A 57,020-nucleotide genomic window follows, 5' to 3' on the forward strand; every position below is an offset into this window, starting at 1 on the left:
CACCAGGGCGATGTGTGGTCCATCCGCGCCGCGGACGGCTCGGTGACCCACCTCACCATCGACAACGTCACCAGCCTCAACACCAGCGACTACGTCTGGGGGTGAGGCCGGAAGCTGTCACGGACCTGCGGCGAGTTGCACAGCCTGTTTGAGCATGATGCAGGCACGGGCGGCGCGGCGCAGGTCCACCGGGTTCAAGGAATAGCACTCATGGTCCTTCACCAGCCGGCGCGGAAGCGCTCGGCCGGGGAAGGATTGCCCGATTCGGCGCCGGACACTTCCATCCTCGCCGGCAGCTGAGAGCGGCCGTCGAGTACCGGCACACCGAGACCAAGGTCTTCCGGATCGGCGGCAGGAAACATACGCCCAAGCGATATGCTGATCCCGCCGCACCCTCAGCCAGGCTCATCTTCCCGGCAAACAACTCGAAGGCTGGCGCGGAGCCGTTCGGCCGCGTTCAGCCGAGATGCTGCCGGAAAAAGGCCAGCGTCCGCTGCCAGGCCAGGGCCGCCGCCGCCTCGTGGTAGCGCGGCGTGGAGTTGTTGTGGAAGCCGTGCTGGGTGCCCGGATAGATCTGCGCCTCGTAGAGCCGGCCATTCGCTTTCAGCGCCGCCTCGAAAGCCGGCCACATCGCATTGATGCGCGGGTCGTGCTCGGCGTAGTGGATCAGCAGGGGGGACCGGATCGTGGCCACCTGGGCGGTTTCGGGCGCGGCGCCGTAGAAGGGCACGGCGGCCTGGAGCCGGTCGCCGAGCAGGGTGGCCAGGGCGTTGGTGGTGCCGCCGCCCCAGCAGAAGCCGGTGGCGCCGAGCCGACCTGATGACAGCGCCAGGCCCTTCAGGTGGAGCGCGCTGTTGAGCATGTCGGTGCGGAGCTTGCCCGGATTGAGCCGCGCCTGGAGGTCGCGTCCGTCATCGTCATTGCCGGGATAGCCGCCGACCGGTGCCAGCCCGTCCGGCGCGAGCGCCAGGAAGCCCTCCACCGCGAGCCGCCGCGCCACATCCTCGATATAAGGGTTCAGGCCGCGGTTCTCGTGCATCACCAGAACGCCGGGAAAGGGTCCCGCTCCGGCCGGCTGCACCAGATAGCCGCGCATCGTGCCGGAGGTGCCGCCCGGCGACGGATAGCTGACGTAGCGCGCCTTGATCCGCTCATCGGTGAAGGAGATGGTTTGCGCCTGCACATAGCGGGGCAGCAGCGCCTGAGCCATTGCCAGGCCACCAGCCGTGATCGCCGCCGCCTGTTGCAGAAAGCTGCGGCGGTCGAGCTGGCCATGGCAGTATTCGTCGTAGAGGTCGAAAATCCGCTGATCGATCTGGTGCTGCGTCAGGGCGGGTCCGTCGGGGGTGGCGTCGTCCTGATGATCCGGCATCGGGCGTTCCTTCCCCTGGCCGGCGCGCGCCCCGTGCGTCGCTTCGGGCTGTTCAGGGTTCCGAGACGTCGCGGCAGGAGGGGAACGGAGTCAAGGGCGGGAAAATGCGCTCCTGATCGGGCGCCGCCGCGGAAGGCCGGGGCCTGCCGCGGCCCGCATGCGGGCCGGATGGAGCAGAGGTCTACGCCGCCGTAGCAACTCCGGGGGGGTACCCTGGTGTGATCCTTTCACCACCTCTGCGCACCGTCCTGGCTCAGCTTTCATGCCATGCCGGTCCCAGGGCGGGCGAGTGAACAATGCGTGCGTTTGGTTAACGAAATTCAAGCCGCGGCGGGCGGGAAGGCGGCGCCGCAAGGATCAGGCGGGTTCGGGCCGCCGCCTCCTGGGCGAACCGGGACCGGCAAGGTTGCGGGGCCGCGATACCGTGCTGGGCCGGGCTGCCGTTCTTCGTTGCGCAGAGGGCGCTGCTTCCGGCGGCCGGACGTCCTGCCCGCAACCTCCCGCCATCGGGGCGCTTCTTGTGATGTCGCTTCCTGAAAGGCGAGGCCCATGCAGAACGCACCCGACACCGACTCCCGCCACGATCCTGGCGATGCCGTTCCCGAAGGGGTGGCGGTTGAGCAGCCGGTTCCCCTGACGGAAAAGGAACAGGCGGTGAAGCGGAAGCTGGAGGAGCTGCCCGAAACCGCCGATCCGTCCCGCCAGCCGGATTGAGGCGGGCCGAGCAAAGGGATCCCCATCGCGATCCAGGAAGGCGATTCACGGGATCGTGATGCTACCGCTCAAGCTTCTTCTTCGTTGCCCGGGCTCGACCTGCTGGGGCGATGACGGCCATGCCGCTAGTCTGGCCACCCCGGCGTTTTCCAGGCCGTTTCCCGGACTGGTGGCGGCGGAAAGGTGATGCCGGCCCGGCGCCGCCGCCCTTTCCCATCGAGCGGAGTGTCTTCTTGCAGATCGTCATCCTGTGTCATCAGCGTTCCTGTTCCCGGCGCCGACGGGGGGCGCGGCAGTGAGAGGGGCGGCCGGCACCATGCGCGCCGCGGTGCAGACCGGCCCCGGCCAGATGCGGATCCAGGAGGTTCCCCGCCCCGAGCCTGGCCCCGGCCAGGTGCGGCTGCGCCTGGAAGGCTGCGGCGTCTGCGCTTCCAACCTGACGCCTTGGGCCGGGCCGGAGTGGATGCAGTTTCCGGGGGAGCCGGGCGGGCTCGGCCATGAAGGCTGGGGCGTGATCGATGCCGTGGGCGAGGGGGTGAGCGGCCTGGTTCCCGGCCAGCGCGCCGCCGCCCTGTCCTTCCGCAGCTATGCCGAATACGACTTGGCCGAGGCGCGCAACGTGCTGCCCCTGCCGGATGCGCTGGCCGGCCAGCCCTTTCTGGGCGAGCCGCTGGGCTGCGCCATGAACATCTTCCGCCGCGCCGGCATCGAGGCGGGGCAGAGCGTCGCCATCATCGGCATCGGCTTCCTTGGCGCCATCCTGACGCGGCTGGCGACGGAGGCCGGGGCGAGGATCATCGCCATTTCGCGCCGGCCCTATTCCCTGGATCTGGCACGGCGCATGGGCGCGGCGGAAACCATTCCCCTGGAAGACCACAGCGCCATCATCGGGCGGGTCAAGGAACTGACGGGCGGCCGCTTCTGCGAGCGGGTGGTGGAAGCGGTGGGCCAGCAATGGCCGCTCGACCTGGCTGGCGAGCTGACCGCCGAGCGCGGCCGGCTGATCGTCGCCGGCTACCACCAGGACGGACCGCGGCAGGTCAACATGTGGCTGTGGAACTGGCGCGGCATCGACGTAATCAACGCCCATGAGCGGGATACCGAAATCTATATGGCGGGCATGCGGGAAGCCCTGGAAGCGGTGATATCGGGCCGGCTGGACCCGGCGCCGCTCTACACCCACCGTTTTCCGCTGGAGCGGCTGGCCGATGCGCTGGACGCCACGCGCGACCGGCCGGAGGGCTTCCTCAAGGCCGTGGTGACCATGGCGCCGGAGGCCGGGCGATGAGCGCGCGTCGCCCGCGCCTCGGCTTCCTCGGCATCGGCTGGATCGGCCGCCATCGCCTGCAGGCCATCGCCGAAACCGGCGTGGCCGAGATCGCCGCCCTCGCCGAGCCGGACCCCGACATGCTGGAGGACGCCGCGCAACTCGTTCCCGGCGCCCGCTGCGTCGGCAGCCTGGAGGAGTTGCTGGCGCAGGAGCTGGACGGGCTGGTGATCGCCACCCCCAGCGCCCTGCATGCCGAGCAGTCGATCCAGGCCCTGCGGCGCGGCGTCGCGGTGTTCTGCCAGAAGCCGCTCGGCCGCACCGCGCCGGAGGTACAGGCGGTGGTCGAGGCGGCGCGCGATGCCGACCGGCTGCTGGCCGTGGACCTGTCCTACCGCTTCACCGAGGGCATGCGGCGCATCCGCGAACTGGTGCGGAATGGCGAGCTGGGCCGCATCCATGCCGTGGACCTGGTGTTCCACAACGCCTACGGCCCGGACAAGAAGTGGTTCTACGACCCGGCGCAATCGGGCGGCGGCTGCGTCATGGACCTCGGCGTTCACCTGGTGGATCTGGCGCTGTGGACGCTGGGCTTTCCGGTGGTGGAGCGGGTGTCCGGCACGTTGTTCGCCGGCGGCGAGCGTCTCACCGCGCGGCCCGGCCGCGTCGAGGATTATGCCACGGCCCAGATCGACCTGCAGGACGGCACGGCGCTGCGCCTTGCCTGTTCCTGGCGCCTGCAGGCCGGCTGCGACGCGATGATCTCGGCCGCCTTTTATGGCACCGGGGGCGGCGCGGCGCTGCGCAACATCGACGGTTCCTTCTACGACTTCACCGCCGAGCGCTATCGCGGCACGTCGCGCGAGGCCCTGGCCACGCCGCCGGATGAATGGGGCGGCCGCGCGGCGGCGGATTGGGCGCGGCGGCTGGCCGAGGGACAGCGCTACGATCCGGCGGTGGAACGCCTCACCGATGTGGCGCGGGTGCTGGACGGCATCTACGGCCGGTAGAACCGGGACGGCGAAGCACCCCGGACCGCAGGCCCGAAGTGCTTCGCCGCCGCGTGATCACCCGGCATACCGCCGCACCATGCTGGCGCAGAATTCGGCGAATTCTTCCTTCACCTGCGGCGGGCTGGTGTGGTGCGGCGCGATGCCGCGATGCTCCGGCGTGAAGCAGAAGGTGGCGGTGACCTGGAAGTCGCGCAGCGCCTCCATCTGCCGGTCGAACCAGTCCAGCGCGTCGGGGCGGAAGCTGTCGGCCCAGGACAGGCCGGTGCGCAGATGCGTGACGCCGAGCCGCTTCAGCCAGGTCACGGCATCGTCCAGGCGGTGGTCCTGGTAGTGGAACCACTGGCAGATGCCGAGATGCGGCGTGTGTTTCTCGAACTCCTCCATGGCCAGCTTCGGCGTTCCATCCTCGCGCAGCAGTCCCATGTGGAAGTGCCGGTAATAGGAGGAACCCTCGGCCTCGCGGTGCCGCGTGGTGGCTTCCCAATGCATCGGCAGGTCGTACAGGCTGTACCAGTGGATGCGCGGCGCCTGGCCGATCAGCAGCTCCGCCGTGCGCTTCAGGCCCCAGAGCTGCACCTCCTCCGCGCCGAAGGTGGAGACGCCGACCTCCGACACCCAGACCGGCAGATGCGTGACCGCCTGGATCTCCTTCAGCTTTGCCGGCCATTCGTGGATCAGCCAGTTGTTCCAGTCGAGCGGAAAGCCGTGCACCGCGACCGCTTCCATCTGGTCCAGCACGCCGCGCTGCTGCATCTTCATGACGAACACCGGGTCGATCGGCGACATGCCGCCCAGCACGCGCGGCAGCGAGGAATGCTCGGCGCGGATGGCCTGTCCGGCGAGCCGCGCCGTATCGGCGAACATCACCCAGTCCGGGTCGATCTCCGGGTCCCAGTGGGATTTGTTGTTGGGCTCGTTCCAGATCATGGCGGCTTCAAGCATCAGCGCGGTCCCTTTGCAGGATAGATGGCCGCCGAGCCGTAAGGCAGCGCGGCGGGACGGCAGAGATAGATCTCGCGGTCGGGTTGCTGCAGGATCTCGAAGCCGGCGTTGCGCAGCATCGCCTCGGCGCCGGCACGGTTCGGGATCCACCAATTGGTGAGATCGCCGGCATAGCGATGCTCGATGAAGTTCAGCCGCGGCCAGCCGGGCCGGGCGAACTGCTCCTCCGCCGCGAAGGGGTAGTCCTCCTGCACCGGCTCCACCTCGCGCGGGCCGCGCTGCATGCTCTGGAACACCAGCAGGTCGCCGACCACATGCTCGCGCAGCAGGTCGAGCGCCAGCAGCGGGTGCCGCAGGTGGTAGAGCACGCCCATGAACAGCACCACGTCGAAGCGCTCGCCCAGCGCGCCGACATCGTAGACCGACAATTCTCGGTACTCGATGTCCAGGTCGAGTACCCGCGCCGCGAAGCGCGCCTGTTCCAGGTAGCGCGGGTCGGAATCGACGCCGAGCACCCGCGCCGCACCGCGCCGCTTCATCTCGATCGAGAAGAAGCCGGCGTTGCAGCCGATGTCGAGCACCGACTTGCCCGTCAGGTCCTGCGGCAGGGCGTGGCCGAAATACTGCCAGACGCAGCCGGGATAGTCGCCCAGCGCGTGATCGGGCGCCGTCCACACGCCGTGCAGGGACAGATTGTGGAACCAGGGGCCGAGCTTCGCGGCCTCCTCGCGGATCCTGTCGGGCGTCATGCCGCCTCCATTCTGGAAAAAGGCTGCTCGTTCAGGCCCAGCAGCTTGCCGCCATCCGCCCAGACGGCCAGCGCGCTGAGCGAGGCCGGCGCGATGTCGAAGCGTTCATAGCCCTGCAGGGGCAGGCCGAGAAACGAACACAGCGCCGCCTTGATGACGTCGCCGTGGCTGACCAGCGCCACGCGGCCATCCGGATGCCGTTCCCGCGCGGCAGCGATCCAGCCCAGCACGCGGCCCTGAACCGCGCGCATGGATTCGCCGCCCGGCGCCGCCGCGTCGTCGCGCGCGCCGTTCCAATGCCGCCAGCGCGGATCATCCTGCAGGTCGGCGAAGCGGCGCCCGGTCCAGTCGCCGAAATCGATCTCGGCCAGCGCTTCCTCGGCCACGGGCGCGAGGCCCAGCGCCTCGCCGATGGGCGAGGCGGTTTCGCGGCAGCGCTGCACGGGGCTGGTGTAGAGCGCCCCGATCGCCTCGCCGCGCAGCCGTGCCGCCAGGGCGGCGGCCTGCGCGCGCCCGGCCGCCCCCAGCGCCACGCCGGGCATGCGCCCGCACAGCGTGTCGGCCACGCGGTCATGCGCCGCGTGGCGCAGCAGAAACAGCGTCATCGCCATGCGTCGTGGTCAGTCCAGGCCCTGGATGAAGCGCAGCGTGCGCTCCCGCGCCTCCTGGTCGGTGTATTGCTTGGGCGGGGATTTCATGAAGTAGCTGGACGGCGCTGTCAGCGCGCCGGACAGCCCACGGTCCAGCGCGATGCGGGCGCAGCGCACTGCATCGATCACGATGCCGGCCGAGTTGGGTGAATCCCAGACCTCCAGCTTCAATTCCAGATTCAGCGGCATGCCGCCGAAGGCGGTGCCCTCCAGGCGGATATGCGCCCATTTCCGGTCCTCCAGCCAGGGCACGTAGTCGCTGGGGCCGACATGCACGTCATTGGCCGGCAGCGGCACCTCGAACTGGCTGGTCACCGCCTGGGTCTTGGAGATCTTCTTGGATTCGAGGCGCTCGCGCTCCAGCATGTTCTGGAAATCGGTGTTGCCGCCGAAATTCAGCTGGTAGGTGCGGTCGAGCCGCACGCCGCGCTCGCGGAACAGATTGGCCAGCACGCGGTGCACGATGGTGGCGCCGACCTGGCTCTTGATGTCGTCGCCGATGATCGGCAGGCCGCGCTCCTCGAAGCGCTTCTGCCAGCCGGGATCGGAGGCGATGAACACCGGGATGCAGTTGACAAAGGCGCAGCCGGCTTCCAGCGCCCGCTCGGCATACCATTCGCTGGCCTGCTGCGAGCCCACCGGCAGGTAGGACACCAGCACCTGCGTGCCGCTGCGGCGGATGATGTCGGCAACATCGGCGGCCGGCGCTGCGGATTCCTCGAAGGTGCCGCGCACATAGCGGCCGAGCCCGTCCAGCGTCGGGCCGCGCTCCACCTTCACCCCGGTCGGCACGGGCTTCGAGAACACCCGCGTGTTGTTGGGAGAGGCCAGCACGGCATCGGCCACATCCTGGCCGACCTTGGCGGCGTTGACGTCAAAGGCGCAGCTCACCTCGACATCCCGCACGTGGTAACCGCCGAGATCGGCATGCATCAGGCCCGGGATCGGCTCGTTCACATCCGCATCCCGGTAATACGACAGCCCCTGCACAAACGACGAGGCGCAATTGCCGACACCCACGATGCCAACCCGCAGAGCTCTTGATGCCGACACGTATCCTCCTTGCAGGCATGAACAGAACAGGCGCGCAGTGTGACGGCTCCAGGCTGAGCCGTCACGGTGCGTCCTGGGCACAACACCGCACCAGCTTCTTTGTTCCTTGCCGGAGATGACATCTTTGTGATCGCACGACGCTGTGCTCAGGAGGAGTGCAACTCTTTCCGAATCAGTCAATTGGCCGATCATGACGGTTGCACGCGGCGCATTGTTGCTTCCCATTGCGCATTGCAACCTCTGGCTTGCCAGTGCCGTTCATCTTCAACATCTTCTTTGTTCCCGTTGCCACGCGGAACACTCACGGCCTCGACACGGGGGATTTTGTCAGGGTGCAAGAGACTGTTCTGATCACCGGGGGCGGTGGTTTCATCGGCTGCCATCTGGCGCGGCGCCTGTTGCGCGCCGGATATCATGTGCGGGTGCTGGATAGCCTGATCGAGCAGGTGCATGGCGCGCGTGGCCGGCCCGACCTGCTGGAGCCGGAAGCCGAGTTCCTGCGGGGCGACGTGCGCGACGCCGAGGCGGTGCGCCGGGCGCTGCGCGGCGTCGACCGCGTGGTGCACCTCGCCGCCGAGGTCGGCGTCGGCCAGAGCATGTATGCGGTGGAACGCTATGTCTCGGTGAATGATGTCGGCACGGCGGTGCTGTTCCAGCAGCTGATCGATGCGCCGGTGAAGCGCGTGGTGGTGGCGTCCTCCATGAGCATCTATGGCGAGGGGCTGTACCAGGACGCCGACGGCGTGCTGCACGAGGATGTGCGGCGCACGCCGCGCCGCGGCCCCGATGCGCCCTGGGACCCGCTGGATGCGCAGGGCCGCCCGCTGCGGCCGGTGCCGACGCCGGAAAGCAAGCGCCCGGCGCTGGCCTCGGTGTACGCCATCTCCAAGCACACCCAGGAATGCCTGACCCTGACGCTGGCGCCGGCCTATGGCATGGAGGGCGTTGCGCTGCGGCTCTGGAACGCCTACGGGCCGGGCCAGGCGCTGTCCAACCCCTACACCGGCGTGCTGGCGATCTTCGCGTCCCGCCTGCACAACGGCCAGCCACCGGTGATCTTCGAGGATGGCCAGCAGCGCCGCGACTTCGTCCATGTCGAGGATGTGGCGCGCGCCTTCCACCTGGCGCTGGAGCGCCCCGAGGCGGCCAACCAGGTCTATAACGTCGCCAGCGGCCATGACCGCACCGTGACCGAGGTGGCGCAGGCGCTGGCGGCGGCGATGGGCCGGCCGGAGCTGGCGCCCGAGATCACGGGCAAGACGCGCAGCGGCGACATCCGCCACAACATCGCCGACATCGGCAAGATCCGGCGCGAGCTCGGCTTCGGTGTCGAGCGCGACTTCCAGGCCGATCTGGCCGAGCTGGCCGAATGGGTTGCCCGCCAGCAGGCGGAGGACCGGGTGCATCAGGCCCGCAGCGAGCTGGAAACCCGGGGGCTGGTGGCGTGAGCGGGTCCGGCCCGCTCGCCGCGCCGGCGCTGCGGCCGGGAAACAGGTCAGGAAAAGCACCGGTGCTGGTCACCGGCGGCGCCGGGTTCATCGGCTCCAACCTGGCCGACCGGCTGCTGCGGCAAGGCCATGAGGTGCTGGTGTTCGACGCGCTGGCCCGGCCCGGCGTCGCCGCCAATCTGGACTGGCTGCAGCAGCAGCATGGCGCGCGGGTGATCCCGGTGATCGCCGACCTGCGCGACGACGCGGCCCTGCAGGAAGCGGCGCGGGACGCGCAGGCGGTGTTCCACCTCGCGGCACAGGTGGCGGTGACCACCAGCCTGGCCGATCCGCGCGAGGATTTCGACGTCAACCTGCGCGGCACCTTCACCCTGCTGGAAGCGCTGCGCCGGCGGGGCGGGGCGGTGCCGCTGGTCTTCGCCAGCACCAACAAGGTGTATGGCAACCTGCCCGACATCGCGCTGGAGCGCAGCGGCGACGCTTATGTACCGGTGGACCCGGCGATCCGCGCCGCCGGCATTGGCGAGCAGCGGCCGCTCGACTTCCACACGCCCTATGGCTGCTCCAAGGGGGCGGCGGATCAGTATGTGCTGGATTATTCCCGCTCCTTCGGCATCCCGGCCGCGGTGCTGCGCATGAGCTGCATCTATGGCGAGCGGCAGATGGGCACCGAGGATCAGGGCTGGGTGGCGCATTTCCTGATCCGCGCGCTGCGGCGGGAGCCGGTCACCATCTTCGGCGATGGCTGCCAGGTGCGCGACCTGCTGCAGGTGCAGGATGCGGTGGACGCCTACATGGCCGCCTGGCAGCGAATCGGCACGGTGCAGGGCCAGGCCTTCAATCTTGGCGGCGGTCCGGGCAACGCGGTCAGCCTGCGCCAGGTGATCGCCGCCATCGAGGCGGAGATCGGCCACCCGGTGAACACCGTGTATGACGATTGGCGCGCGGGCGACCAGCGCTACTACGTGTCGGATACGCGGCGGGTGCGCGCCGGCCTCGGCCTCGGCGAGCCGACGCCGTGGCGCCAGGGCGTCGCCGCCCTGGCGCGGTGGCTGGACAGCCGGCAGGGCGGGGTGGCACTGGACGTGGCGGGCGCCGCATCGTGATGGCGGCGGAGGCCCGGCCGCTGCATGCGCTGGTGACGGCGGATGCCGTGGGCGGGGTCTGGTCCTATGCCATGACCTTGTGCCGCGGCCTGCGGGCACGGGATGTGCGAGTGACGCTGGCGGTGCTGGGGCCGTCGCCCGGCGCGGCGCAGCGGCTCGAAGCGGCGTCCGTTCCCGGCCTGCGCCTGGTCGACACCGGGCTGATGCTGGACTGGATGGCGCCCGATGCCGCCGCGGTGCGGCGCACGGGTGCCCGGCTGGCGGTGCTGGCCGGGGAGTGCGGCGCCGACCTGCTGCACCTCAACAGCCCGGCCCTGGCCGCCGGCCACCGCTTTCCCGTGCCGGTGCTGGCCGTCTGCCATTCCTGCGTGGCGAGCTGGTGGGCGGCGGTGAAGCCCGGTCCCCTGCCGGCGGAATTCGCCTGGCACCGCGACCTGCTGGCGGAGGGCTATCGCGCGGCGGATCTTCTGGCGGCGCCCAGCACGGCCTTCGCGGCGGCCACGCAGGCCCTCTACGGCCTGACGGAGCGGCCGCGCCTGATCCACAACGGCATCCCGCCCTGGGCGCCGCCATCCATGCCGGGGCCCGCGCCCTTCGCCTTCACCGCCGGCCGGCTGTGGGACGAGGGCAAGGACATCGTCACGCTGGATGCGGCGGCGGCGGCCGGGCTGCCGTTTCCGGTGCTGGCCGCCGGGCCGGTGGAAGGGCCGGGCGGCGGCCGCATCGAACTGCGCCACCTGCGGGCCCAGGGCAGCCTGGATCGGCCGGCGATGCGGCGCATCCTGGCGCAGCGGCCGGTTTTCGCCTCCGCTGCGCGATACGAGCCGTTCGGCCTGGCGGTGCTGGAAGCCGCCCAGGCCGGCTGCCCCCTGGTGCTGTCCGACATTCCCAGCTTTCGCGAGATCTGGGGCGATGCGGCGGATTACGCGGCGCCTGGCGATGCGGCGGGCTTCGCGGCCGCGCTGCGCCGGCTGGCTGCGCCGCGGCTGCGCCGGGCCCGCGGTGAGGCGGCCCGGCGTCGTGCCGCGCGCTACACGGCGGACGCCATGGTGGCGGCAACATGGAATCTCTACCGCGAGCTGGTGCCGGCTCGCGCCTTTCTGGAAACGCCGGCATGAAGATCGCCTACCTCACGCATTCCCTTCTGTCCTGCTGGAACCACGGCAACGCGCATTTCCTGCGCGGCGTGCTGCGCGAGCTGGTGCTGCACGGCCACGAGGTGGCGGTGTTCGAGCCGGACAACAACTGGAGCCTGGAGAACCTGCGCCGCGACGCCGGCGAGGCCGGGCTGGAGGCCTTTCGCGCGGCGTATCCGGAATTGCGGTCCCGCAGCTACGCGGACGCGGCGGCGATCGAGGACGCGCTGGGCGAGGCCGACCTCGTGATCGTGCATGAATGGAACGAGCCGGCGCTGGTGGCGCGGATCGGCCGGCTGCGTGCGCGGGGCGGACGGTTCCGGCTGCTGTTCCACGACACGCACCACCGCGCCGTCAGCGATCCGGAGGCGATCCGCGCCTTCGACCTGTCCGGCTATGACGGCGTGCTGGCTTTCGGCGAGACGCTGGCCCGGGTGTATCGCCGCTGGGGCTGGAGCGACCGCGTCTGGGTCTGGCACGAGGCGGCCGATCTGCGCCACTTCCACCCGCCCGCCATCGAGGCCCCGCGCGAGGGCCTGATCTGGATCGGCAATTGGGGCGATGGCGAGCGCAGCGCCGAGATCGAGGATTTCCTGCTGCGCCCGGCGCGCGGGGCCGGCCTCGCGCTCGACATCCACGGTGTGCGCTATCCGGAGGACGCGAAGGCGAAGCTCGCTGAATATGGCGCGCGCTATCGCGGCTGGGTGCCCAATGCCCGCGCGCCGGAAGTGTTCGCCCGCCATCTGGCCACGGTGCATGTGCCGCGCCGCTTTTACACGCAGCTGCTGCCCGGCATCCCCACCATCCGCGTGTTCGAGGCTCTGGCCTGCGGCATTCCGCTGCTGAGCGCGCCCTGGGACGATGCCGAGCAGCTGTTCCGCCCCGGCACGGACTACCTCGTCGCCCGCGACGGCGAGGAGATGCGGCGCCACATGGCGGCGATCCGCGACGATGCCGCGCTGCGCGAATCCCTCGTGGCACACGGCCTCGAAACCGTCCGTGCCCGGCATGGCTGCGAGCACCGCATGCGCGAGCTGCTGGCCATCGCCGAGACCCTGATGACATCGCCCAGCACGATGGGCCCCGAGACGATGGGGAACGCCGCATGAAGATCGCGTTCTATGGTTCCAGCCTGTTGTCCTCCTACTGGAACGGCGCGGCCACCTATTACCGCGGCATGCTGCACGAGCTGTCCCGCCGCGGCTACGACATCACCTTCTACGAGCCCGACGCCTTCGACCGGCAGCAGCACCGCGACATCGAGCCGCCGGACTGGGCGCGCGTTGTGGTGTACCCGGCGACGGAGGACGCGCTGCGCGGCGTGATGGCCGAGGCGCGGCAGGCCGATGTGGTGGTCAAGGCCAGCGGCGTCGGCGTGTTCGACGACGCGCTGATCGAGGGCGTCATGGCGGCCGCGCGTCCCGGTGCCATCCGCATCTTCTGGGACGTGGATGCGCCGGCGACGCTGGCCGAGATCACGCCGCTGCCGGACCACCCGCTGCGCCGCACCCTGCCGCTGCTGGACTTCGTGCTGACTTATGGCGGCGGCCCGCCGGTGATCGCCGCTTATGAAGGGCTCGGCGCGCGGCGCTGCGTGCCCATCTACAACGCGGTCGACCCCGCCACGCACCACCCGGTGCCGGCCGAGCCGCGCTTCAAGGCCGACCTGTCCTTTCTCGGCAACCGTTTGCCGGACCGCGAGGCGCGGGTGGAGGAGTTCTTCCTGCGCCCCGCCGCGCTGCTGCCGGAGCGGTTCTTCCTGATCGGCGGCAATGGCTGGGACAGCAAGCCGATGAGCGGCAATGTGCGCCATCTCGGCCACGTCTACACGCGCGAGCACAACGCCTTCAACACCTCGCCCCTGGCGGTGCTGAACATCGCCCGCGACAGCATGGCGCAGACTGGCTGGTCGCCCGCCACGCGCGTCTTCGAGGCAACGGGCGCCGGCGCCTGCCTGATCACCGATGACTGGCTCGGTCTCGACATGTTCCTGAAGGATGGCGAGGAAGTGCTGGTGGCGCGCGACGGCCAGGATGTCGCCGACCATGTCGCCGCGCTGACGCCGGAGCGCAGCCGGGCCATCGGCGAGGCGGCGCGGCGCCGCGTCCTGGAATCCCACACCTATGCGCGCCGCGGCGCCGAGGTCGACGCGCTGCTGCGCGCCGCCCTGGCACGGAAGGACGCCGCATGAAGCTGGTGGTGCTGGGGCTGACCCTGTCCTCCTCCTGGGGCAACGGGCACGCGACGACCTTCCGCGCCCTGCTGCGCGCCTTTGCGCGGCGTGGCCACGAGGTGCTGTTCCTGGAGCGCGACAAGCCCTGGTACGCCGCGCATCGTGACATGCCGGCGCCGGATTTCTGCCGGCTGGAATTCTACGGGGAACCCTCCGATCTGCGCCGCCGGGAGGCGGAGATCGGGGCCGCCGACGCGGTGATGGTCGGCTCCTACGTGCCGGATGGTGTGGTGGTGGGCCGCATGGCGCAGAAGATGGCCGGCGGCGTCTGCGCCTTCTACGACATCGACACCCCCGTTACCCTGGCCAAGCTGGAGAAGGGCGACGAGGAATACCTCTCCCCCGCGCTGATCCCGGGCTACGACCTGTACTGCTCCTTCACCGGCGGACCGACGCTCGACCTGCTGATGCGGCGCTACGGCTCGCCCGAGGCGCGGGCGCTGTACTGCTCGGTGGATGCGGAGGCTTATCAGCCTGTGGCAACGGAGCGGCACTGGGATCTCAGCTATCTCGGCACCTACAGCCCCGACCGGCAGCCGGTGCTGGAACGGCTGCTGCTGGAGCCGGCGCGCCGCGCGCCGCAGCTCCGCTTCGCCGTGGCCGGGCCGCAATACCCGGCCGGCATCGACTGGCCGGCCAATGTGGAGCGGCTGGAACACGTGCCGCCCAGCGCGCACCCGGCCTTCTACAGCGCCAGCCGCTACACGCTGAACGTCACCCGCGCCGACATGGTGCGCGCCGGCTTCAGCCCCAGCGTCAGGCTGTTCGAGGCCGCCGCCTGCGGCAGTCCGGTGATCTCCGACCGCTGGAACGGCATCGAGGACGTGCTGGCCCCCGGCACCGAGATCCTGCTGGCCGATGGCGCGGACGACGTGCTGCGCGTGCTGCTCGATCCGGATGAGGCGGCGCGCGACCGCCAGGCCGCGGCGGCGCGCCACAGGATCCTCGCCGCCCACACGGCGGAACATCGCGCCGCGCAGCTGGAGACCATGCTGCGCGCCGCGCGGCGCGGCAAAGCAACACGCCCGCAGGCCCAGGAAAGGGAAAGCGCATGAGTCCTGCCAAGCCTCAGAACGTCCTGGTTGCCGGCGGTGCCGGCTTTCTGGGCTCGCATCTGTGCGACGCGCTGATCGAAACCGGCGCGCATGTGGTCTGCGTCGACAATCTGCAGACCAGCTCGGGCGACAATCTGCGCGGTCTGCGGCGTTCGCCGCGCTTCACCTTTGTCGAGGCCGACATCATCGACGAGCTGCCGGCCTCGGCATTGCCGCGCAAGCTGGACCGCGTGTTCAACCTGGCCTGCGCCGCCTCGCCGCCGCTGTACCAGGCCGATCCCGAGCACACCATGATGACCAATGTGGTGGGCACGCGGAACCTGCTGCGCCTGGCCGAGCGGCACCGCGCCCGTTTCCTGCAGGCCTCCACCAGCGAGGTTTACGGCGACCCGGAGGTGCATCCGCAGGTCGAGGGCTATTGGGGCAACGTCAACTGCACCGGTCCGCGCGCCTGCTACGACGAGGGCAAGCGCGCGGCCGAGGCGCTGTGCTTCGATTTCGACCGCGCCCGCCGGGTGGAGGTGCGGCTGGTGCGCATCTTCAACACCTATGGCCCGCGCATGCTGCCGGATGACGGGCGCATCGTGTCCAACGTGGTCACCCAGGCGCTGAGCGGCGCCGACATCACCATCTATGGCGATGGCAGCCAGACCCGCTCCTTCTGCTACGTCGACGACCTGGTGGACGGGCTGATGCGGATGATGGCGCATGACGGACCGCAGCCGGGGCCGGTCAACCTCGGCAATCCGAACGAGCAGACGGTGCGCAAGCTGGTGGAGGATGTGCTGGCGATGACCGGCCACCGCTCGGCGGTCACCTACCACCCGCTGCCGCAGGACGACCCGCGCCGGCGCAAGCCCGATATCGGCCGCGCCCAGGCCGTGCTGGGCTGGGCGCCGCGGACGCCGCTGGCGGAAGGGTTGCGGTCGACACTGGAATGGTTCCGCGAGGCCGAGGCCCCGGTCGTGGCGGTCGAGACCGCCATGCCGCTCTCGGCCGCGGATTGAAGCAAGGGGGGCACTGGCCCCCCTCCCGACTCAGGCCGCCGCGCGGTGCGGCGCCTGATCCCGGGAGCGCAGCGCCGGGATCAGTTCGCGGCCGAAATCCACCGCATCCTCCAGCGGGTCGAAGCCGCGGATCAGGAAGGTGTCGACGCCGAGCGCGCGGTATTCCAGCAGCGATTCCGCCACCTGTTCCGCGGTGCCGACCAGCGCCGTGGTGTTGGCCCCGGCGCCGACCGCCGCCGCCACCTCGGTCCAGAGCCGCTTGTCGCGCACCGCGCCGCCCTGCGCCGCGTCCAGCAGCCGCTGCGAGCCGACGCTCTGCGGCTTGGCGCTGGTGCCCGGCGTGGCGCCGGCGGTGACGCCGCGCACCTCGTAGACGCGGGCCAGGATGGCGCGGGCGCGCTCCCAGGCGGCCTCCTCGGTGCGGGCCAGCACCGGGCGAAAGGACAGGCTGAAGCGCATGCCGTCCGGGTCGCGCCCGGCGGCGGCGGTGGCCGCGCGCACCTTGCCGATGGTTTCGCGCGCCTGGTCCAGCGTTTCGCCCCAGAAGGCGTAGATGTCGGCATGCTTGCCGGCGAAGGCGATGGCGTCGTCCGAGGAGCCGCCGAAGAACACCGGCAGGTGCGGCTGCTGGATCGGCCGGATGTCGGAGCGCGCATCGGTGACGCGGTAATAGCGTCCCTCATGGCTGAACGGCGCCGTGCTGGTCCAGGTCCGCTTCAGCAGGCCGACATATTCGTCGGTGCGGGCGTAGCGCTCGGCATGGGACAGGTAGTCGCCGTCACGCTGCTGGTCGGCGTCGCTGCCGCCGCTGATGATGTGGATGCCGGCGCGGCCGCCGCTCAGGTGGTCAAAGGTGGCGAATTGCCGCGCCGCCAGGGTGGGGGCGATGAAGCCCGGCCGGTGCGCCACCATCAGCCCGATGCGCTGCGTCGAGGCCGCCGCATGCTGCGCCACCAGCAGGGAGTCCGGCGAGGTGCCGCTCCACGCCACCAGGATGCGGTCGAAGCCGGCCTTCTCATGCGCCTGCGCGAAGCGGGCGATGTAGTCCGGGTCGAAGGCCGGTCCGCTCGGCGGATGGATCTCGGAGACCGGACGGTGCGCGATCATGCCAATGACCTGCAGGGGATGGACCATGGGGGGTTCCTCCGTTCTCGTTGTTCAGGCGGCGATGCGCAGGCGCTGCAGGGTGGCGCCGCTGGCGGCGTATTCCTGCGCCAGGCGCCGGCGAAGCTGGTCGGGCGCCGTGGGCTCCGGCTTCAGGCCGAGGCGGCGCAGGGCGGCCGCCGTGTCCGGCTCGGCCAGGGCGTCGTTATAGGCGGCGTTCAGCCGGCCGATCACCGCCTCGGGCACGCCGGCGGGAGCGAACAGGCTGTACCAGCCGCTGGAAGGCCAGTCCTGGCCGAGGCCGAGCTCGGTGATGTTGGGCACGTCCGGGAAGTCTTCCCAGCGGCCGGCGCCGACCACGGCCACGGCGCGGATCTTGCCGCCCTGCTGCACGCTGGGCGCCACCACCGGATCGATCATCAGCTGGCAATCGCCGGCCAGCAGGCTGTTCACCGCCGCGGCGCTGCCGGGGAAGGGGATGTGCACCGCCTCGAAGCCGGCCTGCTCGGCCAGCATCGCGCCGCGCAGGTGCCCGGTGGAGCCGATGCCGGACGATGCGTAGTTCAGCTCGCCCTGGTGCTGCTTCGCATAGGCGATCAGCTCCGGCAGGGTTTGCACCGGCAGGGCGGCGCTGACGCCGACCAGCGAATAGGCCTCGCCCGCCATGGCCACGGGGGCGAGGTCGCGCAGCGGGTGGTAGCCCACCTCGTTGAGGTAGGGCGAGATCAGCAGGTTGCCGCCCGAGGCGTTCAGCAGCGTGTAGCCATCGGGCTTCGCTTCCGCGACGTGGCGGGTGCCCACGGCGCCGCCGGCTCCGGCCCGGTTCTCCACCACCACCGTCTGGCCGAGCCGCTCCGACAGCGCGCGCGCCATGGTCCGCGCCACGTTGTCGCTGGTGGCGCCAGGCGGATAAGGGCAGACCAGGCGGATCGGCTGGCTGGGATAGCTTTGCGCGCGGGCGAGGCCGGGTAGCAGAAAGGGCGCGACGAGGCCGGCGCCGAGCAGGGTGCGGCGGGTGGTCATGGAATGGCCTCCTGGGTGGGGGCGTGCAGGGTGGAAGGGGCGGCGGGGGCGGGCCACCGGATGGCCGGCGGAACAGTGTCCGGAAGCGGCGCGGCGCGCAGGGCGAGGCGCGTCATGCGCCGGCTTCCAGCGCCTCGCGCCCGGCGGATTGGTGGGCGAAATCGACGTGCGGCACATGGGCGCGGCCGCATTGCACGTCGCGCCAATGGCGTTCCAGCGGGTTGCGGCGCGACAGGGCGTGGTTGCCGCCCAGCCCGACGGCGATCTCCACCGCGCGCGCGGCGTTCTCCACCAGGGTGGTTTTCAGCAGGCCGCTCTCGGCAGGGCCGGGTGGAGCGCCCGCATCCACCTCCGCCGCCAGGCTGCGCAGCAGCCGGGCATTGGCGGTGAGCAGTTCCTCGATGGCGCCGGCCTTTTCCTGCATGCGCGGCAGGGTAGCCAGGGGCTTGCCGAGGCCGCTTGGCACGCGGTCGCGCAGGAACTGCGCGGTCCAGGCCGCGGCGGCGCGCGCCACGCCGGTGTAGATCGCGCCGATCCCGGCGGCGTTCCAGGCGAGGCCGGTGCTGTCCGGCACGCGCCATTCGGCGGGCGGGCGCAGCGCGGCGAGGCTGGCCTCCTCCAGCCGCACCTCGTCGAACACCACGTCGTGGCTGGCCGTGGCGCGCAGGCCGAGATGGTCCCAGCTTTCCTCGATGCGCACGCCAGGGGCGCGGGCCGGTACCAGCACCGGGCCGACGCGCGGCGCGTCGCCGTCGTCGCGCGCCCAGACCAGCATCCAGCCGAGGCCGGGCGAGCCGGTGGAATAGATCTTGCGCCCCGTGAGCCGCCAGGAGCCGTCCGGCTGGCGCCGGGCAATGGTTTCCGGCAGGCCGCCGCGCGATGGGGAGCCCAGTTCCGGCTCCACCCGCAGCGCATTGACCAGCGCGCCCTGGCGCACCGCATCGGCCCCGACCCGCGCCCGCAGCGCCTCGGGAAAGGCCGCCTCGCGCGCGATGCCTGCCTGATGCGTCAGGTGCATGGCGAAGACCAGCCCGGTGGAAGCGCAGCCGCGCGACACCGCCTCGATCGCCGTCAGCGCCGCCGCCAGGCCTTCGCCCTGGCCGCCCTGCGCACGCGGCACGGTGAGGCCGAGCAGCCCGGCCGCGTGCAGCGCCGCGAAATTGGCGTGCGGAAAGCGGCCGGTGCGGTCGTGCTCGGCGGCGCGGGCGGCGAAGGCCCGGCTCAGCGCCTCGAGATCCGGCGCGGCGTCCTGGTGCAGGGCGAGGGACATGCGGCAGCTCCGGTTCAGGTTTCGAGGCCGGGCAGGCCCCGCGGCCCGGCCGGGCCCGGCAGGCGGCCCCGGGCCGGAACGGAAGCAGGCGGGCAGGAGGTGGAGGGGATGGAAACAGGGGCGGCGGACATAGCAACTCCCGGGGCGGAGCCCTGGAGGAACCGGATAGGTTCCACATCTGAATATCGCTATATCAGAAAAACACTATCCATAAATAGTCAATATGCCCACCACGTAGATTCATGGTGAAGCAGGGGCAGATGGCGCAGGGCCAGCCGCATGGAAGCCTTCACGCCCCACGGAATGCACCACAACACAGCGTTATTCGGTTTCCTCAGTCGCCGCGCGACTTCGCCGTCAGCTTGTTGCGCAGCCTGACCACCGCCTCGTGCAGATCCTTCGCTTCCTGGCTCTGGTCGCAAAAGGTGTGCTCGAACCAGCCGGGCAGGGTGCGGGCCTTGTTGTGGAGCGCGCGGCCCTGCTCGGTCAGGCGGATGCGGACCTGCCGCTCATCCTCGGCATCCCGGGCACGCTCGATCAGGCCGGCGGCTTGCAGCCGCTTCAGCAGCGGCGTCAGCGTGCTGCTTTCCAGGAACAACCGGTCGCCAATGGCGCTGACCGTTTGATCATCCTCGGCCCAGAGCACCACCATGACCAGGTATTGCGGATAGGTCAGCCCGAGCTGGTCCAGCAGCGGCTTGTTGGCGCGCTGGATGGCATGAGCGGTGGAGTGAATGGCGAAGCACAGGAAGTTCTCCAGCTTCAGCGGATCATCGGTGCTCATGGCAAGGTCCTGCGGCGAAAGAGGTAAGGGCCTGAAAATCCTAGCACGGCTATATTGTATCGCACGCGATTAAATCGTTAGGCATGTACTGCATGGCTCCCATGCCAAACGATTAGTCGTACGCGATGCAATCGCGGCGTATCTAGTCGCTCAACAAAGACGCCCTGAGGGATCTTCCCGGCGCCGGTTTCTTCAAAAGGATCGCTACCATGACCTACTCCCGCACCCTGTTCGCCGCCGCCGCCCTGATGGGCCTCGCCGCCGGCTCCGCCCTGGCCGAGCCGCTGACCGTGAACAGCCAGGGCGAGAACTTCGCCGTCACCTATGACCGCGCCTACACCGGCAATGTTGTCGGCGGTGGTGCGGTGCAGGTGGAAAACCGCGGTCAGAACCTCCGCATTGTCCATCAGGACCCCAACTTCACCCGTCACTCGGCCGGCATCCCGGTGTTCGAGGGTGGTTCGGAAGGCAACGTCGTTTACCTGCCGCAGGTTGACGGCCACACCAATCTCGCCGCCCGCTGATCCGGTTTCCGCCGGAGGCTGAAAAGGCCGGCCGCCCCTCCCGATCCTCCGGATGGCGGCCGGCCTTTGCGTGTGATGCGGTCGGCGAAACGGATGGTCCGCCTGCGGCTTCGCCAAATCCGCGGCGGCTGCGCTAAATACCTCCAGGGTTTCGCCGGGTTCATTCTTCCGGGTCCGGGGCAAGCCCCGCACAGCCAGTGAGAACGTGCCCGATGCCCCATCCTGCCCCGGATGCCGATGCCGACGACGGAACCAGCCGCGCCCCCCGGGATGACGCCATGCGCCGCATCCTGGTCACCGGCGCGGCCGGCTTCATTGGTCAGGCCGTGGCCGCGCAGTTCCTGCGCGACGGCTTCGAGGTTCTGGGGCTCGACAATTTCACCCCTTACTATGATCCGCGGCTGAAGCGGGCGCGGCTGGCCCTGCTGGAAGGGCAGCCTGGCTTCCGCTTCCGGCGGCTCGACCTGGCGGATGCGGCGGCGGTGCTGCAAGCCTTCGCGGCCTTCCGGCCGGAGGCGGTGGTGCATCTCGCGGCGCAGGCGGGGGTGCGCTACTCGCTGGACAATCCCCGCGCCTACACCGCGGCCAACATCGACGGCTTCCTGTCGGTGCTGGAGGCCTGCCGGGCGCATCCGGTGCGGCACCTGGTGTATGCCTCCTCCTCCTCGGTCTACGGCGCCAACACCAAGGTGCCCTTCGCCGAGACCGATCCGGTGGAGCGCCCCGTCTCGCTGTATGCCGCCACCAAGCGGTCGAACGAGTTGATGGCGCAGACCTACAGCCACCTGTTCCGCATTCCCGCCTCGGGGCTGCGCTTCTTCACCGTCTACGGGCCCTGGGGCCGGCCGGACATGGCTTATTACAAGTTCACTAGGGCCATCTACGCCGGCGAGCCGATCGACCTCTACAACCACGGCCGGATGTGGCGCGACTTCACCTATGTGAAGGAGGTGGTGGAGGCGATCCGCCGGCTGACGGTGCAGCCGCCCGCCGACCGGGTGGAGGGCGCCGCCCCCGGCCGGGTGGATCCCGCCACGCCCCATTGCCTCTTCAACATCGGCAACCACACGCCCGTGGCGCTCGGCGATTTCGTGGCGGTGCTGGAGCGCGTCATCGGACGGCGGGCCAGGACCCGGATGCTGGGCATGCAGCCGGGCGATGTGGAGCGCACCTATGCCGAGGTGGACGCGCTGCGGCAGGCGGTGGGCTTCGCGCCCCGCACCCCTATCGAGGAGGGGCTGGAGCAATTCGCAGCCTGGTACCGCGGCTTCCACGATCACGCCTAGGTTCCACCGCCGGATCCCAGACCTGAGTTAAAAATACCCCTGTGTGCATATGCTTAGACCGATCACGCCAAGCGATTATGAGGCGCGCTCATGCGGGTCCTTCTGGCCAAAGCCCTGTCAAGCTGGCGCAAGCCCTGAACCACCTTCCGGGGCAGCGGTATGCTGGGAACGAAGCCTGCACGGGCGAGAACGCCCTCGAACCGGCGCGGATCCACGATGACAACATCATCCTGCTGAGCCTGCCCGATGTCGGCGGCCACAAGGTGCTGCAATGGCTGCGCCGCCCGCATCGCCCCGGTCCCGATCCTGTGCGAGGCCGGCCAGACCGGGGGCGCGCATCCATCCACTGTGCGCCCCCAAGGACCAAAGCAAATCGATGCTGGCGGCGGGCGGGCTGGTGCCGACCCAGCAGTCCTTTCCGGACCACCTGCATGGTGGGCTGGAGGAGCCGAAGATGAAGATCATCGACGTCTTCATCGGCAACCTGCGCAAGAAGCTGACCAAGGCCGGGCCCGGGTCCGCGATCAAGACCGTTCGGGACCGCGGCAATGTGCTGCGCGACCCGGCGGAGAAGCCGCGTTTCTCCTGCTTGTCGATGCTGATGGATCAGGCCGTCGCCTGAAGCGGGCGGCGCGCACAATCAAACAACTAGAAAACATAATAACAATTCAACCAAAGGTTTATATTTTTGGCGGCTACTTTTCAGCAGCGCGTGATTCTGCATGAAAAACCGCATTTTCAGTAATTTCCGGCTCGATCATCGCGTCAGATCACGACAAGTTACCCCCGCTCAACTTGCCAGGCGTTATGCTGGCACATGAATCAGCGGTGCCGATCGGCTGCAAGAGCAGCCGGCGCAGCATCCGCTCTCCGGGAGGAACAGCATTTCATGGCCGGTCGGCGCCAGGACTGCAGGCTATCCGCAAGGATGGTGCAGTTCCTGACAAGGATTGGACTGTGAGGTGACAAAGTCGTGTCAATAATGCGCACACAAACTGTTTATGCCTCTTAAGAGCGCTTTGCCGGATTAATTCTACCGTATCTTGATGGTGTGTGTATTTTGAGACGTACGGAAACGGAAATCGAGGCCGTCTGTCAACGGAGTTTCTCCCAATGACCCATACAAACTGGCCCAATGGCATCCAAATGGCGAATGCTTCCAAACTGGATGAGGGGCTGTATGGATCTGCGGCTTCCAACAGTCGCGGCTTGCATCATTTGGCTAAAAGGTCGTTCGACATTGCCGCGGCGGGCAGCGCCCTGCTGTTCCTGTCGCCATTACTGCTGATCCTGTGCCTGCTGGTCATGGCAGATGGCGGGCCGGCGGTGTTCGGGCACAAGCGGGTCGGTCGCAACGGCCGCAGCTTCCGCTGCCTGAAGTTCCGCAGCATGGTGCCGAACTCCGCCGAAGTGCTGGCCAAGCTGCTGGCCGAGGATCCGGAAGCGGCGCGCAGCTGGGCTGCCACCCGCAAGCTGCAGAATGACCCGCGCATCACTCGCGTCGGCAAGTTCCTGCGCGGCACCAGCCTCGATGAGCTGCCGCAGCTCTTCAACGTGCTGCGCGGCGAGATGAGCCTGGTAGGCCCGCGTCCGGTGGTGCAGGAGGAGCTGGATCAGCATTACGGTGTCGCCGCTATCAACTACATGGCGGTGCGCCCGGGCATCACTGGCCTGTGGCAGATCAGCGGCCGCAGCGACACCACCTATGCGGAACGCGTTCAGCTGGATTGCCGCTACGTGCGCGAATTCTCCTTCTGGGGCGACCTGCGCATCCTGCTGAAGACGGTTCCGGCCGTTCTGCTGGGACGCGGCGCCTACTGAGGGCGCCGTTTCAGCCCATCCGGCTTGATGATCGGCCCCGCCGCATGGCGGGGTTTTTCATGCCGGAGAAGCGCAGCGCTTCGTGAACATCTGCGAAAGCCCGGGGAGGAACCTCCCCGGGCTTTTCACGTTGCCGAAGCGGGGATCGCCGCAGAGCGCCCGCCGCGGTGCTTCAGCAGGCTGCGCAAGAAGCCGGTGCCCCAGGCCAGGTGCATGGTCATGGCCGCAGGGCCGGCACCGGCCAACCAGGGATCGCGCTCGCGGATCGCCAGCAGCACACCCCAGCCCAGGCACAGCGCCGCATACAGCGCTGGCACCAGCAGGGTGACCGGCCAGAACGGCGCCAGCACCAGCCCGGCCACACTTCCCAGCAACGCCGCCACGGGCGCCATCTGCCGCGGCTTCGGCCGCATGCGGTGCTTCAGCAGGGTGCGCGCACGGCCCGCGCCATGCTTCATGTATTGTCGCGCCAGGGACATCAGATCCTTGCGCGGGTAATAGGTGCAGGGCGCGTCGGCGCAGAGCCAGATCCGGCCGCCGGCCAATTTGGCGCGATGGTCCAGCTCCGCATCCTCGTTGTGCGTGAAGCTTTCGTCATAGCCACCGATCGACAGAAAGAAAGCCCGGTCAAAGGCGGCGTGATGGCCGTGATCGATCCATCCGGAGCGCAGGCCGGTGCGGTGCGCCGAGCCGCCATTGCCCAGGCGGCTGTTCTGCGCCGCGGCGATGCCGCGCTGCAGGCCTGCCTGGCCCACCGTCAACATCGGCACTACCACGGAGGTCGCCTCCTGCTCGCGCAGCGCCTGGACGACGCGGGTGACGAAGCCGGGCGGATACCAGGCATGGGCGTCGGCGCGGATCAGGATCCCGGCCTCGGGCGAGGCGATGCGCGCTGCCAGATTGACGGCGGCCGATTGGAGGCGGGCCGGGTTCGGCACCAGGCGAATCTCGGGGTGCCGCTGCTGCAGGCCGCGCACGATCTCGGCCGTGCGATCGGTGCTGCCGCCATCCAGCACCAGGATTTCCAGCCGGGATGTGTCGTTCTGCTCCAGCAGGGAGGCCAAGCAGGCGGCGATGTAGGCTTCCTCATTGAGGACGGGAACGGCGAGCGCCACCAAGGGAGGGCTCATTTCAGTCGATGCACTCATGGCCGATGGGGAAATCCTGTCTGGTGGCCCTGCCGCATCATACCGCAGCGCAGCGCGCCGGCCTCCCCTTTCCGGGCCAGGCAGCGCAGTCTTGAGCGGCCGGCCTTCGTCAGAGTGCCAGAATGAAGCCGATGATCGCCGCCCAGAGCAGTGCCGACAGACCAAACCCGAACAGGAGACCGCGCGCCGGCGAGCGCCGCGCCTGCTGGAAACGGCCCAGCCAACGGACCAGCATTCCATGCCCGGAGGATGACCAGCCCGGCAGCGGCAGATCTGTCGGCAAGGTGCCTTGCATCACCTTATCGGAGGGCAGCTGAGAATGGGCCTGGGGCCCGATGGATGCGGCGCTCATGGTGACGGCCCTTCAAAACGACGCCAGCAATCAACACGCGAAGTCTAGCTAGGCCACACAATATCGTGATCAAGGATCCGGTGGAAGACTTTAACCCGAAACCCTACCGAAAGTTTCAATATCACCTTTTGGTTGATCAACAAATCAAAAACAAACCGAATAAGTCATTTTTTGCCTGCTTCCAGGCCATGACCTGCCGCACATGAAAACGGGCCACGCCAGCCATGGCGTGGCCCGTGAAGGTCGGACGGCCGGCCTGATCAGGCGGCGCGGATGCCGCGCGTGCGGCTCAGGGCGCGGTCCACCGCGGCCAAGCCCCGCACCAGCGGCGCCACCAGGGGCACCCGGTACTTGGCATACATCAGGCTCTGGATCAGGTTGCGCCGCATCACACCGGCCCGTCCGGCCCGCCACACTTCCGGCGGCAGGCGCTGCCGCAGGATCTGCGTCATCGGCCAGTGCGGCATCCAGCGGTAGAAGCGGCGCGGCTCGCGGCGCAGCAGGGTGCGCTGGTAATGATCCTCGCTGTGATCCTCGCGCGTCAGCAGCACTTCGGACAATTCGAGGTGCTCGCCTTCCAGCAGGTTCAGCGCCATGACGATCCAGTCATAGCCGAACACGTCAATATCGGCCGGGAAGCTGCGCTTCAGCGGCTCGGCTCGGAACACGCCGTAGAAGCGCGACACCTCGCCCGGGTCCCACAGAAAGCGCTGCAGCCGCTGCACGCGGTCGCCTTCCAGCGCGAAGGTGCCGTTGGAAAGGTGGCTTTCGCCTTCCAGCGTGACCATGGCGACGCGCGAGGTGCTGCACACCGCGGTGGGATGCGCCATCAGATTCGCCAGGTTGCGCTGAATGAACTCCGGCGCCCAGATATCGTCGTGGCAGGCCCACATGAAGTAGTCAGACCGGGATTGCATCAGCACGAAGCGGAAATTGCCGCAGATGCCCAGGTTCTGCGCCTGCTCATGCAACACGACGCGGCTGTCGCGTTGCGCGTATTCGCGGCAGATCGCAACGGTGTCGTCCGTGGAGCAGTTGTCCGAGATCACCAGCCGGATGTTGCGGTGGGTCTGTGCCAGCAGGGAGTCGATGGCGACTTTAATCTGCTGCCCGCCATTCCGGACCGGCATTCCGATGGTAACAAGCGGCTCTTCCGTCATTCTCTTCATCCCAGCACAGATTGGGGGTCGCGAAACCAAGGATAGCGTCATCATCCGCGAATGGCGCCGCAATCAATGGAAACTATCGGTGAGACCCGTGTCGGCGAGAAACAAGTTTTCGAGATTTTGCTTCTTTTTGGCCGCCTGGACGCAAGAACTCTGCCAGTGCAGCCGTTTTGCCACACCAAGTCGAAACGATGGTGAACCGATTAACTCTTCTCGAGGTTGTGAAAGTATTGAGCCTCTAGCGGTAACTCAGCGGTGATCGGGGGACAGTCTATACAAAACGATAATCATTCATCAAACTGAGAAACCGTCGCGGGAAAGATATGCCCCCGCTCCATCGCTTTCTTACTGTGAGCAAGAGGTCTCAATCATGAAGGCAGTTATCCTGGCTGGTGGCTTGGGCACCCGGCTCGCAGAGGAAACAAGCATCCGTCCGAAACCGATGGTTGAGATCGGCGGGAAGCCTATTCTTTGGCACATCATGAAGATTTACTCTGCCCATGGCATCAATGACTTCATTGTGTGCCTCGGCTATCGCGGCAGCGTGATCAAGGACTATTTCAAGAACTACTTCATGTACATGTCGGACGTAACGTTCGACCTTCAGCAGAACACCATGGAAGTGCACAACGCCCGGGCCGAGCCGTGGCGTGTCACCCTGGTCGAGACCGGCGAAGACAGCATGACCGGCGGCCGCATCAAGCGCGTGCTGCCCTATCTGCGCAACGAGGAAGCCTTCTGCCTGACCTATGGCGACGGCGTCGGCAATGTCGACATCACCGCCACTATCGCCCTGCACAAGAAGGAAGGGCGGCTCGCCACCATGACGGCGACCCAGCCGGCCGGCCGCTTCGGCGCCCTGCAGATCGAGGGCAACCATGTCCGTGCCTTCAAGGAGAAGGTGCATGGCGACGGCGGCTGGATCAATGGCGGCTATTTCGTTCTCAGCCCGCGTGTCGGCGACTATATCGAGGGCGACAGCACCACCTGGGAAGACCAACCGATCGAGCAGCTGGTGGCCGACAACCAGATGAGCGTGTACCAGCACCACGGCTTCTGGCATCCGATGGATACGATCCGCGACCGCAGCCACCTGGAAGGCCTCTGGGCCTCGGGCAAGGCGCCGTGGCGCGTGTGGAAGGGTTGAGAGCGATGCGCATCCTGATCACCGGCAACATGGGCTATGTCGGCCCGGTGGTTGCCGCCCATTTTCGCAAGGTGTTTCCCGGCGCCACCTTGGTCGGCTTCGACCGCGGCTGGTTCGGCCATTGCCTGACCACCCAGGACCAGTTGCCGGAAACGCTGCTGGATGAGCAGCGCTTCGGCGACGTGCGCGACCTCGGCGTCGAGGACCTGCGCGGCTTCGATGCCGTGGTGCACCTGGCCGCCATCTCGAACGACCCGATGGGCCAGCGCTTCGAGGCGGTGACCGACGCGATCAACCACCAGGCCAGCGTATCCGTCGCCAAGGCGGCGGCCGAGGCCGGCGTGAAGCGCTTCGTGTTCGCCTCCTCCTGCTCGGTCTACGGCATTGCCGGCGATGGCAATGCGCGGGTGGAAAGCGACCAGCTCAACCCGCTGACCGCCTATGCCCGCTCCAAGATCGACACGGAGAACTCGCTCCGCGCGCTCGACAACAGCGGCATGGTGATCTCCTGCCTGCGTTTCGCGACCGCCTGCGGCATGTCGCCGCGGCTGCGCCTCGACCTGGTGCTGAACGATTTCGTGGCCGGCGCGCTGGCCAACAAGGAAGTCAGCGTGCTGTCCGACGGCACGCCCTGGCGGCCGCTGATCCACGTCCGCGACATGGCGCGCGCCATGGAATGGGCGATCACCCGCCGCCCCGAGAATGGCGGCCACTTCCTCACCGTCAATGTCGGCAGCGAGCGCTGGAACTACCAGGTGCGCGACCTGGCCGAGGCGGTGGGCCGCGCCATGCCGGAAGCCCGGGTCTCGATCGCCACCTCGGCGCCGCCCGACAAGCGCTCCTACAAGGTGGATTTCTCGCTGTTCGCCAAGCTGGCGCCGCAGCACCAGCCGCAGGAAACGCTGGACGGCGCCATCGCCGAGCTGCGCGACCGCTTGACCGAGCAGGGCTTCAGCGACCCGAACTACCGCAAATCCTTCGCCATCCGGCTGGTCACGCTGGAGAAGCTGATCTCCTCCGGCGCGGTGGACGGCAATCTGGAAGCCGCGCGCGAGCTGCCGCAGATCCGTGGAGAGGCCGCGTGAAGTTCAACGCGACCCCTCTGCAGGACGCCTACGTCATCGAGATGGAGCCGCGCGGGGACGAGCGTGGCTTCTTCGCCCGAGCCTATTGCGAGAACGAGTTCCGCGAGGCGGGGCTGGTCAGCCACTATGCGCAGGTCAATAATTCGCTCAGCGTAACCAAGGGCACGCTGCGCGGCATGCACTACCAGCTGCCGCCGGCGGCGGAGGTGAAGCTGGTGCGCTGCCTGCGTGGCGCGCTGTACGACGTGATCGCCGACATGCGGCCGGACTCGCCCAGCTACGGCCGGTGGTTTGGCGTCGAGCTGAGCGAAGACAACCGTAAGATGCTCTATGTGCCGCGGGGCTTCGCGCACGGCTTCATCACCCTGCGCGAGAACACCGAGGCCTTCTACATGGTCAGCGACGCCTACATGCCAGGCGGCGAGCGCGGCCTGCGCTACAACGACCCGCATCTGAACATCGAGTGGCCGATCGCGCCGGAAGTGATCTCGGAGAAGGACCAGAACTGGCCGCTCTTCGATCCCGAATTCCATGCCGTCGAGCAGCTGCGCGGCATCCGCTGAAAAGAGAAACGCGATGATCTACGACACGCTGCTGCGCCAGCGCGAGGCCGAGGGCAAGCCGGTCCGCGTCGGCATGTTCGGCGCCGGCTTCATGGCCCGCGGCATTACTAACCAGATCGCCAACTCCGTTCCCGGAATGGTACTGTCGGTGATCTGCAACCGCAACCTCGACAAGGCCCGCGCCGCCTATGAGCAGGCCGGCGTCGCTGACATCGCCGTGGTGGAGACCGAGGCCGCGCTGGCCGAGTGCATCCGCGCCGGCCGCGCGGCGATCACCTCCGACCCGATGCTGCTGTGCCAGGTCGAGGGGCTGGACTGCCTGATCGACGCCACGGGTGCCATCGAGTACGGCGCCGCCATCACCCTGGCCGCCTTCGAGAACCGCAAGCCGATGGTCTCGATGAACGCCGAGTTGGATGCCACGGTGGGCCCGCTGCTGAAGCGCAAGGCCGACGCGGCAGGCGTCATCTTCACCGGCTGCGACGGCGACCAGCCGGGCGTCGAGATGAACCTGTTCCGCTTCGTCAAGTCGATCGGCCTGACGCCGCTGGTCTGCGGCAACATCAAGGGGCTGCAGGACCCGTACCGCAACCCGACGACGCAGGAAGGCTTCGCCAAGCAGTGGGGTCAGGACCCCTACATGGTGACCAGCTTCGCCGACGGCACCAAGATCAGCTTCGAGCAGGCCATCGTCGCCAATGCCACCGGCATGACGGTGAACAAGCGCGGCATGATCGGACGTGATCATCGCGGCCATATCGACGAACTGACCCAGGCCTATGACGTCGAGGAGTTGCGCCGCCTGGGCGGCATCGTCGATTACGTGGTGGGCTCCAAGCCCGGCCCCGGCGTGTTCGTGCTGGCGGCGCATGACGATCCGAAGCAGCAGCACTACCTGAACCTGTACAAGCTCGGCACCGGACCGCTGTACAGCTTCTACACCCCCTACCACCTCTGCCACTTCGAGGTGCCGATCTCGGTCGCCCGCCTGGTGCTGTGCCAGGACGCGGTGATCCAGCCGATTGCTGGGCCGATGGTCGATGTGGTGGCCACCGCCAAGGTGGATTTGGCCGAGGGCGACGTGATCGACACGCTCGGCGGCTACAAGAGCTACGGCCAGTGCGAAACCTACGCCATCTCCCGCGAGCAGCGCCTGCTGCCGATGGGTCTAGCCGAAGGCTGCCGCATGAAGCGCGCCGTGCCCAAGGACACCGTGCTGACCTATGACGACGTGGAGATCCCGGCCGGCCGCCTGATCGACCGGCTGCGCGCGGAGCAGGACGAGGTCTTTCCGCAGTAGAATCGACCAGGGGATGAATCTCCCCTGATCGATATCACTTTCCAGGGTTGAAACGCCGGCCTGCCCCTCTCGGCAGGCCGGCTTTTCGCGTTCCGAAGGAGCGGAACAGGGTCGATCCCCGAGTCGCCCACATTGTCCCGGGGGGTTAACTCCGGACCACCCGGGCGCCGCAGCATGATCCACAACGAGGGCGGTTTATCCCGGGGGGTTAACTCCGTCACTTGGGGGGTTAACTCCGAAAAAGCCAGTTATCCCGGGGGGTTAACTCCATACTTCAACTAATAGACTCTACTAGTTCTCTACTAGAGTCCGGAGTTATCCCCCCATTGACGCAGGCCGGCCGAAAACGGCACCTATCCATCAGAGCCTTGATGGAGCGGGCCATGCAGGAAGATGCGGCGCATGGCGTCCGGAAGCTGGTGCTGTTGCACGGGCGCGATCAGGCGCGGGCCATGGTACCGCCGGAGCGCAAGGCCCTGGTGGACATCGCCGCCGAGGTGCTGGCCGATGATGCCAGCCGCATCGGCATCACTTACACTGGTTTCTGTTTGACCTCCCTGCCGCACAAGCGGCTGCCGGACGATGCCGCCTGGGAGAAGCGCGGCCACCGCGTGACCCTGCTGGTGGAGCCGGGGCGCCTCAAGGCCGCCGGCCGCACCACCCGGATGCACGGCGTACCCTATGGCGCCCGGGCCCGCATGATCCTGCTCTACCTGCAGACCCAGGCCGCGCGTACCAACAGCCGCGAGGTGGAGCTGGGTCGCTCGATGCGCGACTGGCTCGGCCGCATGGGGCTGTCCTGGGGCGGCGAAACCGGCAAGGCGCTGCGCGAACAGGCCGTGCGCATCGCCGCCTGCTCGCTGAAGTTCTTCTGGGAAGACGAGGACATGGAAGGCTGGGCCGCCGGGCGCTTTGTCCGCTCCGGCCTGCGCTTTTCCGACCGCAGCGACGAGAGCCGCCAGGGCGAGTTGTGGGATGAGCGGGTGGTGCTCGACGAGGTGTTCTTCGATGCGATGCGCCAGCATCCCGTGCCGCTGCAGGAGGCGGCGCTGCGCGAACTGGGAAACCGCAGCGCCAGCCTCGATCTCTACATCTGGCTGGCCTACCGGCTGCATACCCTGCGCGGGCCGACCACGGTGCGCTGGTCGGCGCTGCGTGACCAGTTCGGCTCCGGCTATTCCGAGCTGCACACCTTTCGCCGCGACTTCCGCAAATCCCTGGCGCCGGCCGTTGCCGCGTATCCCGAGGCCAAGGTCGAACTGACCGAGGACGGCGTCATGCTGCATCCGTCGCGGCCGCCAGTGTCGGTGCGGCTGATCAGCGCGGCCCGGAGTTAACCCCCCACCCCGGCCATCCACTGCAACCCAAAAGCCACAGCGTGGCGCATGTTGCGCCCAGGGACTGCAGCGGGATAGCGAACACTTGATCAGTGGTTCATTCATGAGACAATCCGGCGCGCTGCGTGGATTGACGCGGAACCATGTTGGAATTGGGCAGGATCGCTGGAATGCGGCTGAAGAACGGAACTCTGCGTGCGGCGAAGGCGATCCGCCCCTGGGCCCTGATGAGCCTGCCGGCGATGGCGCTGCTGGCCCCGCCTGCCCAGGCCCAGGAAGTGTTGCAGCCGCTTCAGCTCGACCTGCCCTCGGCCGGTCAGGGTCCGTCGCAGACGCCGCAATCGATCAGCCCGACCGCCACGGCCCGCAACGTCACGGTGCTGACGCGGCAGCGTCCGGATTACGACCCCGTCGGCGTCCGGCTGGGCGGGTTCCGCTACGACGCCGCGCTAGAAGCCGGCATGGGCTATGACGACAACCTGCAGCCCAACTCGCCGCAGGACCGGAGCGACGGCTATTTCAGCCAGGGCGTCAACGTGTCCGCCGCCAGCACCTGGAGCCGCCACGCCCTGGGCCTGACGGCCTCGCAGGAAACCCGCCAGCATCTGCGCTATAACGACCTGAACTGGCTCGATTACGGTGTGGGCCTCAGCGGCCGCTACGACATCGGCCGGGCTTCCTCGCTGAATGCCAGCTATCGCCGGGTGCACAGCCACCTGTCCGTCAACAATTTCGAGCTGCAGAGCGACGGGCAGAACCGCCCCATCCCCTATGACAGCGACATCCTGCAACTGGGCGGCACGGTTGCCTTCAATCGCCTCTCGATCAGCCCCTCGGTGAGCTACACCACGCTCCGCTACGAGGAAGAGACGATCAACGGCCAGCGCACCAACAACTCCCAGAGCGATTATGATTCCATGCTGGGCGAGGTCGAGGCGGAATACAGCCTGGTGCCGGGGCGCAGCCTGCTAGCGCTGGTGCGGCTGCAGGACATCAGTTACCAGGACCCTGGTCAGAGCCGTCGCGATTCCTCCACCTGGGAAGTGCAGGGCGGCTTCAACTACGACCTGACCGGCCTGTGGCAGGCGCGCATCCTGGTCGGCTACCGCAGCCGCGATTACGAGGATCCGGGCCGCAAGCCGCTGGAGGGCGTGGCCTTCGAGGGCCAGCTGACCTACCTGCCGACGCAGCTGACCACCGTCACCGTCGCGGCGGCGCGCACCATCGAGGAATCGATCCGCGAGAACAGCGTCAGCTACACCCGCACCGCCGCCCGCCTGGCCGTGGACCACGAGTTGCTGCGCAACGTCATCCTGAGCGGCGAGCTGCGGGCCGAGCATCGCGAATACCCGGAGCGGGGCAACGTCACCGACGGCATCGGGCTGATCGGCGCGCGCTACCTGATCAATCGGAACCTGTCGCTGGTCGCCAACTACCAGCACACCGAGCGGTTGAGCGCACCAGAGGGATTCCGGGAATACGGCATCAATCAGGTGCAGGTGCGGCTGCGTCTCGCGCTGTAACGATTAAGGGAATGACAGCAAGGAATTGAACCTGAGGCGTTCACGATCGGCACCGTGACGGATACAATATTCGTGGCTTTGTCTCAAAGATTCTGACCCGGGAGTTTCCATGTTCCGTTCTGCTTCCCTGACCTCCGTTGCTCCGGCAGTCTTCCGCGGAATGGCCCTGGGTGCCGCGCTGCTGGTGGCAGCCTGCGGCAATCCCGCCGCCAATCTGCAGCCGCTGCCGGAAACCGCCGTCAGCGCCTACAAGCTCGGCGCCGGCGACCAGCTGCGCGTGACGGTGTTCAACGATCCGCGCCTGACCGGTGATTTCCGCATCAGCGACACCGGCAACGTGGCGCTGCCCCTGGTGGGCGCCATTCCCGTCGCCGGCCGCACCACGGCCGAGGCGGAGCGGGCCATCGAGCGCAACCTGCGCAGCCGCAACCTGTTCAATGACCCCTCCGTGGCGGTCGAGGTGCAGGAATACCGGCCAATCTTCGTGCTGGGCATGGTGGAGCGCGGCGGCCAGACCCCATACCAGCCGGGCATGACGGTACTTTCCGCCGTGGCGGTGGCCGGCGGCTTCAACTACCGCGCCATCACCGACACCGTTTCCATCACCCGCGTCAACGCCAATGGCATCGCCGAGGAATACCGGGCCGGCCGCGATGCCGTGCTGATGCCGGGCGACGTGGTGACGGTGTTCGAGCGCCGCTTCTGATCCGCCGCGCCCATACGGCGCAGCCACCAGGCCAGGGACCGTAGTCCCTGGCCTTTTTTGTGCCGGCTTGCCAGGGGCGGGCCGGCCTCCGGTTTCGGGCCATGATCCGGCTTGGCCCAGCCTGCGGAAACGCCGCCCCGGCCGCGGGTCATTGGGCCGGAAAGGCGGCGCGGCCCGGCCGCGTCATCGCCATGGCCGCGAGTGGCCGCGGCAGCGGCCCAAAAAGAAGGGGCACAGCTCGCGCTGTGCCCCGATATCTCGGCTTGGCTTCAGGACGCCTGGCCTCAGGCTCCTGGCGCCGGCAGGCGCTTGAGGTCGGGCGAGGCGCTCTTGGAATAACCCTCGTAATAGCCCAGCGGGTCCAACCGGCCCGGACGCACCCGGGTCATCACGGTGGCCATGCGCGCCCGCATCGAGCGCGGCAGGCGGCGCATCGCCTCCATCACCACGGTGCGCGAGGTGCGCTCCCAGCCGACGGCGAACAGCACGGCGTCGCTGTGCTGCGACAGCACCACGGCATCGGCCACGCGCATCACCGGCGGGCTGTCCAGGATCACCAGCCGGTATTCGCGGCGGGCCCGGTTGATCAGCTCCGCGAACTGGCGGGATTCGATCAGCGCCTGGGGGTTGTTGGAGGAGCGGTCGGACAGCAGCAGGTGCAGCCCCGAGCGCTCATCCACCTGGATGGCGTCCTCGAACCGGGTCTCGCCGTTCAGCACCGCCTCGATCGAGCGGCCCGGCCAGGGCGCGCCGAAGATGGCGGAGAGCTGCGGCCGGCGCATGTCGGTCTCGATCAGCAGCACGCGCATCCCGTCGGCGGCGGAAAGCCGCGCCAGGGAGGAGGCCACGGTGCTCTTGCCGTCGCCGATCGCCGAGGAGGTGACCAGCACGGTGTTGGCCGGGCCGCCGCCCGCCACGGTCTGCATGTTCAGGCGCAGCGCGCGCAGCGTCTCGGCGATGCCGGACTGGCCCTGGTCCAGCACCAGCGCCGGCATCTTGTTGCGCCGGCCGCGGCCCAGCGCCGGCAGGCTGCCGACATTCTGGATGCCGGTCATGCTCACCAGATCCTGCACCGAGTTGAAGGCGCCATGGGTCAGGCGACGCAGGATCAGCAGGCCGGCCATCAGGAACAGGCCAACAAAGGCGGCGAAGGCGGCGACCACGGAGGCCGGCGCGCCGCTCGGGCGGTACGGCGCCACGGCCGGGGAGATCACGCGCGCCAGCGGGAACTGGGCGGACGCCATCCGGGTCTGCTCGGCGCGGGTCAGGAAGGTCTGGTAGATCTGCCGCTTGGCATCCGCTTCGCGGGTCAGGGCCAGCAGGCCGACCTCGGCCTGGGCGCCGGTGCGGGCGGTGCGGCTGGTGCTGGTCAGCGAGCTCTGCGCCTCGGCCAAGCGGTCGCGCGCCGCGTCCACCTCGCGGCGGAGGGAGGCCACCACCTTGCTGATCTCGGAGCCGATCTGCCGCTGCACGTCGCGCAGCTCGGCCTCGGCGGCCAGGCGGTCGGGGTGGTTGCGGCCGAGCTGCTGCGCCAGGCTGGCGGAGCGGGCGCCGATCTCGGCCTCGCGGGTGCGCAGCGCCTGCACGGTGGGCGAGGTCAGCGCTTCGGTGGCGGCGCTGCCGCGGTTGCCGGAGCGCAGCGCGCTGTCCAGCGCCGCCTGGGCACGGGCCAGTTCCTGGCGGGCCACGGCGACGCGGGTCTGCTGCTCGCCCAGCTGCAGGGTGGTGATGGTGCCCTGCGAGGTTTCCAGCAGGCCGGTGCGCTCGCGGTATGCCTCGATCTTGCGGTCGGCCGCTTCCATGTCCTCGCGCAGCGCGGTCAGGCGCTCGGTCAGCCATTCATTGGCCTGCAGGGTGGTATCGCGCTTGGCGTTCACTTCTTGCGAGATGTAGCGGTCCATCAGCGTGTTGACGACGCGGGCCGCTTCTTCGGCGGTGTCGGCGACGTAGCGCACCACAACCACGTTGCTGTTCTCGGCGGTGCCGATGGACAGGTTCTTCTGCATCTCCTCGACGGCGAGGCCCACCTTGTCGAGCGGCGCGGCGCCCAGCGGCTGGCCGTTCTCGTCGAGCTGCGGCTGCAGCAGGCTGGCGATGGAATCGCGCACCCAGGTGGTGACGGGGGCGACCAGCGCGCTGATCGCGGCGCCGAGGCCTTCCTTCTCCGGCTTGTCGGCCAGGCCCAGTTCGCGCACCACATCGGCCGCCAGCGCGCGCGAGCGCAGGATGTCCGCCTCGGTGCGGATGCGCTGGGCACTCGGCGTGTTGGCCGACACGGTCTGGTTCAGCTCGGGAATGGCCTGGTCACGGCTCTCGACCAACAACAATCCCTCGCCGGCGAAGCGAACGGGCATTGCCTTGGTCACGGCATAGCCGAGCAAGCCGGCAATCAACGCCGCGGTGATCAGGGTCAGCTTGCGTTGCCAAAGCAGGCTCAGAAGATCGGTCAAGCGCATCGGTTATGCCTCATGGGGCCGGTTCAACCATCTGGGTTGGTTATCCCCTCTTGAGTGGCCATCGGCGCCCGCATGCGGCAGGCTTGGACAGGCCGGGAAGGTATACGGACGTTTAAACCTACGCGTGCTAATCTGTCCAAATAATCATCTATAACTCACAGGAATGTGGCTGGAGCCAGTTATTCTGCCACTTTAGAGAAGATCGTGCGCCATGGGAGACAAATGAGCGCGCCCGATTGCCTTGCCGTCCCGGCCATGCGGCCCATGGCAGCGACGTGGCCTGACGGCCAGCCCCGATGCCTGGAGGACAAAGACGTGTTATTCCTGGCTCCGGTGACGAGCCCGGCAGATGGTGCCAGGCCGTCCTTTCCCCCCTCGGAGCGGTTCGGTCTCTTTAGCAGAAGCCGGACCAGTTTGTGGAATGACAGGCTAGTGTCCTTTGTTCCCAATACATGCAAGGGTTTTCGCCAGTGATTTCTCCCCTGGACATCAAAATTCCGGATGATGGCGAACGGGCGGCGGCCGAGGTGCGCTTCGTGTCGCGCTGGCTGGTGGTGGTGCTGTTCACCTCGATCTTTCTGCAGCGCTTCGCGTTGCCGATTGCTCCGGACGGAATAGCCTTCAACCTGCTGGTGACCACGCTGGCCGTGGCGGTGCTGGCCTTCCGCGGCTCGCTGGTGATGGACACGACCCGCACGGTGATGTTCTTCGTGCTGGCGGCCACGGTGTCGCTGAGCGCGGCGCTGAACGCCGGCATGGCCTCCATGCCTTCGCTGGCGCTGCTGTTGATCGTCTACATACCCTACATGTTCTCGCTGCGACCCGAAGTGGCCGAGACGGTGTTCCAGAACTGCGTGCGCGCCTTCCAGGTGATGGTGCTGATCTGCGCCTTCATGGGCATCGCCCAGTTCATCGCCCAGTTCGTGATCGGCAATTCGATCCCCTTCACCTTCAAGGGCATCGTGCCGGAAGAGCTCCTGCTGCAGAACTTCAACACCGCCAATCCGCTGGCCTGGAGTTCGCCCTACTTCAAGAGCAACGGCTTCTTCCTGGTCGAGCCTTCCACCTTCTCGCAGTACCTGGCCATCGCCATCGTGCTGGAATTGCTCTACCGCGGCGCCACTTGGCGGCTGCTGGTGTTCGGCCTGGCGCTGCCCACCTCCTATTCCGGCACCGGCCTGATCCTGCTGGCGCTGCTGACGCCCTGGGTGATGCTGCACAAGCGCGCCTATGGCGCGATCTTCGGGGCCCTGGTGTTCGGGGCCATCATCATCGCCACGGGCAGCCTGTGGAACGCCGACGCGCTGTTCAGCCGTGTCAACGAGTTCGGCTCGGAGAATTCCAGCGCCAATGCGCGCTTCGTGGCGGGCGCCTGGCTGATCGGCGACTTTCTGCTGGATTCCGGCCGCGACCTGGTGTTCGGCCTCGGCCCGGGCTCCTACGTGCAGTTTGCCAACCTGGTCACCTATTCGCCGCATGACCCGGCCTGGGCGAAGCTGATCTTCGAATATGGCTTGTTCGGCTCGCTGGTGTTCTGGCCGTTCTTTCTGGTCGCGCTCTTCCGCGGGGCACCGTCGCGCTGGGTCAGCTGGGCCATGCTGATCGGCTACTTCACCTTCGGCGGCATGTTGCTCGACCCGCGGCTGCAGGTCATGCTGCTGTTGTTCTGCGTGCTGCCCAAGCGGCCTGTTGAGCAGGCGGCGCTGAACCCGCCGCAGGAACAGACGGTGCCCGGCCCCTGGTTGTCTCCCCTCGATATCCGGCCGGCTGAATGACGTCCCTGCCTGCCGTGTTCCTGAGCCGCCGCAGCGGCCTGCGGGTGTCCGCCATCGGGCTGGGCAGCCGGCTGGGCTCCACCCTCAGCGGCTGCACCGGTCCGGCGGCCAGGCGTTTGCTGCAGCACGCGCTGGATCGGCATCACCCTGCTCAACACTGCCAACACCTACGGCCAGGGCGAAAGCGAGCGGCTGATCGGTCGCGCGCCCCGGGAATGGCGGGACGGCGGGACCCTGGTCACCCAGGCCGGGCTGCGCTTCGCCGCGCCGCAGAAGGAAGTGGCGCTGGCCGAAGCGCCGCGCGACGGGGTGGTGGATGCCGATCGCGCCATGCATGGCGTGCCCAACCTCCGCATCGCCAGCGCGGCGGTGTTTCCGACCTGCGGCCATGCCAATCCGACGCTGATCATCGTCGCCCTGGCGTTGCGGCGGGCCGACCACCTGAAGGCTGGGGCGGCGCGCAATGCCGCGCCCATCCGGCCCAGCCTCGCGGAACCCGCCCCATGACCCGCTGCCTCTGGCTCGCCCGCGCCTTGCCCTTTCCCTGGACGGCGGGGACCCGGATCTACACCGCCAAGCTGGCCGGCGCCCTGGCCGGCGCCGGCGTCGAGGTCACCTTTGCCGGCTATGCCGCCGAGGTGCCGCCGCAGCCTATGCCCGGCATCACCTGGCACATCGTGCCGGGTGGGCCGCGCGGCCACCTGGCCGGGCTCGCCAGCCCGATGCCGCTGATGGCCGCCCGGCACGAGACGCCGGCCTACCACGCCGCCCTGCAGGAACTGGCGGCGCAGGACCCCTGGGATGCCGTGATCGTCGACCAGTACGGCATGGGCTGGGTGCTGCGGCAGAAGCGGATCTTTGGGGGCAACCCGGTGTTCGTGTTCATCACCCATGACCACGAGGAAAGCGTCACCGGCATGCAGTGGCGCGACAACACCGCCTCGATCGGCAAGCGGCTGTATCTTGGCCAGAACTACGCCAAGACCCGCTGGTTCGAGCGCTGGATCGCCCGCAACAGCGACCTCGTCACCACCATCACCCAGCACGATGCCGGGCTGTTCGCCGCCAATGCGCCGGGCGTGCCGATGCTGCCGCTGGTGCCGGGCTATGATGGCGTGCGGGCCCCCGAGCGGAGCATCGGGCCGGGCACGCCGCGCGCCGTGGTGCTGTTCGGCTCCTACCGCTCGTCGGCCAAGCAGGCGAACCTCAGGCTCTTCCTCGAACAGGCCGATCCGGTGCTGTCCAGGGCGGGGGTCGAGATCCGCGTGGTGGGCGACATGCCGGCGGATTTCCGTCGCAGCCTGGAAGGCCGCTACAAGGCGGCGCGCTTTACCGGCTTCGTCGATGACCCGGCGCCGCATCTGGCCGCTGCCCGCATGGCGGTGGTGGCCGAGCCGATCGGCGGCGGCTTCAAGATGAAGCTGCTGGAATACGTGTTCAACCGCGTGCCCGTGGCCGGGCTGGCGGTGTGCGCCAGCGGCCTGCCGGACAGCGTCCAGGCCGAGATGCTGCTGGAGCCGGACATGCCCGGCCTGCTGCGGGCGGTGCTGACGCGGATCGACGATCCGGCGGCGCTGAACCTGCAGCAGCAGCGTGCCTTTGTCGCGGCCGAGCATGCCTTCGACTGGCGCGAGCGCGGCCGCCTGCTGTGCGAGGCCATCCAGGCACAGCGCGGCGCGGTGCTGCACCGGGCCGTGGGCGGGGCATCATCCTATGCGGCGCTCGGCACCGTCGCCTGATCAGCGGAGCTGTCTCGCTCGATAGACAGCCTCCGGCATTGGAAAGGCCGCCTGTCAGGCCGGCCTTTCGCGCCATGGTTCCGCGCCGCAGCAGGGTTCCCGCATCACCGTCATGCCACGCTTCATTCCACCCCTTTCGTTCTTGCCTGCTGGGTTCATCCCCGCTGGCCCTGTCATGGCCGCGATCCGGCCTGTGTTTTCTGAATCGCGGGAGCGGCGCTGATGCTGGGCAACAAGGCGGCCAGGAAATCCGCGGTGTTCTTTCTGCTGAAGGCCTCGAACACCGCCCTCGCCTCGGTGTGGAGCTTTCTGCTGGCCTTTGCGCTGGTGCGCATCGTCGGCCTGGAAAGCTATGCCTTCTTCGCCACCGTGATCGCCTTCGCCTCGCTGGTGCTGCAGGCGGATCTCGGCATCTCGATCCGGTTGTTCGGCCAGTTGCGGCAGAATTTCCTGCATCCCGAGAACGGGATCCGGCAAGCGCTGGGCAATGCCGTGGCGGCGGCGCTGGCCTCCTACGCCGCCATCGCCGTGCTGGCGACGCTGGTGTTTGGGGTGATGGTGTGGGGCCTCGGCCTCGGCCTCGCGCAGTATCATTCGGTCTATCTGCTGCTGTTCGCCGGCTCGGTGCTGCCGCTGCCCTGGATGATCCTGCGGCTGACCGCCAACGCCTTCGATTACTACGTGCTGACCGAGGCGATCGACTGCGTCCGCCGCACCCTGCTGCTGGCGCTGACCGCGGCGCTGGTGATCGGCCTGCCGCTGATGGCCTATGCGGTGTGCTTCGTGCTGCTCTGGCTGGTGGCGATCGGCGTGCTGTTCGTGATGGCGCGCAAGCGGCTCGACATCCTGACCGGGGCCAGCATCCGCGCCGGCTTCACGGTGCTGCGCGGCGATCTGAAGGGCATCACCGCCTCCGCCGTGCTGTCGATGTCGGAGTTCCTGATCTACATCTACCCCTACTACGTCATCCCGTTGACGCACCGGGATGCCCTGGCGCTGGTCGCCTTCGACATGTTCTACAAGGTGACGCGCTTCGCCACGACCGCCTACCTGACCGTCACGGAAACGGTGCTGCCGCACCAGACCCGCGCCTTCCATGCCGGCAACGTGCCGATGCTGCGCAAGATGATGCTGGTGGCTTTCGCCCTGGCCGCCGTGCCGATGGTGGGCGCCGTCGGCATCATCGGGTTCTTCGGCGATCGCTTCTTCGGCATCCTGCTGGGCCATTCGGACGTGGTGACGCCGACGATCCGGCTGACCATCTGCGCCATGCTGTTCCTGATGATGGTGCAGACGGTGAGCGGCGCCATGCTGGCTGGCATCGGCCGGCTGGCGGTGCTGGCCCGCCGCGCCTCCACCACCCTGGGCATGATGCTGGTGCTGGCGCTGGTATCGGGGCTGCAGAACTGGACCATCGAGCAGTTCATCATCGGCTATGCGGCGGTCTACGCCTACGAGGCGTTCGGCTATTTCTGGTCGATGCTGATGCTGTTCCGCGAGATTTCCCGCAAGCAGCCGGCGGCGGCGGCCACGACCGCGTGACGGTGCTGGCGCCGGGCGGCGCGATCCCGTAACAGGCGGAAACCCTTCGTCATGGAAAACCATGGCGCGGGGGCGTGGGATGGCGCCGCCTCGCCCGTATCACCGTCCGGACACAGCGAGAGCCATGCCGGACACCCTGCCCTTTCCTCCTTTTGCCTGGGAGGTTTCCATCGCCGAGCGGCCGATCCCGCTGCAGGGCCCCGTGGCGGATGCCGAGGCGCGGCTGCTGCGCGACCTGCCGGCGGCGGATGACGCAACACTGCTCCGCTGGGCCGCCGCCGGCGACCGTCGCGCCTTTGACCAGCTGGCCGGCCGGCACCTGCCGATGCTTTATCGCGTGGCGCTGCGCATCACCGGCCAGCCCGCCGAGGCGGAGGACGTGGCGCAGGAGGCGTTGCTGCGGCTGTGGCGCCATGCCGCGCGCTTCGATCCCGCCCGGTCGCAGCTCGGCACCTGGCTGTACCGCATCACCGCCAACCTGGCGATCGACCGGGTGCGGCGCGTCGCCGCGCAGCCGCTGGAAAGGGCGGGCGAGCTGGCGGACCCGGCCCTCGGCCCGGAAGCGGCGCTCGCGGAGCAGCAGCGGCAGGCGCTGCTCGCCGCCGCCCTGGCGGAGCTTCCGCCGCGCCAGCGCGCCGCCCTGGCGCTGTCCTATGACCAGGGGCTGAGCGGGGCCGAGGCGGCGGCGGCGCTGTCGGTGTCCACCCGGGCCCTGGAAGGGCTGCTGCGCCGGGCGCGGCACCTGCTATCGGCCCGGCTGCGCGGCGGCGGCACATGACGCCCCGCCGCTTTGCCCGGCTGCTGGACATCCATGGCGCCGATCCGGCGCGCTGGCCGCAGGCCTGCCGCGGTGCCGCGCTGGCCCTGCTGGACAGCTCGGCCGAGGCGCGGGCGATGCGCGACGCCGCCGCCGCGCTGGATGCGGCGCTGCGCAGCAGCCTGCCGCAGCCCGACCCTGCGGCGCTGGCGCGGATGCGCAACCGCCTCGCCCACGCCGTGGCGCGCGAACCCCTGCCGGTGCCGGAGCGCCGCCTGCTGCGCTGGCTGCGCCCGCTGGCGCCCTTCGGCGCCGGCGCGCTGGTGACCCTGATGGTGTGCGGGCTGTGGCTGGGCCTGCCGGCGGCGCCGGAACCCGATGACATCCTGGGCGCGCCGCGCCTGATGGCGATGATGGAACTGCCATGATGCGGCCGATCTGGCTGAAGGGGCTGCTGGGTGCCTCGCTGGCGCTGAACCTGGTGCTGGGGGCGCTGCTGTGGTGGCGGTCCGGCCCGCCGCCCGGCCCCGGCCGCCTGCAGGCCCGCATCGAGCGTGTTCTGCCCGAGGCGGACCGGGACGCCTTCCGCCGTGCCATGCAGGGCGGCCGGCCGCGCTACGAGGCGGCGCAGGCCGGATTGCGCGAAGGGTCCGCCGGCGTGCAGGCGGTGCTGGCGCAGCAGCCCTTCGACCCGGCGCGGCTGCGCGCCGCCATGGCGGAATCCCGCGCCCGCTGGGGCGAGTTCGGCCGGCTCTACGAGGACAGCCTGGTGGAGGCGCTGTCCGCCATCTCGCCGGAAGGGCGGCAGCGCGTGGCGCAGGACATGGCGCAGGGCGATCGTCACGGCAGCAGGAACAGGCGGAACTGAACGGAATGGCTTTGCGAATCAAGGATCGCCGCGCCACCCGCGCGCTGCTGCTGCTGGGTGTGCTGGCCGGGCCGCTGGCCGCCTGCGGGCCGCGGGCGGAGCCCGTGGTGTCGGGGCTGGAGCCGGGTGCGTTCCGCAATGCCGATCCCGCCGCCGAGGCGCGCTGGCCCGACCCCGACTGGTGGCGCGGCTTCAACGCGCCGGAGCTGGACCGGCTGATGCAGGCGGCGATGGCGGGCAATTTCGACCTCGCCGCCGCCGCCGCGCGGGTGCGGCAGGCGGATGCGCAGCTGCGCATCGCCGGCGCCGCGCTGCTGCCCAATGTCGGGCTGGATGCGGGTGCCACGCAGAGCCGCTCCACCGCCCTCGGCACCAGCAGCAGCTTCGGCCGCAACCGCAACGCCACGCGCTACGACGCCACCCTGTCCGCCAGCTACGAGCTGGATTTCTGGGGCCGCAACCGCAACCTGCGCGAGGCGGTGATCCAGGATGCGCGCGCCCGCCGCTTCGACCAGGGCACCGTGCTGCTGACCACCGAGGCTTCCATCGCCAACACCTATTTCGAGGTGCTGGCAGCGCGCGAGGAGTTGCGCGCGCAGGAGGAGAACCTGGCGGCCGCCCGGCGCATCCTCAGCGTGATCCGCAGCCAGGTGAATTTCGGCACCGCCACGGGGCTCGACCTGGCGCAGCAGGAAACCGTGGTGGCGCAACAGCAGGCCGCCATTCCGGCCCTGCGGCAGACCGCCGAGCAGGGGGTGAACGCGCTGGCCGTGCTGACCGGCCGCCCGCCCGCCGCGCTCACCGTGGCCACCGGGCGCTTCGACGGGCTGCGGGTGCCGGCGGCCGCGCCCGGCCAGCCCGGCGACCTGCTGGCCCGCCGCCCCGACGTGCTGGCGGCCGAGGCCAGCCTCGCCGCCGCCAACGCCGATGTGGCGGCGGCGCGGGCGGCGCTGCTGCCGACGGTCAGCCTCAGCCTGTCGGGCGGCTTCCAATCCGCCGCGCTGGGCACGCTGCTCAGGCCGGAATCGCAGTTCTTCTCCCTGGTGGGCGGGCTGGCGCAAACCATCTTTGATGGCGGGGCGCTGCGTGGCCAGGTGTCGCTGAGCCGGGCCCAGGCGGAGGAATTGCTGGTGGAATACCGCCGCGCCATCGTCCAGGCCCTGTCCGACACCGAGGACGCGCTGGTCGCCCTGCGCGAAAGCACCGAAGGGGAAACCCTGCGGGCCGAGGCGCTGGCCCGCGCCAGCCGTGCCTATGACATCGCCGAGGCGCAGCTGCGTGCCGGCACCATCAACGTGATCACCCTGCTGAACACCCAGCAGACCCTGTTCTCCGCCCGCGTCAGCCTGGTCCAGGCGCGGCTCGCCCGGCTGCAGGCCGCCGTTGCGCTGTTTCGCGCGCTGGGCGGCGGCTGGCAGTCCACCTGACACGGATCCACCGACCCATGGCCCGCTTCCGCTTTCTGCTGCTTTCCCTGGTGGTCCTGGCCGGTGCCGGGGCGGGCTATTACCTCTGGCAGGGGCGCGAGGCGGCAGGCCCCGCCGATCTCAGCACGGCGCAGACCACGCCGGGCGGGCGGCGCGCGGCCCCGGGGGGCGGCATTCCCGTGCCCGTCACCGTGGCGGCGGCCGAGCGCCGCGACCTCCGGCTGACGCTGGACGCGCTGGGCACGGTGCAGGCGCTGAACAACATCACCGTCCGCTCCCAGGTTTCCGGCACTCTGACCGAGGTGCTGTTCCGCGAGGGCCAGGAGGTGAAGGCCGGCGAGATCCTGGCCCGCATCGACGACCGCACCTACGCCGCCGCCCTGGCCCAGGCGGTGGGCCGGAAGAACTACGACCTGGCGCAGCTGGAGAACGCCCGTGCCGACCTGCGCCGCTACCAAGGGCTGCTCGCCGCCAGCGGCGTGACGCGGCAGCAGGTGGACACCCAGCGCGCCCAGGTGGCGATGTTCGAGGCGCAGGTGGCGCAGGACCAGGCCGCCATCGACACGGCGCAGACGCAGCTCGACTACACCACCATCCGCGCGCCGATCGACGGCCGGGTCGGGCTGCGGCAGGTCGATGCCGGCAACCTTGTTTCCTCGGGCGACGCCACGGGCATCGTCACCATCACCCAGATGCGGCCCATCGCGGTCAGCTTCACCATTCCGCAGGGCGAGCTGCCGCGACTGATGCGCGCCATGGCGGCCGGGCCGGTGCCGGTGGAAACCGTGCCCTCCAGCGGCGGCACGCCCAGCCAGCCGCTCGCGCAGAATGAGGCGCCGGAGCGCGGCACGGTGCTGACGGTGGACAACCAGGTGGACCAGGCCACCGGCACGGTGCGGGTGAAGGCGGTGTTCCCGAACGACGCCACCCGGCTCTGGCCCGGCGCCTTTGTCAGCCTGCGCATCGGCATCGAAACGGTGCCGGACGCGACCGTGGTGCCGCTGGTGGCGGTGCAGCAGGGCCCGAACGGCGCCTTCGCCTTCGTGGCCCGTCCGGACAACACGGTGGAGCAGCGCCCGCTGACCCTCGGCGCCGTGACGGAGGGCGAGGCCGCGGTGCGCGAGGGCCTGCAGCCGGGCGAGCAGGTGGTGACCTCCGGCGCGCTGCGGCTGAACCCCGGCAGCGCCATCGCCCTGTCGAATGGCGGCAACACCGCCCCGGCCGCGCCGCCGCCACGCCCGCCGCGCGCGCGGCAGGCGGCGGATGCCGCGCCATGAACATCGCCGCCCCCTTCATCGCCCGCCCCGTCGCCACCACGCTGCTGTCGATCGCGGTGCTGTTGGCGGGGATCTTCGGCTATCTGCGGCTGCCGGTGTCGTCCCTGCCGGAGGTGGATTTCCCCACCATCGAGGTGACCACCCAGCTGCCCGGCGCCTCGCCCGAGACCGCCGCCGTGCTGATCAGCGCGCCGCTGGAGCGGCAATTCGCCAAGATCGCCGGGCTGCAGGTGATGTCCTCGGTCAGCGGGCCGGGGGTCAGTCGTATCACTCTGCAGTTCCGCCTGCAGAAGGGCCTGGACGAGGCCTCGCAGGACGTGCAGGCGGCGCTGGATGCGGCGCGCGGCACCCTGCCCGCGACCCTGCCCTACCCGCCGGCCTATTCCAAGGTGAACCCGGCCGACCCGCCGGTGCTCACCCTGGCGCTGACCTCCGACACCCTGCCGATCATGCGGCTGTCGGACACCGCCGACACGCTGCTGGCGCAGAAGCTGTCTCAGGCCACCGGCGTCGGCCGCGTCACCGTGCAGGGCAACATGCGGCCGGCGATCCGGCTGCGCGTCGATCCGCTGCGCCTCGCCGCCTACGGCATCGGGCTGGAAGCGGTGCGCACCGCCGTGGCGGCGGCCAACCAGAACTCGCCGAAAGGCTCGCTGGACGGGGCGCGGCAGGCCTCGGCCATCCTGGCCAACGACCAGATCACCAGCGCCGCCGAGTTCGGCGACATCATCATCGCCTTCCAGAACGGCGCGCCCGTGCGGCTGCGCGACGTGGGCGAGGCGGTGGAGGCGCTGGAGAACGAGCGCAACGGCGCCTGGTTCAACGGCCGCCCCGCCGTGCTGATCGACGTGCAGCGCCAGCCCGGCGCCAACATCGTGCAAACGGTGGAAGGCATCCAGGCCCTGATGCCGGAGCTGCAGCGCGCCCTGCCGGCGGGCGCGACGCTCACCGTGGTGTCCGACCGGACGGAAACCATCCGCGCCTCGGTGCACGAGGTGCAGTTCACACTGGTGCTGTCGGTCGCGCTGGTGGTGGGCGTGATCTACTTCTTCCTGGGCAGCGGCCGGGCCACGCTGGTGCCGGCGGTGTCGCTTCCGCTGTCGATCATCGGCACCTTCGGCATCATGGCGGTGATGGGCTATTCGCTCGACAATCTGTCGCTGATGGCGCTGACCATCGCGACCGGCTTCGTGGTCGACGACGCCATCGTCATGATCGAGAACATCGTGCGGCTGATCGAGAAGGGCGTGAAGCCGCTCGCCGCCGCCTATGAGGGCGCGCGGCAGATCGCCTTCACGATCGTGTCCCTGACGCTGTCGCTGATCGCAGTGTTCATTCCCCTGCTGTTCATGGAAGGCGTGGTGGGGCGGCTGTTCCGCGAATTCGCCGAAACGCTGACCGCTGCCGTGCTGGTGTCCATGGTGGTGTCGCTGACGTTGACGCCGATGATGTGCGCCTTTGTGCTGAGGCCGGAGCACAAGCCCTCCTGGCTAGCGCGCGGCTTCGAGAACGGCTTCGAGCGGCTGCGGCTGCTGTATGGCCGCGCCCTCGCCGTGACCATGCGGCACCAGGCGCTGACCCTGATCGCCGCCACGGCCACCGTGGCGCTGACCGGCTGGCTCTACGTGGTCATGCCGAAGGGCTTCCTGCCGCTGCAGGATACCGGGCTGATCACCATCACCACCGAGACGCCGCAGGACAGTTCCTTTGCCCGCTCCGCCGCCATCCAGCAGCAGGTGATGGAGGTGGTGCGGGCCGACCCGGCGGTCGCCGCCGTCACCGCCGTGGCCGGCGCCGGCGCGCTGAACCCGGCGCAGAACACCGGCCGCATCACCGCCGTGCTGCGGCCGCGCGACGAGCGCGACCTCGACGCGCAGGGCGTCATCGCCCGGCTGAAGCCGCGGCTGGACAGCATCCCCGGCGCCGTCGCCTATCCGCAGGCGGTGCAGGACATCCAGATCAGCCCGCGCGTCAGCACCACGCAGTACCAGTATGTTCTGACCGATGCCGATGCTGCCACCCTGTCGCGCTGGGCGCCCGAGGTGGTGGCGCGGCTGCGCCAGCTGCCCGGCCTGCGCGACGTGGCGACCGACCAGCGCGAGGATGGCGTCCGTCTCGCCATCCAGGTGGACCGCGACCGCGCGGCGCGGCTCGGCGTCACCATGCAGGCGGTGGACAACGCCCTCTACAACGCCTTCGGACAGCGGCAGATCTCCACCATCTACGGCCAGAGCAACCAGTACCGCGTGGTGCTGGAAGCGTCCGACCGGCTGCGCACCGATCCGACCGCGATCGGCCAGCTGCGCGTCGCCGGCACCGACAACGCCCAGGTGCCGCTGGCCGAGATCGCCAGCTTCACCCGCTCCCGCGCGCCGCTGCTGGTGACGCGGGAGAACCAGTTTCCCGCCGTGACGGTCAGCTTCAACCTGGCCCCCGGCGTGTCGCTGGGCGAGGCGGTGGATCGCATCCGCGCCGCCGAGCGCGACATCGGCCTGCCCGACAGTGTCACCGGCCGCTTCGCCGGCGACGCGGCGGAGTTCGCCTCCTCCCTGGAAGGCCAGCCCTGGCTGATCCTGGCGGCGGTGGTGGTGATCTACATCGTGCTGGGCGTGCTGTATGAGAGCTTTATCCACCCGGTCACCATCCTCTCCACCCTGCCCTCGGCCGGCATCGGCGCGCTGCTGGCACTCGAACTCTGGGGGCTCGACCTGTCGGTGGTCGGGCTGATCGGCATCATCCTGCTGATGGGCATCGTCAAGAAGAACGCCATCATGATGATCGACTTCGCGCTGGAAGCGCAGCGCGACCGCGGCCTGGCGCCGCGGGAGGCGATCGTCGAGGCGGCCCTGCTGCGCTTCCGGCCGATCATCATGACCACGGCGGCGGCGCTGCTCGGCGCGCTGCCGCTGGTGCTGCAATCCGGCACGGGAGCGGAGCTGCGGCTGCCGCTCGGCGTGTCCATCGTCGGCGGGCTGCTGCTGAGCCAGCTGGTGACGCTGTTCACCACCCCCGCCATTTACCTGGCCATGGAAGCGGTGAGCGGCGCGGCGCGGCGCTGGTGGCACCGCGATTCCACGGGCGGCCAGCCCGCGGCGGCCGAGTAGCGCGCGATGTTCTCGATCTCCGGCCCATTCCTGCGCCGGCCCATCGCCACCATGCTGCTGGCGATCGGGCTGGCGCTGGCCGGCTTGGTGGCGCTGCGGCAACTGCCCGTCTCCTCCATGCCGCGCGTCGACATCCCGACGCTGATCGTCACCGTCTCGCAGCCCGGCGCCAACCCGGAAACCCTGGCCGCCACGGTGCTGGCGCCGCTGGAGCGCCGCATCGGCGAGATCTCCGGCATCACCGAGATGACCGCCAACGCCTCCACCGGCGCGGGCAACATCATCATCCAGTTCGACATCTCGCGCAGCCAGGCGGATGCGGCGCGCGACGTGCAGGCGGCGGTGAACGCGGCGCGGCAGGACCTGCCCGCCGGCCTGCCCAACCCGCCGCAGGTGATCAAGATCAACCCGGCCGACATGCCCGTGCTGATCCTGGCCATGACCTCCACCACGCAGCGCGCGGCGGCGCTGTACGACGTGGCCGACAGCATCGTGGCGCAGCGCCTGTCCCGGGTGTCGGGCGTGGCCTCGGTGCAGCTGGGCGGCGCCGACCAGCCGGCGGTGCGCGTTTCGGTCAACCCGGACGCCGCCGCCGCTGCCGGCGTGTCCCTGGACAGCATCCGCACCACGCTGACCAACGCCAACGTCACCCAGCCGGTGGGCAGCATCGAGGGCGCCGAGCAATCGGTCATGCTGCACGTCAACGACCGCATCAGCCGCGCCGCCGATTACGCCACGCTGGTGGTCAAGAGCGCCAACGGCAACATCATGCGGCTGTCGCAGATCGCCGAGGTGGCGGACGCCACCCGCTCCCGCCGCCAGGCCGCCTGGTTCAACGAGCGGCAGGCCATCCTGATGATGGTGTACAAGCAGGCCGACGCCAACGTGCTCGACGTCGTGGCCGACGTGAAGGAGCAGCTGCCGCAGCTCGGGAAATGGGTGCCCGGCGGCATCAGCATCGAGGTGATGAGCGACCGTTCCGGCACCATCCGCGCCAGCGTCGAGGAGGTGGAGCTGACCCTGCTGCTGACCGTTGTGCTGGTGATCGGCGTGGTTGTGCTGTTTCTGCGCCGCACCGGCCCGACGCTGGCCGCCTGCGCGACCGTGCCGCTGTCGCTGCTCGGCACACTGTTCGTGATCTGGCTGATGGGCTACTCGCTCAACAACTTCTCGCTGATGGCGCTGATCGTCTCGGTCGGCTTCGTGGTGGACGACGCCATCGTCATGATCGAAAACATGGCTCGCATGCGCGAGCGCGGCCTTCCACCGAACGAGGCGGCGCTGGAAGGCGCCCGGCAGATCGGCTTCACCATCGTCTCCATCACCGTGTCGCTGATCGCGGTGTTCATTCCGCTGCTGGCGATGGAGGGCCTCGTCGGCCGCTTCTTCCGTGAATTCTCGGCGACGCTGGCCATCGCCGTCGGCATCTCGGCGGTGCTGGCGCTGACCCTGACGCCGGTGATCGCGGCCCGCATGGACCGCCCTGCCCGCAGGCCGCCCGGCCGCTTCAGCCGCGGCTTCGACGCGGCGATGGAAGGTGTGATCCGCGGCTACATGCGCTCGCTCGGCGTGGTGCTGCGCTTCCGCGGGCTGGCGCTGCTGGCGACACTCGGCTGCGTGGCCCTCACCGTGTGGCTGTACATGATCGTGCCCAAGGCCTTCTTCCCCGAACAGGATACCGGGCTGCTGGCCGGCAGCGCCCAGGCGGCGCCCGACACCTCCTTCGCCACCATGGCGCGGCTGACCCAGGAGGCGACGCGCATCATCCAGGCCGATCCGGCCGTGGCCAGCGTCGGCTCGCAGATCGGCGGCAGCTCCTGGAGCGCCGGCACCAACTCCGCCCAGTTCTACATCGCGCTGAAGCCGCGCGAACAGCGCGACGCCTCGGCCAGTCAGGTGATCGCCCGGCTGCGCGCGCCGCTCGGCCGCATCGTCGGCGTCAGCGTGTTCCTGCGTGCGCAGCAGGACATCTTCATCGGCGGCCGGCCGGGCAACGCCTCCTATTCCTACATCCTGCTCGGCACCGACCTCGACGAGCTGCGGCGCTGGACCAACACTATGGTGGAGAAGCTGCGCACCGTGCCCGGCCTCGCCGACGTGTCGAGCGACCAGGAGCGCGCCGGGCTGGTCAACCGCGTGGTGATCGACCGTGACGCGGCGGCGCGCCTCGGCGTCGGCATGGACGATGTGGGGGCGGCGCTGAACAACGCCTTCTCGCAGCGGCAGGTCTCCACCATCTATGGCAGCCGCAACCAGTACAAGGTGGTGCTGGAGATCGATCCGGCGCTGCAGCAATCGCCCGCCCAGCTTGACCGGATCTTCGTGCCCGCCGCCGAGGGCGGCCAGGTGCCGCTGCGCGCCGTGGCGCGGGTGGAGCGGGACGTGGCGCCGCTGCGCGTCACCCATCGCGGCCAGTTCCCGGCCACCACCATCACCTTCAACCTCGCCGAAGGCATCAGCCTGGGCGACGCCACGGCGCTGGTGCAGCAGGCCGAGCGGGAAGCGATGCTGCCCGGCTCCATCCGCTCCCAGTACGGCGGCAACGCCGCAGCGTTCCAGAGCTTCAGCCGCTCGCAGCCGCTGCTGATCCTGGCGGCGCTGGTGTCGATCTATCTGGTGCTGGGCATCCTGTACGAGAGCTACATCCACCCGCTGACCATCATCTCCACCCTGCCCTCGGCGGGGCTCGGCGCGCTGCTGGCGCTGCTGGTGACGGGAGTGCCGTTCTCGGTGATGGGGCTGATCGGCGTGATCCTGCTGATGGGCATCGTCAAGAAGAACGCCATCATGATGGTGGATTTCGCCCTCGACCATGAGCGGCAGGAAGGCGGCGGCGGCGAGGCGGCGATCCTGGCCGCCTGCCGCGACCGCTTCCGGCCGATCCTGATGACCACCCTGGCGGCGCTGCTCGGCGCCGTGCCGCTGGCGATCGGCAGCGGCGCGGGGGCGGAGATGCGCCAGCCGCTCGGCATCGCCATCATCGGCGGCCTCGCCGTGTCGCAGGTGCTGACGCTGTACAGCACGCCGGTGATCTATCTGGCGCTGGACCGTTTTCGCCGCCGACCGCGCGCCCTGGCGCAGCCCGCCGAATAGAAAGCTATCTAGAAATCTAGCTAGCTTTCTGCTTCTCTCAGCCATCTCGCGAGATGGCCGGGGAACAAGCCTTTGATTCTGATGGTGGGCGGGGAAAAGGGCGGCGTCGGCAAGACCACGCTGGCGACGCATCTGGCCGTGGCACGCAAGGGCGCCGGGCGCTCGGTGGTGCTGGTGGATGCCGACAGCCAGGGCACCGCCTCCACCTGGAGCGACGCGCGCAAGGAGCATGAGGCGGTGCCGCAGCTGCCCTGCGTCACGCTGCGGGGCAGCAAGGTGCATGTGGAGCTGAAGGAGCTGGCCCGGCACTACGAGGACATCGTGGTGGACACCGGCGGTGCCGACAGCCAGGAATTCCGCTCCGCCATGCTGGCCGCCGACACGCTGCTGATGCCGCTGCGCCCGGGCTCCTTTGATTTCTGGACGCTGCTGAAGATGCAGGAGGTCGTCGCCATGGCGGAGGGCTTCAACGACAGGCTGCAGGCCGTGATCTGCCTGTCCCAGGTGCCACCCACCGCCAGCGACCGCGCGCGCCGTGAGGCCACCACGGTGCTGGCCGAGATGCCGCGCTTCCGCCTGCTGCGCTGCATGACGGTGTTCCGCGCCGCCTTCAACCATTCCGCCGGCGAAGGACTGACCGTGGCCGAGATGCCGCGCCGCGATCCCAAGGCATGCAGCGAGATCGCCTTCCTGCATGACGAGCTGTTCGCGGGAGCCGCCTGATGCCGATCAAGATGCCGAGCCGCCGGCCGCCGCAGAGCGCAGAGGATTTCGTGGCCGAGGCCACCGCCCTGCCCGCCGCGCCCGTGCCGCGCCAGGCCCTGCCCTGGCTGGACCCCCGCGTGCGGCCGGACCTCCGCGTCCAGGTGAACACCAAGATCCCCGAGCCGCTGGCGCTGAAATACGGCTACCTCGCCATGCGGCTGGGGATGCGCAAGCAGGACGCGATGGAGGCGGCGCTGTCGGCCTGGGCTGACCAGCAGCTGAAGGCGCTGGGCCTTCCGGAAGCCGACAGCTAGCTAGATAGCTATCCTTGTCTCCCACCCCTGCCTTCCTGACCTGCCGGCTGTTTCAGGAACCGTTTCGGGACGAAGGGCGTCGCGCCTTCCTTGTGCGCGACAGACAACCGGCCCTATCGGGGGCACTGCTGAAATAGATAGCTATCTATTTTGTTCGCGATGCTGGCCGGGACCGCCTGGGGCGCCTGCCATAGCGGGGGTGCTTGCTGGACAACTGATAATCATTCACAACTCGCCCAGGAAACGATCAGGGAAAACTCATGCTCCTCCGCCCCGTCCGGGCCGCCCTTGGCGGGCTGTCCCTGCTGCTCAGCGCCCAACTCGGCCAGGCAACCGCCGTCCAGGCCGCCGAGGTCAACCTCTACACCACGCGCGAGCCGGCGCTGGTCAAGCCACTGCTCGACCGCTTCACCGCGCAGACCGGCACAACGGTCAACACCGTCTTCGTTCAGGGCGGCCTGGCGGAGCGCCTGGCGGCCGAGGGCGCCCGCTCGCCGGCCGACATCGCCATGGTGGTGGATGTCGGCAACCTGATGGAGCTGGTGGACCGCAACCTGTCCCAGCCGGTGGAATCCGCAGCCCTCAGCGCCGCCGTTCCGGCCGGGCTGCGCGCCCCGGATGGCCGCTGGTTCGCGCTCTCGACCCGCGCCCGCGCCATCTATGCCTCGCGTGAGCGGATCAGCGAGGCCGACGCGGCGAAGCTGACCTATGAGGATCTGGCCGACCCGCGCTTCAAGGGCCGCGTCTGCATCCGCTCCGGCCAGCATCCCTACAACACCGCGCTGTTCTCCTTTCTGCTGGTGAAGCATGGCGAGGCCTGGCTGCGTGACTACCTGACGGCGCTGAAGAACAATCTGGCCCGCCGCGCCGCGGGCGGCGACCGCGAGGTGGCGCGCGACATCCTGGCCGGCCTCTGCGATGTGGGCGTCGCCAACACCTATTATGTCGGGCTGATGCTGTCGGGCCGCGGCGGCGAGGAGCAGCGCCGCTGGGGCGGGGCGATCCGCACCGTGCTGCCGGCGTCCGGCGCCATGGTGAACCTGTCGGGCGCCGTGGTGGCGCGCCACGCGCCGAACCGGGCCGAGGCGGTGAAGCTGCTGGAGTTCCTGGTCTCGCCCGAGGCCCAGAAGCTGTATGCCGAGGCCAATTTCGAATATCCGGTTCGCCCGGACGCGGCGCTGGACCCGATCGTCGCCAGCTTCGGCAGGCTGGTGGTGGGCGATGTGCCCTTGCCCGAGATCGCGGCGCAGCGGGTGCGCGCCAGCCGCATCGTGGACGAGGTCGGGTTCGACCAGTAAACACCGGCAAGGCCGCGGGAAGCCCTCCCGCGGCCATGCCATCCTCGCCGGGCGCCCCGTCGCCCGTTCCGGTGGTGGACGCCCGCCCTTCCTGAAACGGCACATCCTTCCGTGAAGCTTCTGCGCGTCCTTGCGGCCTTGTGTGCCGCCCCCGTCGCGCTGCCGGTGCTGGCGCTGCTGCCCGCCGCCGCCGCCGGGTCGGGCGACCTTTGGCCGCACCTGTTGCGCTTCGTGCTGCCGCGCGCCCTGCTGGAATCCGCCCTGCTGCTGGCCGGCGTCGGCGTTGTGGTGGTGACGGTGGGGGCGGGCTGCGCTTGGCTGGTCAGCTGCTACCGGTTCCCGGGCCGCAGGCTGCTCACCGGCGCGCTGATGCTGCCGCTGGCGCTGCCGACCTATGTCGCCGCCTATGCCTGGCTCGACGTGCTGCATCCGGCGGGACCGGTGCAGATGGCGCTGCGCCGGGTGCTGGGCGTCACCGATCCGCGCGCTATCCCGCTGCCGGAGATCCGCTCGCTGGGCGGCTGCGTGATGGTTCTGGGGATGGTGCTGTTTCCCTATGTCTATCTGGCGGCGCGCGCCGCCTTCCAGACCCAGGGGGCCGATGCGCTGCGCGCCGGCCGTGCCGCCGGGGCAGGGGGCTGGCGGTTGTTCCGCCGCATCGGCCTGCCCATGGCGCGCCCGGCCATCGCCGCCGGCACCGCGCTGGCCCTGCTCGAAACGTTGAACGATGTGGGCGCCAGCGAATTCCTCGGCGTCCGCACCCTCACCGTCTCGGTCTACGTCACCTGGATCACCCGGTCCTCGCTGGAAGGAGCGGCGCAGATCGCCCTGCTGCTGCTGCTGCTGGTGGGCGCCGTGATGCTGCTGGAGCGCCAGGGCCAGCGGGCCGGCGCGCATGAGGCGGCGCACCCCGCCCGCGCCGAATTGCAGACGCTGCGCGGGCCGGCCGGCCTGGCCGCCACGCTGTTCTGTGCCGTGCCGGTGCTGCTCGGCTTCGCCATCCCGGTGGCCTACCTGGCCTGGGCGGCGTGGCAGCGCGTCGCCCGGTTCGGCCTGCCGCCGGAACTCGGGCAATGGATCGGCAACAGCGCCCTGCTGGCCGGGCTGGCCACCATCCTGGCGCTCGGCGCCGCGCTGCTGCTGGCCTTCACCGCCCGGCGCGACCGCACCGCCGCCGGGCCGGCCCGCGCCGGCGCCGTGCTGCTGCGCTTCGGCATGCTGGGCTATGCGCTGCCGGGCGGCGTGGCGGCCGTCGGGCTGATCATCGCCTTCGGCGGCATCGACGCGGCGCTCGGCCTGCTCGGGCGCTGGGCGCCGCCGCTGCTCTCGGGCAGCCTGGCGGCGGTGGTGCTGGCCTATCTGATCCGCTTCCTGGCGATCCCGGCGGGCGGGCTGGACGCCGCCTATGCCCGGCTGCGGCGCGAGGTGGATTGGTCGGCGCGCGCCGCCGGGGCGGGGGAGGCACGGCTGCTCTGGCGCATCCACCTGCCGCTGCTGCTGCCGGCCCTGTCTGCCGCGGCGCTGCTGCTGTTCCTCGATGCCATGAAGGAACTGCCCGCCACCCTGTTGCTGCGGCCGCTGAACACCGAAACCCTGGCCACGGCGCTGTATGCCGAGGCGGCGCGGGGCACCTATGAGAACGGCGCCGTGGCGGCGCTGATGCTGGTGCTGATCGGCCTGCCGCCGATCCTGCTGCTGGCCACGGCCCGCCGCTTCTTTCCGGCCGAGGGGCGCGCCGGGCGTGGCCTGCGGCCGGTTCTGCCAACGGACCTGCCAATGGATCTGCCAGCGGGCCTGTCGGCGGGGATCGTCAGCGGACCTCCCGGGCTCCACGCCGCCGCGGGATCCCGGCGCAACCGCTGAAGCCCGGTGCCATGGGCGTGCCGCAGCAACCGGCCGTTTACCTCCGGGCCGTAGAACCCAGGGTGCCACGACCAGCCCATCGGAGTTCCGCCATGACCGCCCAGGCCCCGACCCCGCACGCCCTGGCCGTGGCCTCCGCGGATCTGCGCGCCATCATCCGGGCCGAGATGGCGCCGATGTTCACCGAGCTCCGCGGCTTCATGGACCGCCGCATCGCCGAGCTGAGCGCCGAGGTCAGCGCCACCTCCGACATGGCCGACATGGCGGAGGAGAACATCACCCGGAAGCTCGGCCAGGTGCACGAGCAGATCGCCAAGCTGGTGGCCATTCCCGCCGCCAGCACGCGCAACAGCGGGCTGGAGCTGGAAGCTGTGGTGCAGGCCACGGAAGCCGCCGCCAACACCATCATGGAAGCCACCGAGGCCATCCAGGCCTGGATCAACAGCGGCCAGAAGGACCAGGCCTCGATTGAGGCGCTGTCGGCGCGGGTCAACTCGATCTTCGAGGCCTGTTCCTTCCAGGACGTCACCGGACAGCGCATCCGCCGCGCCATCCAGCACCTGCAGCAGGTGGAAACCATGCTGGAGCACATCGTGCCCGGCGCGATGATCGAGATGGCGGCGCCGCAGGTGCGGGTGGCGACGCAGATGCGCACCGCCAGCGAGGAAGCGCAGAAGACCCCCGACCTGTCCCAGGCCGACATCGATGCGCTGCTGAACGGCCCCCCGCCCGGTGCCGAGATGTCCCAGGCCGACATCGACGCGTTGCTGAACGGCTGAGGCCGCCCGGCGGCCGGCTCAGGCGGCGCCCTCGATCCGCCCGCGCAGGCTGGCGATCTCGTCCGCCAGGTGATCGAGCATAACCCGGATCCGCGGCGTGTGCCGCAGGTCCGGATGCGTCAGCAGCCACAATTCGGTG

At 69.2% G+C, this 57,020-nt stretch carries 51 protein-coding genes (1 of these 51 running past the window's edge); 37 read left to right on the forward strand and 14 right to left on the reverse strand.

The features are described 5' to 3' along the window. Window positions 1-457 precede the first annotated feature (457 nt). Window positions 458-1,372 (reverse strand): dienelactone hydrolase family protein, encoded by a 915-nt coding sequence (locus D2K64_RS15755; protein WP_120009342.1) that lies wholly within the window; start codon window positions 1,370-1,372, stop codon window positions 458-460. Window positions 1,373-1,921: 549 nt separating this feature from the next. Here D2K64_RS15755 and D2K64_RS24470 point away from each other — a divergent pair. From D2K64_RS24470 to D2K64_RS15765, 3 genes are all read left to right on the forward strand, one after another. Then, window positions 1,922-2,086 (forward strand): hypothetical protein, encoded by a 165-nt coding sequence (locus D2K64_RS24470; RefSeq protein WP_157985882.1) that lies wholly within the window; start codon window positions 1,922-1,924, stop codon window positions 2,084-2,086. A 316-nt stretch (window positions 2,087-2,402) separates the two neighbouring features. Then, the gene (locus D2K64_RS15760) at window positions 2,403-3,374 is read left to right on the forward strand and encodes an MDR/zinc-dependent alcohol dehydrogenase-like family protein (RefSeq protein ID WP_120009343.1); all 972 of its coding nucleotides are present in this window, start codon (window positions 2,403-2,405) and stop codon (window positions 3,372-3,374) included. Continuing rightward, window positions 3,371-4,363: a Gfo/Idh/MocA family protein gene (locus D2K64_RS15765; protein WP_120009344.1), complete on the forward strand. Its 993-nt coding sequence runs from the start codon at window positions 3,371-3,373 to the stop codon at window positions 4,361-4,363. The genes D2K64_RS15760 and D2K64_RS15765 overlap by 4 nt, the downstream gene beginning before the upstream one ends. 57 nt (window positions 4,364-4,420) lie before the next feature. On the opposite strand, the gene D2K64_RS15770 is transcribed toward D2K64_RS15765, so the two are convergent. The 4 genes from D2K64_RS15770 to D2K64_RS15785 are packed head-to-tail and all read right to left on the reverse strand — an operon-like array spanning window position 4,421 to window position 7,760. After that, entirely contained in the window at window positions 4,421-5,308 is an 888-nt protein-coding gene (locus D2K64_RS15770; protein ID WP_120009345.1) for a beta-xylosidase, read from the reverse strand. Next, window positions 5,308-6,057 (reverse strand): TIGR04290 family methyltransferase, encoded by a 750-nt coding sequence (locus tag D2K64_RS15775; RefSeq protein ID WP_120009346.1) that lies wholly within the window; start codon window positions 6,055-6,057, stop codon window positions 5,308-5,310. Before D2K64_RS15775 ends, D2K64_RS15770 begins: the two co-directional genes overlap by 1 nt. Next, on the reverse strand, window positions 6,054-6,668 hold the full coding sequence (locus D2K64_RS15780) for a histidine phosphatase family protein (RefSeq protein WP_120009347.1): 615 nt from the start codon (window positions 6,666-6,668) through the stop codon (window positions 6,054-6,056). Before D2K64_RS15780 ends, D2K64_RS15775 begins: the two co-directional genes overlap by 4 nt. Window positions 6,669-6,677: 9 nt before the next feature. Next, window positions 6,678-7,760 (reverse strand): inositol-3-phosphate synthase, encoded by a 1,083-nt coding sequence (locus D2K64_RS15785; protein ID WP_238384226.1) that lies wholly within the window; start codon window positions 7,758-7,760, stop codon window positions 6,678-6,680. 332 nt (window positions 7,761-8,092) lie between these two features. On the opposite strand from D2K64_RS15785, the gene D2K64_RS15790 reads away from it, so the two are divergent. The 7 genes from D2K64_RS15790 (at window position 8,093) to D2K64_RS15820 (ending at window position 15,745) form a co-directional block, all read left to right on the forward strand. Then, complete coding sequence (locus D2K64_RS15790) at window positions 8,093-9,208, forward strand: NAD-dependent epimerase/dehydratase family protein (RefSeq protein ID WP_120009394.1); 1,116 nt, start codon at window positions 8,093-8,095, stop codon at window positions 9,206-9,208. 62 nt (window positions 9,209-9,270) lie between these two features. Then, window positions 9,271-10,314 (forward strand): SDR family NAD(P)-dependent oxidoreductase, encoded by a 1,044-nt coding sequence (locus tag D2K64_RS15795; protein ID WP_238384227.1) that lies wholly within the window; start codon window positions 9,271-9,273, stop codon window positions 10,312-10,314. Next, window positions 10,314-11,432, forward strand: a complete 1,119-nt coding sequence (locus tag D2K64_RS15800; RefSeq protein ID WP_120009349.1) for a glycosyltransferase family 4 protein — start codon at window positions 10,314-10,316, stop codon at window positions 11,430-11,432. Before D2K64_RS15795 ends, D2K64_RS15800 begins: the two co-directional genes overlap by 1 nt. Further along, window positions 11,429-12,559 carry a CgeB family protein gene (locus tag D2K64_RS15805; protein WP_120009350.1) on the forward strand — a complete coding sequence of 377 codons (1,131 nt, stop codon included), beginning with the start codon at window positions 11,429-11,431 and terminating at the stop codon, window positions 12,557-12,559. Before D2K64_RS15800 ends, D2K64_RS15805 begins: the two co-directional genes overlap by 4 nt. Then, the gene (locus D2K64_RS15810; RefSeq protein WP_120009351.1) at window positions 12,556-13,641 is read left to right on the forward strand and encodes a CgeB family protein; all 1,086 of its coding nucleotides are present in this window, start codon (window positions 12,556-12,558) and stop codon (window positions 13,639-13,641) included. The genes D2K64_RS15805 and D2K64_RS15810 overlap by 4 nt, the downstream gene beginning before the upstream one ends. After that, window positions 13,638-14,738 carry a CgeB family protein gene (locus D2K64_RS15815; RefSeq protein ID WP_120009352.1) on the forward strand — a complete coding sequence of 367 codons (1,101 nt, stop codon included), beginning with the start codon at window positions 13,638-13,640 and terminating at the stop codon, window positions 14,736-14,738. The genes D2K64_RS15810 and D2K64_RS15815 overlap by 4 nt, the downstream gene beginning before the upstream one ends. Beyond that, on the forward strand, window positions 14,735-15,745 hold the full coding sequence (locus D2K64_RS15820; RefSeq protein ID WP_120009353.1) for a UDP-glucuronic acid decarboxylase family protein: 1,011 nt from the start codon (window positions 14,735-14,737) through the stop codon (window positions 15,743-15,745). Before D2K64_RS15815 ends, D2K64_RS15820 begins: the two co-directional genes overlap by 4 nt. A 30-nt stretch (window positions 15,746-15,775) precedes the next feature. Here the strand turns inward: D2K64_RS15820 and D2K64_RS15825 are convergent, their stop codons facing one another. The 4 genes from D2K64_RS15825 to D2K64_RS15840 form a co-directional block, all read right to left on the reverse strand. Next, window positions 15,776-16,879 (reverse strand): LLM class flavin-dependent oxidoreductase, encoded by a 1,104-nt coding sequence (locus tag D2K64_RS15825; protein ID WP_120009354.1) that lies wholly within the window; start codon window positions 16,877-16,879, stop codon window positions 15,776-15,778. 24 nt (window positions 16,880-16,903) lie between these two features. Next, window positions 16,904-17,872, reverse strand: a complete 969-nt coding sequence (locus tag D2K64_RS15830; protein WP_157985883.1) for a Bug family tripartite tricarboxylate transporter substrate binding protein — start codon at window positions 17,870-17,872, stop codon at window positions 16,904-16,906. 112 nt (window positions 17,873-17,984) lie between these two features. Then, the gene (locus D2K64_RS15835) at window positions 17,985-19,142 is read right to left on the reverse strand and encodes an acyl-CoA dehydrogenase family protein (protein WP_120009356.1); all 1,158 of its coding nucleotides are present in this window, start codon (window positions 19,140-19,142) and stop codon (window positions 17,985-17,987) included. Window positions 19,143-19,476: 334 nt separating this feature from the next. After that, window positions 19,477-19,926, reverse strand: coding sequence for a MarR family winged helix-turn-helix transcriptional regulator (locus tag D2K64_RS15840; RefSeq protein WP_120009357.1), 450 nt, complete (start codon window positions 19,924-19,926; stop codon window positions 19,477-19,479). A 209-nt stretch (window positions 19,927-20,135) separates the two neighbouring features. Here D2K64_RS15840 and D2K64_RS15845 point away from each other — a divergent pair, with 209 nt between their 5' ends. The 4 genes from D2K64_RS15845 to D2K64_RS15865 all read left to right on the forward strand — a co-directional run bounded on the left by D2K64_RS15845 (window position 20,136) and on the right by D2K64_RS15865 (window position 23,557). Next, the gene (locus D2K64_RS15845; RefSeq protein WP_120009358.1) at window positions 20,136-20,450 is read left to right on the forward strand and encodes a hypothetical protein; all 315 of its coding nucleotides are present in this window, start codon (window positions 20,136-20,138) and stop codon (window positions 20,448-20,450) included. A 212-nt stretch (window positions 20,451-20,662) separates the two neighbouring features. Continuing rightward, on the forward strand, window positions 20,663-21,736 hold the full coding sequence (locus D2K64_RS15850; RefSeq protein WP_456316378.1) for an NAD-dependent epimerase/dehydratase family protein: 1,074 nt from the start codon (window positions 20,663-20,665) through the stop codon (window positions 21,734-21,736). A 376-nt stretch (window positions 21,737-22,112) separates the two neighbouring features. After that, window positions 22,113-22,358: a helix-turn-helix domain-containing protein gene (locus tag D2K64_RS15860; protein ID WP_157985884.1), complete on the forward strand. Its 246-nt coding sequence runs from the start codon at window positions 22,113-22,115 to the stop codon at window positions 22,356-22,358. Window positions 22,359-22,954: 596 nt separating this feature from the next. Beyond that, complete coding sequence (locus tag D2K64_RS15865) at window positions 22,955-23,557, forward strand: sugar transferase (protein WP_238384228.1); 603 nt, start codon at window positions 22,955-22,957, stop codon at window positions 23,555-23,557. A 125-nt stretch (window positions 23,558-23,682) separates the two neighbouring features. Here the strand turns inward: D2K64_RS15865 and D2K64_RS15870 are convergent, their stop codons facing one another. From D2K64_RS15870 to D2K64_RS15880, 3 genes are all read right to left on the reverse strand, one after another. Beyond that, window positions 23,683-24,687, reverse strand: a complete 1,005-nt coding sequence (locus D2K64_RS15870; protein ID WP_202910697.1) for a glycosyltransferase family 2 protein — start codon at window positions 24,685-24,687, stop codon at window positions 23,683-23,685. Window positions 24,688-24,814: 127 nt separating this feature from the next. After that, complete coding sequence (locus tag D2K64_RS15875; RefSeq protein WP_120009363.1) at window positions 24,815-25,057, reverse strand: hypothetical protein; 243 nt, start codon at window positions 25,055-25,057, stop codon at window positions 24,815-24,817. Between the two features lie 260 nt (window positions 25,058-25,317). Then, window positions 25,318-26,217: a glycosyltransferase family 2 protein gene (locus D2K64_RS15880; RefSeq protein WP_157985885.1), complete on the reverse strand. Its 900-nt coding sequence runs from the start codon at window positions 26,215-26,217 to the stop codon at window positions 25,318-25,320. A gap of 376 nt (window positions 26,218-26,593) precedes the next feature. Between D2K64_RS15880 and rfbF the strand changes: the two genes are divergently transcribed. The 7 genes from rfbF (at window position 26,594) to D2K64_RS15915 (ending at window position 33,884) form a co-directional block, all read left to right on the forward strand. Beyond that, entirely contained in the window at window positions 26,594-27,370 is a 777-nt protein-coding gene (gene rfbF / locus D2K64_RS15885; protein ID WP_120009365.1) for a glucose-1-phosphate cytidylyltransferase, read from the forward strand. Between the two features lie 5 nt (window positions 27,371-27,375). Then, window positions 27,376-28,455, forward strand: coding sequence for an NAD-dependent epimerase/dehydratase family protein (locus D2K64_RS15890; RefSeq protein ID WP_120009366.1), 1,080 nt, complete (start codon window positions 27,376-27,378; stop codon window positions 28,453-28,455). Next, window positions 28,452-29,018, forward strand: a complete 567-nt coding sequence (gene rfbC / locus D2K64_RS15895) for a dTDP-4-dehydrorhamnose 3,5-epimerase (RefSeq protein ID WP_120009367.1) — start codon at window positions 28,452-28,454, stop codon at window positions 29,016-29,018. Before D2K64_RS15890 ends, rfbC begins: the two co-directional genes overlap by 4 nt. Before the next feature lie 13 nt (window positions 29,019-29,031). Then, entirely contained in the window at window positions 29,032-30,318 is a 1,287-nt protein-coding gene (locus D2K64_RS15900) for an NAD(P)H-dependent oxidoreductase (RefSeq protein ID WP_120009368.1), read from the forward strand. A 383-nt stretch (window positions 30,319-30,701) separates the two neighbouring features. After that, window positions 30,702-31,655, forward strand: a complete 954-nt coding sequence (locus D2K64_RS15905) for a replication protein RepA (RefSeq protein WP_120009396.1) — start codon at window positions 30,702-30,704, stop codon at window positions 31,653-31,655. Between the two features lie 170 nt (window positions 31,656-31,825). Beyond that, window positions 31,826-33,178, forward strand: coding sequence for an outer membrane beta-barrel protein (locus D2K64_RS15910; protein WP_157985886.1), 1,353 nt, complete (start codon window positions 31,826-31,828; stop codon window positions 33,176-33,178). A gap of 109 nt (window positions 33,179-33,287) precedes the next feature. Beyond that, entirely contained in the window at window positions 33,288-33,884 is a 597-nt protein-coding gene (locus tag D2K64_RS15915; RefSeq protein ID WP_120009370.1) for a polysaccharide biosynthesis/export family protein, read from the forward strand. A gap of 284 nt (window positions 33,885-34,168) precedes the next feature. Here the strand turns inward: D2K64_RS15915 and D2K64_RS15920 are convergent, their stop codons facing one another. Next, entirely contained in the window at window positions 34,169-36,334 is a 2,166-nt protein-coding gene (locus tag D2K64_RS15920) for a GumC family protein (RefSeq protein ID WP_162306202.1), read from the reverse strand. Window positions 36,335-36,810: 476 nt separating this feature from the next. On the opposite strand from D2K64_RS15920, the gene D2K64_RS15925 reads away from it, so the two are divergent. From D2K64_RS15925 to D2K64_RS16000, 16 genes are all read left to right on the forward strand, one after another. Further along, entirely contained in the window at window positions 36,811-38,115 is a 1,305-nt protein-coding gene (locus tag D2K64_RS15925; RefSeq protein WP_120009372.1) for a hypothetical protein, read from the forward strand. Between the two features lie 279 nt (window positions 38,116-38,394). After that, a complete protein-coding gene (locus tag D2K64_RS25540) occupies window positions 38,395-38,622 on the forward strand; it encodes a GMC oxidoreductase (protein WP_238384229.1) in 228 nt (75 codons plus the stop codon). After that, entirely contained in the window at window positions 38,619-39,854 is a 1,236-nt protein-coding gene (locus tag D2K64_RS15935) for a glycosyltransferase (RefSeq protein ID WP_120009374.1), read from the forward strand. Before D2K64_RS25540 ends, D2K64_RS15935 begins: the two co-directional genes overlap by 4 nt. Window positions 39,855-40,076: 222 nt before the next feature. Further along, window positions 40,077-41,396 (forward strand): hypothetical protein, encoded by a 1,320-nt coding sequence (locus tag D2K64_RS15940; RefSeq protein ID WP_120009375.1) that lies wholly within the window; start codon window positions 40,077-40,079, stop codon window positions 41,394-41,396. Window positions 41,397-41,520: 124 nt separating this feature from the next. Then, a complete protein-coding gene (locus D2K64_RS15945; protein WP_120009376.1) occupies window positions 41,521-42,174 on the forward strand; it encodes a sigma-70 family RNA polymerase sigma factor in 654 nt (217 codons plus the stop codon). Further along, window positions 42,171-42,581 (forward strand): hypothetical protein, encoded by a 411-nt coding sequence (locus D2K64_RS15950; RefSeq protein WP_120009377.1) that lies wholly within the window; start codon window positions 42,171-42,173, stop codon window positions 42,579-42,581. Before D2K64_RS15945 ends, D2K64_RS15950 begins: the two co-directional genes overlap by 4 nt. Then, window positions 42,578-43,021, forward strand: a complete 444-nt coding sequence (locus D2K64_RS15955) for a periplasmic heavy metal sensor (protein ID WP_120009378.1) — start codon at window positions 42,578-42,580, stop codon at window positions 43,019-43,021. Before D2K64_RS15950 ends, D2K64_RS15955 begins: the two co-directional genes overlap by 4 nt. Before the next feature lie 5 nt (window positions 43,022-43,026). Then, the gene (locus tag D2K64_RS15960; RefSeq protein ID WP_120009379.1) at window positions 43,027-44,448 is read left to right on the forward strand and encodes an efflux transporter outer membrane subunit; all 1,422 of its coding nucleotides are present in this window, start codon (window positions 43,027-43,029) and stop codon (window positions 44,446-44,448) included. Between the two features lie 17 nt (window positions 44,449-44,465). Next, complete coding sequence (locus tag D2K64_RS15965; protein ID WP_120009380.1) at window positions 44,466-45,725, forward strand: efflux RND transporter periplasmic adaptor subunit; 1,260 nt, start codon at window positions 44,466-44,468, stop codon at window positions 45,723-45,725. Then, on the forward strand, window positions 45,722-48,829 hold the full coding sequence (locus D2K64_RS15970; protein ID WP_120009381.1) for an efflux RND transporter permease subunit: 3,108 nt from the start codon (window positions 45,722-45,724) through the stop codon (window positions 48,827-48,829). The genes D2K64_RS15965 and D2K64_RS15970 overlap by 4 nt, the downstream gene beginning before the upstream one ends. 6 nt (window positions 48,830-48,835) lie before the next feature. Continuing rightward, entirely contained in the window at window positions 48,836-51,922 is a 3,087-nt protein-coding gene (locus D2K64_RS15975; RefSeq protein ID WP_120009382.1) for an efflux RND transporter permease subunit, read from the forward strand. Window positions 51,923-52,003: 81 nt separating this feature from the next. Continuing rightward, window positions 52,004-52,645 carry a nucleotide-binding protein gene (locus D2K64_RS15980; protein ID WP_238384231.1) on the forward strand — a complete coding sequence of 214 codons (642 nt, stop codon included), beginning with the start codon at window positions 52,004-52,006 and terminating at the stop codon, window positions 52,643-52,645. Further along, a complete protein-coding gene (locus tag D2K64_RS15985; protein ID WP_120009384.1) occupies window positions 52,645-52,941 on the forward strand; it encodes a hypothetical protein in 297 nt (98 codons plus the stop codon). The genes D2K64_RS15980 and D2K64_RS15985 overlap by 1 nt, the downstream gene beginning before the upstream one ends. A gap of 260 nt (window positions 52,942-53,201) precedes the next feature. Further along, on the forward strand, window positions 53,202-54,239 hold the full coding sequence (locus D2K64_RS15990; protein WP_120009385.1) for an extracellular solute-binding protein: 1,038 nt from the start codon (window positions 53,202-53,204) through the stop codon (window positions 54,237-54,239). A 111-nt stretch (window positions 54,240-54,350) separates the two neighbouring features. Continuing rightward, a complete protein-coding gene (locus D2K64_RS15995) occupies window positions 54,351-56,102 on the forward strand; it encodes an ABC transporter permease (protein ID WP_238384230.1) in 1,752 nt (583 codons plus the stop codon). Between the two features lie 92 nt (window positions 56,103-56,194). After that, the gene (locus tag D2K64_RS16000) at window positions 56,195-56,881 is read left to right on the forward strand and encodes a hypothetical protein (protein ID WP_120009386.1); all 687 of its coding nucleotides are present in this window, start codon (window positions 56,195-56,197) and stop codon (window positions 56,879-56,881) included. Between the two features lie 18 nt (window positions 56,882-56,899). On the opposite strand, the gene D2K64_RS16005 is transcribed toward D2K64_RS16000, so the two are convergent. Beyond that, window positions 56,900-57,020, reverse strand: the 3' end of a protein-coding gene (locus tag D2K64_RS16005; RefSeq protein ID WP_120009387.1) for a LysR family transcriptional regulator. 791 nt of this gene lie beyond the right edge of the window; 121 of the gene's 912 nt are visible here — the last part of the coding sequence; its start codon lies beyond the right edge, outside the window; it ends in the stop codon at window positions 56,900-56,902.

It is taken from the genome of Teichococcus vastitatis, from assembly GCF_003604215.1.
GTDB lineage: Bacteria > Pseudomonadota > Alphaproteobacteria > Acetobacterales > Acetobacteraceae > Pseudoroseomonas > Pseudoroseomonas vastitatis.

Coding starts and splice junctions, on each gene's coding strand:
- D2K64_RS15975 (WP_120009382.1), top strand. CDS start 48,836: ATGTTCTCGATCTCCGGCCCATTCCTGCGCCGGCCCATCGCCACCATG.
- D2K64_RS15800 (WP_120009349.1), top strand. CDS start 10,314: ATGGCGGCGGAGGCCCGGCCGCTGCATGCGCTGGTGACGGCGGATGCC.
- D2K64_RS15900 (WP_120009368.1), top strand. CDS start 29,032: ATGATCTACGACACGCTGCTGCGCCAGCGCGAGGCCGAGGGCAAGCCG.
- D2K64_RS15915 (WP_120009370.1), top strand. CDS start 33,288: ATGTTCCGTTCTGCTTCCCTGACCTCCGTTGCTCCGGCAGTCTTCCGC.
- D2K64_RS15990 (WP_120009385.1), top strand. CDS start 53,202: ATGCTCCTCCGCCCCGTCCGGGCCGCCCTTGGCGGGCTGTCCCTGCTG.
- D2K64_RS15810 (WP_120009351.1), top strand. CDS start 12,556: ATGAAGATCGCGTTCTATGGTTCCAGCCTGTTGTCCTCCTACTGGAAC.
- D2K64_RS16000 (WP_120009386.1), top strand. CDS start 56,195: ATGACCGCCCAGGCCCCGACCCCGCACGCCCTGGCCGTGGCCTCCGCG.
- rfbF (WP_120009365.1), top strand. CDS start 26,594: ATGAAGGCAGTTATCCTGGCTGGTGGCTTGGGCACCCGGCTCGCAGAG.
- D2K64_RS15835 (WP_120009356.1), bottom strand. CDS start 19,142: ATGTCCCTCGCCCTGCACCAGGACGCCGCGCCGGATCTCGAGGCGCTG.
- D2K64_RS24470 (WP_157985882.1), top strand. CDS start 1,922: ATGCAGAACGCACCCGACACCGACTCCCGCCACGATCCTGGCGATGCC.
- D2K64_RS15945 (WP_120009376.1), top strand. CDS start 41,521: ATGCCGGACACCCTGCCCTTTCCTCCTTTTGCCTGGGAGGTTTCCATC.
- D2K64_RS15825 (WP_120009354.1), bottom strand. CDS start 16,879: ATGGTCCATCCCCTGCAGGTCATTGGCATGATCGCGCACCGTCCGGTC.
- D2K64_RS15755 (WP_120009342.1), bottom strand. CDS start 1,372: ATGCCGGATCATCAGGACGACGCCACCCCCGACGGACCCGCCCTGACG.
- D2K64_RS15850 (WP_456316378.1), top strand. CDS start 20,663: ATGCCCCATCCTGCCCCGGATGCCGATGCCGACGACGGAACCAGCCGC.
- D2K64_RS15805 (WP_120009350.1), top strand. CDS start 11,429: ATGAAGATCGCCTACCTCACGCATTCCCTTCTGTCCTGCTGGAACCAC.
- D2K64_RS15950 (WP_120009377.1), top strand. CDS start 42,171: ATGACGCCCCGCCGCTTTGCCCGGCTGCTGGACATCCATGGCGCCGAT.
- D2K64_RS15845 (WP_120009358.1), top strand. CDS start 20,136: ATGACCTACTCCCGCACCCTGTTCGCCGCCGCCGCCCTGATGGGCCTC.
- D2K64_RS15775 (WP_120009346.1), bottom strand. CDS start 6,057: ATGACGCCCGACAGGATCCGCGAGGAGGCCGCGAAGCTCGGCCCCTGG.
- D2K64_RS15955 (WP_120009378.1), top strand. CDS start 42,578: ATGATGCGGCCGATCTGGCTGAAGGGGCTGCTGGGTGCCTCGCTGGCG.
- D2K64_RS15765 (WP_120009344.1), top strand. CDS start 3,371: ATGAGCGCGCGTCGCCCGCGCCTCGGCTTCCTCGGCATCGGCTGGATC.
- D2K64_RS15935 (WP_120009374.1), top strand. CDS start 38,619: ATGACCCGCTGCCTCTGGCTCGCCCGCGCCTTGCCCTTTCCCTGGACG.
- D2K64_RS15960 (WP_120009379.1), top strand. CDS start 43,027: ATGGCTTTGCGAATCAAGGATCGCCGCGCCACCCGCGCGCTGCTGCTG.
- D2K64_RS15980 (WP_238384231.1), top strand. CDS start 52,004: ATGGTGGGCGGGGAAAAGGGCGGCGTCGGCAAGACCACGCTGGCGACG.
- D2K64_RS15830 (WP_157985883.1), bottom strand. CDS start 17,872: ATGACCACCCGCCGCACCCTGCTCGGCGCCGGCCTCGTCGCGCCCTTT.
- D2K64_RS15905 (WP_120009396.1), top strand. CDS start 30,702: ATGCAGGAAGATGCGGCGCATGGCGTCCGGAAGCTGGTGCTGTTGCAC.
- D2K64_RS15770 (WP_120009345.1), bottom strand. CDS start 5,308: ATGCTTGAAGCCGCCATGATCTGGAACGAGCCCAACAACAAATCCCAC.
- D2K64_RS15965 (WP_120009380.1), top strand. CDS start 44,466: ATGGCCCGCTTCCGCTTTCTGCTGCTTTCCCTGGTGGTCCTGGCCGGT.
- D2K64_RS15875 (WP_120009363.1), bottom strand. CDS start 25,057: ATGAGCGCCGCATCCATCGGGCCCCAGGCCCATTCTCAGCTGCCCTCC.
- D2K64_RS15860 (WP_157985884.1), top strand. CDS start 22,113: ATGCTGGCGGCGGGCGGGCTGGTGCCGACCCAGCAGTCCTTTCCGGAC.
- D2K64_RS15870 (WP_202910697.1), bottom strand. CDS start 24,687: ATGAGCCCTCCCTTGGTGGCGCTCGCCGTTCCCGTCCTCAATGAGGAA.
- D2K64_RS15880 (WP_157985885.1), bottom strand. CDS start 26,217: ATGACGGAAGAGCCGCTTGTTACCATCGGAATGCCGGTCCGGAATGGC.
- D2K64_RS15940 (WP_120009375.1), top strand. CDS start 40,077: ATGCTGGGCAACAAGGCGGCCAGGAAATCCGCGGTGTTCTTTCTGCTG.
- D2K64_RS15820 (WP_120009353.1), top strand. CDS start 14,735: ATGAGTCCTGCCAAGCCTCAGAACGTCCTGGTTGCCGGCGGTGCCGGC.
- D2K64_RS15815 (WP_120009352.1), top strand. CDS start 13,638: ATGAAGCTGGTGGTGCTGGGGCTGACCCTGTCCTCCTCCTGGGGCAAC.
- D2K64_RS15985 (WP_120009384.1), top strand. CDS start 52,645: ATGCCGATCAAGATGCCGAGCCGCCGGCCGCCGCAGAGCGCAGAGGAT.
- D2K64_RS15760 (WP_120009343.1), top strand. CDS start 2,403: ATGCGCGCCGCGGTGCAGACCGGCCCCGGCCAGATGCGGATCCAGGAG.
- D2K64_RS15910 (WP_157985886.1), top strand. CDS start 31,826: ATGCGGCTGAAGAACGGAACTCTGCGTGCGGCGAAGGCGATCCGCCCC.
- D2K64_RS15970 (WP_120009381.1), top strand. CDS start 45,722: ATGAACATCGCCGCCCCCTTCATCGCCCGCCCCGTCGCCACCACGCTG.
- D2K64_RS15840 (WP_120009357.1), bottom strand. CDS start 19,926: ATGAGCACCGATGATCCGCTGAAGCTGGAGAACTTCCTGTGCTTCGCC.
- D2K64_RS15780 (WP_120009347.1), bottom strand. CDS start 6,668: ATGGCGATGACGCTGTTTCTGCTGCGCCACGCGGCGCATGACCGCGTG.
- D2K64_RS15890 (WP_120009366.1), top strand. CDS start 27,376: ATGCGCATCCTGATCACCGGCAACATGGGCTATGTCGGCCCGGTGGTT.